The sequence below is a fragment of the Stenotrophomonas terrae genome (assembly GCF_001431465.1).
Taxonomy (GTDB): Bacteria; Pseudomonadota; Gammaproteobacteria; order Xanthomonadales; family Xanthomonadaceae; genus Stenotrophomonas; species Stenotrophomonas terrae.
Genome location: NZ_LDJJ01000033.1, coordinates 1 through 57,671, shown reverse-complemented (window position 1 = coordinate 57,671; position 57,671 = coordinate 1). Strand labels below are relative to the sequence as shown.

The 57,671-nt window shown below is 60.6% G+C and carries 50 protein-coding genes and 1 tRNA gene (1 of these 51 running past the window's edge); 37 read left to right on the top strand and 14 right to left on the bottom strand.

Going from position 1 to position 57,671, the window contains the following annotated elements; all coding sequences use genetic code 11:
- From tssH to ABB27_RS20500, 12 genes are all read left to right on the top strand, one after another.
- Positions 1 to 151, top strand: partial view of a type VI secretion system ATPase TssH gene (gene tssH / locus ABB27_RS10275; protein ID WP_057628612.1) — the 3' portion only. The gene continues 2,600 nt to the left of window position 1, outside the view; only the last 151 of its 2,751 coding nucleotides appear in the window; its start codon lies off the left edge, out of view; the stop codon is at positions 149 to 151.
- A 21-nt stretch (positions 152 to 172) separates the two neighbouring features.
- Entirely contained in the window at positions 173 to 523 is a 351-nt protein-coding gene (locus tag ABB27_RS10270) for a hypothetical protein (protein ID WP_057628611.1), read from the top strand.
- Between the two features lie 125 nt (positions 524 to 648).
- Positions 649 to 3,393, top strand: coding sequence for a type VI secretion system Vgr family protein (locus tag ABB27_RS10265; RefSeq protein WP_057628610.1), 2,745 nt, complete (start codon positions 649 to 651; stop codon positions 3,391 to 3,393).
- Entirely contained in the window at positions 3,390 to 4,235 is an 846-nt protein-coding gene (locus ABB27_RS19360) for a DUF4123 domain-containing protein (protein WP_083491250.1), read from the top strand. The genes ABB27_RS10265 and ABB27_RS19360 overlap by 4 nt, the downstream gene beginning before the upstream one ends.
- A 1-nt stretch (position 4,236) precedes the next feature.
- Positions 4,237 to 6,969, top strand: a complete 2,733-nt coding sequence (locus tag ABB27_RS10260; RefSeq protein ID WP_152984527.1) for a T6SS effector BTH_I2691 family protein — start codon at positions 4,237 to 4,239, stop codon at positions 6,967 to 6,969.
- 3 nt (positions 6,970 to 6,972) lie between these two features.
- Positions 6,973 to 8,022 (top strand): DUF6708 domain-containing protein, encoded by a 1,050-nt coding sequence (locus ABB27_RS10255; RefSeq protein WP_057628608.1) that lies wholly within the window; start codon positions 6,973 to 6,975, stop codon positions 8,020 to 8,022.
- A 168-nt stretch (positions 8,023 to 8,190) separates the two neighbouring features.
- Positions 8,191 to 9,087 carry a DUF6708 domain-containing protein gene (locus tag ABB27_RS19720; protein ID WP_152984526.1) on the top strand — a complete coding sequence of 299 codons (897 nt, stop codon included), beginning with the start codon at positions 8,191 to 8,193 and terminating at the stop codon, positions 9,085 to 9,087.
- Positions 9,088 to 9,413: 326 nt separating this feature from the next.
- Positions 9,414 to 10,319, top strand: coding sequence for a DUF6708 domain-containing protein (locus tag ABB27_RS10250; protein WP_152984525.1), 906 nt, complete (start codon positions 9,414 to 9,416; stop codon positions 10,317 to 10,319).
- A 346-nt stretch (positions 10,320 to 10,665) separates the two neighbouring features.
- On the top strand, positions 10,666 to 11,565 hold the full coding sequence (locus ABB27_RS19715) for a DUF6708 domain-containing protein (RefSeq protein ID WP_152984524.1): 900 nt from the start codon (positions 10,666 to 10,668) through the stop codon (positions 11,563 to 11,565).
- Positions 11,566 to 11,804: 239 nt separating this feature from the next.
- Complete coding sequence (locus tag ABB27_RS10240) at positions 11,805 to 12,899, top strand: DUF6708 domain-containing protein (protein WP_057628605.1); 1,095 nt, start codon at positions 11,805 to 11,807, stop codon at positions 12,897 to 12,899.
- A 473-nt stretch (positions 12,900 to 13,372) separates the two neighbouring features.
- Positions 13,373 to 14,038, top strand: coding sequence for a DUF6708 domain-containing protein (locus tag ABB27_RS20505; protein ID WP_425477527.1), 666 nt, complete (start codon positions 13,373 to 13,375; stop codon positions 14,036 to 14,038).
- A gap of 187 nt (positions 14,039 to 14,225) precedes the next feature.
- Positions 14,226 to 14,513 carry an integrase core domain-containing protein gene (locus tag ABB27_RS20500; RefSeq protein ID WP_425477530.1) on the top strand — a complete coding sequence of 96 codons (288 nt, stop codon included), beginning with the start codon at positions 14,226 to 14,228 and terminating at the stop codon, positions 14,511 to 14,513.
- On the opposite strand, the gene ABB27_RS19350 is transcribed toward ABB27_RS20500, so the two are convergent.
- Both ABB27_RS19350 and ABB27_RS10235 read right to left on the bottom strand, forming a co-directional pair.
- On the bottom strand, positions 14,488 to 15,444 hold the full coding sequence (locus tag ABB27_RS19350) for a formylglycine-generating enzyme family protein (RefSeq protein WP_083491248.1): 957 nt from the start codon (positions 15,442 to 15,444) through the stop codon (positions 14,488 to 14,490). The genes ABB27_RS20500 and ABB27_RS19350 overlap by 26 nt on opposite strands.
- 265 nt (positions 15,445 to 15,709) lie before the next feature.
- Positions 15,710 to 16,195 carry a hypothetical protein gene (locus ABB27_RS10235; protein WP_057628604.1) on the bottom strand — a complete coding sequence of 162 codons (486 nt, stop codon included), beginning with the start codon at positions 16,193 to 16,195 and terminating at the stop codon, positions 15,710 to 15,712.
- A 483-nt stretch (positions 16,196 to 16,678) separates the two neighbouring features.
- Here ABB27_RS10235 and ABB27_RS10230 point away from each other — a divergent pair, with 483 nt between their 5' ends.
- From ABB27_RS10230 to ABB27_RS10210, 6 genes are all read left to right on the top strand, one after another.
- Positions 16,679 to 17,536 carry a M15 family metallopeptidase gene (locus ABB27_RS10230; protein ID WP_244479203.1) on the top strand — a complete coding sequence of 286 codons (858 nt, stop codon included), beginning with the start codon at positions 16,679 to 16,681 and terminating at the stop codon, positions 17,534 to 17,536.
- Positions 17,537 to 17,637: 101 nt separating this feature from the next.
- Positions 17,638 to 17,898, top strand: a complete 261-nt coding sequence (locus tag ABB27_RS19345) for a PAAR domain-containing protein (protein ID WP_083491247.1) — start codon at positions 17,638 to 17,640, stop codon at positions 17,896 to 17,898.
- A gap of 79 nt (positions 17,899 to 17,977) precedes the next feature.
- On the top strand, positions 17,978 to 19,366 hold the full coding sequence (locus tag ABB27_RS10225; RefSeq protein WP_161809642.1) for a hypothetical protein: 1,389 nt from the start codon (positions 17,978 to 17,980) through the stop codon (positions 19,364 to 19,366).
- 15 nt (positions 19,367 to 19,381) lie between these two features.
- A complete protein-coding gene (tssM, locus tag ABB27_RS10220) occupies positions 19,382 to 23,113 on the top strand; it encodes a type VI secretion system membrane subunit TssM (RefSeq protein ID WP_057628601.1) in 3,732 nt (1,243 codons plus the stop codon).
- Positions 23,110 to 24,093 (top strand): type VI secretion system-associated protein TagF, encoded by a 984-nt coding sequence (gene tagF, locus ABB27_RS10215; protein ID WP_057628600.1) that lies wholly within the window; start codon positions 23,110 to 23,112, stop codon positions 24,091 to 24,093. The genes tssM and tagF overlap by 4 nt, the downstream gene beginning before the upstream one ends.
- Before the next feature lie 2 nt (positions 24,094 to 24,095).
- Positions 24,096 to 24,887, top strand: coding sequence for an OmpA family protein (locus ABB27_RS10210; RefSeq protein WP_244479202.1), 792 nt, complete (start codon positions 24,096 to 24,098; stop codon positions 24,885 to 24,887).
- 36 nt (positions 24,888 to 24,923) lie between these two features.
- Here ABB27_RS10210 and tssA read toward each other — a convergent pair whose 3' ends face one another.
- Together tssA and ABB27_RS10200 are read right to left on the bottom strand one after the other, a co-directional pair.
- Complete coding sequence (tssA, locus tag ABB27_RS10205) at positions 24,924 to 25,988, bottom strand: type VI secretion system protein TssA (RefSeq protein WP_057628598.1); 1,065 nt, start codon at positions 25,986 to 25,988, stop codon at positions 24,924 to 24,926.
- A 609-nt stretch (positions 25,989 to 26,597) separates the two neighbouring features.
- Entirely contained in the window at positions 26,598 to 26,804 is a 207-nt protein-coding gene (locus ABB27_RS10200; protein ID WP_057628597.1) for a hypothetical protein, read from the bottom strand.
- Between the two features lie 235 nt (positions 26,805 to 27,039).
- Here ABB27_RS10200 and ABB27_RS10195 point away from each other — a divergent pair, with 235 nt between their 5' ends.
- Positions 27,040 to 27,459: a DoxX family protein gene (locus tag ABB27_RS10195; protein ID WP_057628596.1), complete on the top strand. Its 420-nt coding sequence runs from the start codon at positions 27,040 to 27,042 to the stop codon at positions 27,457 to 27,459.
- Positions 27,460 to 27,552: 93 nt separating this feature from the next.
- Here the strand turns inward: ABB27_RS10195 and hutU are convergent, their stop codons facing one another.
- The 4 genes from hutU to hutI form a co-directional block, all read right to left on the bottom strand.
- Complete coding sequence (hutU, locus tag ABB27_RS10190; protein ID WP_057628595.1) at positions 27,553 to 29,220, bottom strand: urocanate hydratase; 1,668 nt, start codon at positions 29,218 to 29,220, stop codon at positions 27,553 to 27,555.
- The gene (gene hutG, locus ABB27_RS10185; RefSeq protein ID WP_057628594.1) at positions 29,217 to 30,068 is read right to left on the bottom strand and encodes an N-formylglutamate deformylase; all 852 of its coding nucleotides are present in this window, start codon (positions 30,066 to 30,068) and stop codon (positions 29,217 to 29,219) included. Before hutG ends, hutU begins: the two co-directional genes overlap by 4 nt.
- Before the next feature lie 596 nt (positions 30,069 to 30,664).
- Complete coding sequence (gene hutH, locus ABB27_RS10180; RefSeq protein ID WP_057628593.1) at positions 30,665 to 32,212, bottom strand: histidine ammonia-lyase; 1,548 nt, start codon at positions 32,210 to 32,212, stop codon at positions 30,665 to 30,667.
- A 22-nt stretch (positions 32,213 to 32,234) separates the two neighbouring features.
- Positions 32,235 to 33,440 (bottom strand): imidazolonepropionase, encoded by a 1,206-nt coding sequence (hutI, locus tag ABB27_RS10175; protein ID WP_057628592.1) that lies wholly within the window; start codon positions 33,438 to 33,440, stop codon positions 32,235 to 32,237.
- 66 nt (positions 33,441 to 33,506) lie between these two features.
- Between hutI and ABB27_RS10170 the strand changes: the two genes are divergently transcribed.
- A complete protein-coding gene (locus ABB27_RS10170; RefSeq protein WP_057628705.1) occupies positions 33,507 to 34,871 on the top strand; it encodes a formimidoylglutamate deiminase in 1,365 nt (454 codons plus the stop codon).
- 40 nt (positions 34,872 to 34,911) lie between these two features.
- A complete protein-coding gene (gene hutC, locus ABB27_RS10165) occupies positions 34,912 to 35,640 on the top strand; it encodes a histidine utilization transcriptional repressor HutC (protein WP_057628591.1) in 729 nt (242 codons plus the stop codon).
- Positions 35,641 to 35,715: 75 nt separating this feature from the next.
- Here the strand turns inward: hutC and ABB27_RS10160 are convergent, their stop codons facing one another.
- From ABB27_RS10160 to ABB27_RS10145, 4 genes are all read right to left on the bottom strand, one after another.
- Complete coding sequence (locus ABB27_RS10160; RefSeq protein WP_057628704.1) at positions 35,716 to 36,714, bottom strand: restriction endonuclease; 999 nt, start codon at positions 36,712 to 36,714, stop codon at positions 35,716 to 35,718.
- Between the two features lie 96 nt (positions 36,715 to 36,810).
- A complete protein-coding gene (locus ABB27_RS10155; RefSeq protein ID WP_057628590.1) occupies positions 36,811 to 37,629 on the bottom strand; it encodes a YggS family pyridoxal phosphate-dependent enzyme in 819 nt (272 codons plus the stop codon).
- 223 nt (positions 37,630 to 37,852) lie between these two features.
- Positions 37,853 to 38,317: a phasin family protein gene (locus tag ABB27_RS10150; RefSeq protein WP_057628589.1), complete on the bottom strand. Its 465-nt coding sequence runs from the start codon at positions 38,315 to 38,317 to the stop codon at positions 37,853 to 37,855.
- Positions 38,318 to 38,396: 79 nt separating this feature from the next.
- On the bottom strand, positions 38,397 to 38,672 hold the full coding sequence (locus ABB27_RS10145) for a polyhydroxyalkanoic acid system family protein (RefSeq protein WP_057628588.1): 276 nt from the start codon (positions 38,670 to 38,672) through the stop codon (positions 38,397 to 38,399).
- Positions 38,673 to 38,790: 118 nt separating this feature from the next.
- On the opposite strand from ABB27_RS10145, the gene ABB27_RS10140 reads away from it, so the two are divergent.
- From ABB27_RS10140 to aroA, 4 genes are all read left to right on the top strand, one after another.
- Positions 38,791 to 39,603 (top strand): FHA domain-containing protein, encoded by an 813-nt coding sequence (locus tag ABB27_RS10140; RefSeq protein ID WP_057628587.1) that lies wholly within the window; start codon positions 38,791 to 38,793, stop codon positions 39,601 to 39,603.
- 141 nt (positions 39,604 to 39,744) lie between these two features.
- Positions 39,745 to 40,830, top strand: coding sequence for a 3-phosphoserine/phosphohydroxythreonine transaminase (gene serC, locus ABB27_RS10135; protein WP_057628586.1), 1,086 nt, complete (start codon positions 39,745 to 39,747; stop codon positions 40,828 to 40,830).
- A 50-nt stretch (positions 40,831 to 40,880) separates the two neighbouring features.
- Positions 40,881 to 42,122 carry a prephenate dehydratase gene (gene pheA, locus ABB27_RS10130; RefSeq protein WP_057628585.1) on the top strand — a complete coding sequence of 414 codons (1,242 nt, stop codon included), beginning with the start codon at positions 40,881 to 40,883 and terminating at the stop codon, positions 42,120 to 42,122.
- Positions 42,123 to 42,298: 176 nt separating this feature from the next.
- Positions 42,299 to 43,612 (top strand): 3-phosphoshikimate 1-carboxyvinyltransferase, encoded by a 1,314-nt coding sequence (aroA, locus tag ABB27_RS10125; protein WP_057628584.1) that lies wholly within the window; start codon positions 42,299 to 42,301, stop codon positions 43,610 to 43,612.
- Here aroA and ABB27_RS10120 read toward each other — a convergent pair.
- Together ABB27_RS10120 and ABB27_RS10115 are read right to left on the bottom strand one after the other, a co-directional pair.
- On the bottom strand, positions 43,596 to 44,102 hold the full coding sequence (locus ABB27_RS10120) for an energy transducer TonB (protein ID WP_057628583.1): 507 nt from the start codon (positions 44,100 to 44,102) through the stop codon (positions 43,596 to 43,598). The genes aroA and ABB27_RS10120 overlap by 17 nt on opposite strands.
- Positions 44,103 to 44,204: 102 nt before the next feature.
- A complete protein-coding gene (locus ABB27_RS10115; protein ID WP_057628582.1) occupies positions 44,205 to 44,855 on the bottom strand; it encodes an energy transducer TonB in 651 nt (216 codons plus the stop codon).
- 113 nt (positions 44,856 to 44,968) lie between these two features.
- Here ABB27_RS10115 and serS point away from each other — a divergent pair, with 113 nt between their 5' ends.
- The 12 genes from serS (at position 44,969) to ABB27_RS10055 (ending at position 57,250) form a co-directional block, all read left to right on the top strand.
- Positions 44,969 to 46,246 (top strand): serine--tRNA ligase, encoded by a 1,278-nt coding sequence (gene serS / locus ABB27_RS10110; RefSeq protein ID WP_057628581.1) that lies wholly within the window; start codon positions 44,969 to 44,971, stop codon positions 46,244 to 46,246.
- Positions 46,247 to 46,698: 452 nt separating this feature from the next.
- Positions 46,699 to 47,691, top strand: a complete 993-nt coding sequence (locus ABB27_RS10105; RefSeq protein WP_057628580.1) for a LysR family transcriptional regulator — start codon at positions 46,699 to 46,701, stop codon at positions 47,689 to 47,691.
- 67 nt (positions 47,692 to 47,758) lie between these two features.
- Positions 47,759 to 47,848, top strand: a tRNA-Ser gene (locus tag ABB27_RS10100).
- Between the two features lie 240 nt (positions 47,849 to 48,088).
- Positions 48,089 to 49,627 carry a sensor domain-containing diguanylate cyclase gene (locus tag ABB27_RS10095; RefSeq protein ID WP_211263702.1) on the top strand — a complete coding sequence of 513 codons (1,539 nt, stop codon included), beginning with the start codon at positions 48,089 to 48,091 and terminating at the stop codon, positions 49,625 to 49,627.
- A gap of 144 nt (positions 49,628 to 49,771) precedes the next feature.
- Complete coding sequence (locus ABB27_RS10090) at positions 49,772 to 50,437, top strand: hypothetical protein (RefSeq protein ID WP_152984521.1); 666 nt, start codon at positions 49,772 to 49,774, stop codon at positions 50,435 to 50,437.
- A 216-nt stretch (positions 50,438 to 50,653) separates the two neighbouring features.
- Entirely contained in the window at positions 50,654 to 51,163 is a 510-nt protein-coding gene (tadA, locus tag ABB27_RS10085) for a tRNA adenosine(34) deaminase TadA (RefSeq protein ID WP_275452866.1), read from the top strand.
- Between the two features lie 89 nt (positions 51,164 to 51,252).
- On the top strand, positions 51,253 to 51,828 hold the full coding sequence (gene orn, locus ABB27_RS10080) for an oligoribonuclease (RefSeq protein WP_057628576.1): 576 nt from the start codon (positions 51,253 to 51,255) through the stop codon (positions 51,826 to 51,828).
- A gap of 5 nt (positions 51,829 to 51,833) precedes the next feature.
- The gene (locus ABB27_RS10075) at positions 51,834 to 52,688 is read left to right on the top strand and encodes an EcsC family protein (protein ID WP_057628575.1); all 855 of its coding nucleotides are present in this window, start codon (positions 51,834 to 51,836) and stop codon (positions 52,686 to 52,688) included.
- A 95-nt stretch (positions 52,689 to 52,783) separates the two neighbouring features.
- On the top strand, positions 52,784 to 53,341 hold the full coding sequence (locus tag ABB27_RS10070; RefSeq protein WP_057628574.1) for an NADPH-dependent FMN reductase: 558 nt from the start codon (positions 52,784 to 52,786) through the stop codon (positions 53,339 to 53,341).
- A 215-nt stretch (positions 53,342 to 53,556) separates the two neighbouring features.
- Positions 53,557 to 54,987, top strand: a complete 1,431-nt coding sequence (locus ABB27_RS10065; RefSeq protein WP_057628573.1) for a replicative DNA helicase — start codon at positions 53,557 to 53,559, stop codon at positions 54,985 to 54,987.
- A gap of 14 nt (positions 54,988 to 55,001) precedes the next feature.
- The gene (locus tag ABB27_RS10060; RefSeq protein ID WP_057628572.1) at positions 55,002 to 56,411 is read left to right on the top strand and encodes a cryptochrome/photolyase family protein; all 1,410 of its coding nucleotides are present in this window, start codon (positions 55,002 to 55,004) and stop codon (positions 56,409 to 56,411) included.
- A 140-nt stretch (positions 56,412 to 56,551) separates the two neighbouring features.
- Positions 56,552 to 57,250 carry a YiaD family glycine zipper/OmpA-like lipoprotein gene (locus ABB27_RS10055; protein ID WP_057628571.1) on the top strand — a complete coding sequence of 233 codons (699 nt, stop codon included), beginning with the start codon at positions 56,552 to 56,554 and terminating at the stop codon, positions 57,248 to 57,250.
- Positions 57,251 to 57,671 lie beyond the last annotated feature (421 nt).

The window sequence follows — 57,671 nt, the reverse complement described above, 5'->3', positions numbered from 1 at the left end:
GGGTGCGCGCAACGTGGACCACATTCTCAACGGCACCTTGCTGCCGGAGATCGCAGAGAACGTGTTGACGGCCATGGCCGAAGGCACGCGTATCAACAGCATCAAAGTCAGCGCCGGCAAGAAGGGCGACTTCAAATACAAAGTTTCTTGATTACGGACGAAGGAGAACAACATGGATTTCTACGGATTTGACCGCAAAGAAGCACTGAGCCACTGCGACAGCCTGGAGCTGGGCCTGGGGCGCGACCTGGACCGCGTACGCGCCTGGAACCGGCTGCGTCCGGAGCACATCATCGAACTGCTGGACAGCGCCGTACCGGCTGCACGGCAGGATGCACGCAACGTGGCCGCTCAGATCAGCCGCGGCTCCTGGCGTATCCATATGGACAGTGCTCCGGTTGGCAAGCCGCAGCTGGTAAGCAACGTACGTGAAGTGCTGATTGCCGCCGGCGGCCGTGACTACCGCCTGCATATCAGCGAAGGCGTTCGCCTGCGCCTTGAGGAAATTGTGCAGAGCGCTTGATCGTCAGGTAACAACGTCATCCCGGTGCTGGCGGGCACCGGGAATGGCGGCAGCGAATGTTTGCATCAACCGTTTTCAGTCCGGAGCGTAGTGCGCACTACGCTCCATGAAGGCAGATCAACACCATGGATTTGGTAAACAACGTATTGGCAGCCCTGGCTGGGCCGGCACAGACACAACGCTTCCTGCGGCTGCATACCGCGCTGGGCAGCGAGGTGCTGATTGCCGAAACCCTGGATGGCATCGAGCAGATCGACGGCATCGGCTTTCAATGGACGATCACTGCGCTGTCGGTTGACGCCGGCGTGCAGCTGCAGCCGCTGATCGGGCAGGCTGCGCTGCTGCAATTGCAGCAGGCTGACGGCAGCCATCGGCCCTTGCACGGACGCATCACTGCCGCCGAACGGATTGGCAGCAACGGCGGGCTTGCCCGCTATCGCCTGCGCCTGCAGCCATGGCTGGCGTTTCTGTCGCAGCGTGTGGACAGCTATGTGTTCCACGACAAGACCGTGGTCGAGATTGTCGAAGACATCTTCGCGGACTACGAAGGCGTGGCACCGGAGTGGCGCTGGCTGCTGAACGATGCCAGTCAATACGCCAAGCGCAGCTTGACCACGCAGTATCAGGAAAGTGACCTGGCTCTCGTACAGCGTCTGCTGGCCGAAGAAGGCATTTTCTACTGGTTCGAACACGAAGGCGATGCCGATGCATCAGCCTTCGGCAAGCACACCCTGGTGCTTGCCGATCATAGCCACGACGTCACCGATCTGGGCAGCGTGCGCTTTCACCGCAGCGATGAAACCGAGCGCAGCGACAGCATCCAGCAATGGCAGGAGCGACGCAGTTGGTCCACCGCAAAGGTGGAGCGCGCCAGCTGGGACTACCGCAGCCTGGAACGACGGCAAGCCAGCGCTGAGGCAGAGCAGGGCAGCGGGCTGGGTATCGTCGACCAGGACACCAGTGGTCCTTACGGCTGGCAGGACAATGCCCGCGGCCAACGCCGCGCGCAGCAGCATCTGGACGCATTGCGGGTGCGTTCGCACCTGATCGAAGGCACCGGCCAATGGCGCGCACTCGCACCCGGCGCAAAGCTCGCGTTGTCGCAGCATCCGCAGGTTGCCGGCGACGCCGACTTCCTCTGCATCTCGGTCCGTCACCAGGCGCGCAACAACCTCGACGCCGAGATATTCGACGCGCTGGAGCAGGCACTGGGCCCAATCAATCAGCGCTCACTGACGCTGCCGAGCGCCCTGGCTGGCATCAGCAATGGCGCAGAGCGCAACGACATCGACACCGGCTTCTACGACAACCAGTTCGCAGTAATTCCGGCCGAGGTCATCTACCGCCCACAGACCGAAGACGGTCACGGCGTGCACCTGCACCCACGGCCCAGCATTACCGGCACCCTGAGCGCGATTGTGGTCAGCGACGGCGATCCCTTGCTCTCTGATCGCGACCATCGCATCAAAGTGCAGTTCCCGTGGCAGCGCGGCGGCAACGCCAGCAATGGTCTCTCGCACCCCGCAGGTGACGATAATGCGCCCGCCGATGGCAAGGCCTGGACCTGGGTACGCGTGATGACACCGTGGGCGGGTGACAACTGGGGCGGTGTGGTCTTGCCGCGGCGTGGTCAGGAAGTGCTGGTTGCCTTCCTTGAAGGCGACATCGACCGCCCGGTGATAGTCGGCGCGCTCTACAACGGCCGCGGCCAGCAGGATGCACAACACAATCAGCTCAACAGCGCCGGCGCGAACGCCACCGGCAATGCCGCCGCCTGGTTTGAGGGCAATGATCACGCGGCGGTGTATACCGGCTTCAAGAGCCAGGCGCTGGCAGAGAGCCAAAGTGGCACCGGTGGTTACCAGCAGCTGCGCTTCGACGATACGCCCGGACAAGGTCGCGCCCAGCTGTCTACCACGCAACACGACACCACCTTGACCCTTGGTCATTTGAAAGGCGGTAGCGACAATGTGCGCGACGGCGAACGCGGCTTCGGCGTCGAACTCTCCACCCAGGCACACGGCAGCCTGCGCGCCGGTCGCGGCCTGCTGCTGACCACCGAGGAAGGCACGCCGCAGATGGCCGCGCCACAGGCCATCGCACAGCTGCAGCAAGGCCACGACCTGCTCAAAAGCCTCGCCGATTCGGCAGCGGATCAAGCCGCGCAACTACCCAAAGATCCAGCAGAACTGCCCATCGATCAAACCCTGAGCGAATTGCAGGAACAACTGAAAGCAACGCACAGCGGCAGCGCTGGCAGCATCAGTGGTGGCGATGGCGAAGCGCCCGGCTGGAGCGCGCCGGTCCTACTCGGCAGCGGCGTAGCTGGCGTAATGAGCCTGACCCCGGCTGATCAGGCCTGGGTAAGCGGCACCCACACCTTGCTGAGCAGCGGCGTTGCCCTGAACTGGATGACGCAAGGCTCACTCAGCCTGGCTGTCGCCCAAGGCTTGGTGCTGTACACCGTAGGCAGCGAGGCCAGCAAAGACAGCCCGAATCAGGAGCGAGGCATCGCCCTGCACGCAGCACAAGGCAAGGTAAGCGCTCGCGCGCACAAGAACCAAGCCACGATCGCCGCGAAAACCAATGTCCGCATCGCCAGCACCGAAGCCGATATCGAGATGGCGGCGCCAAGCAAGCATCTGCTGGCTACTGCAGCGGGTGCCTACATTCGGATTGAAGGCGACAACATCGAGTTGGGCGCGCCCGGGAAGATTGAGTTCAAGGCGAGCCAGAGGGATTGGGTGGGGCCTGCGGGCGTGACATCTGAAGCCACTGTCCCGCAAAGCACTCATAAGGCTTGCGAGTACCGCGTCCGTGCGGCGGAGGTTTCCGGAGCAGGTTTTGTTCCACTTGGGCGCGCGGTATGAGGCTGGATCACAGAATTTTCAATGAGCATCAGTATGCTCTTATGAATCCGTTACAAATGGACAGGCGCTTGGCGAGCTTGTGGCCCAGTACTCCTCTTGTGCCTGCGGAACTACGAGCTCAACAGCATGTCTTCCCTTACCTGATTGATCTCGGATGCATGTCTGCCGATGAAAGGTTGCATGCGTTGGATAGGACTGTTGAATACGCTCGATGCCATGAGCAGAGCCCGTTCTCCGCCCTGATAGCTAGTCAAGAAAGCCAGGCACGTTTACGCAGTCACCTCTCACGAGTCATGGTCAGACAAGTTGAAGGCGAAAAAATGCTCTTCCGATACTACGATCCACGAGTTTGGGAATGTCTGCTTTGGATATTGAGTGAAGCACAAATTGGCTCCTTGCTGGGTCCTGTTGTTCGTTGGACCGCGCCATTGGTTGGAGGGGAGGATTGGATTTCGTACGTTGGTACGGGGATGTCGCAAGAACCGTTGGTGTTCGATGCTACGCAGCTTCGAGCTATTGCGTCGCTGGCTTCGGTAAACCGCGTGGTCGCACGGCTTAACGTTGATGTCGAACAGGTGATGCGGCCGGATGGGCTAACCCAGCGCATCTACAAAGAGATCGAATGCGCGCGAAGTTTCGGTCTGACAGATTTGGATGACCAGGAGGCCTTTGCCCATATTTCAATCTCCGAGTCGCCGCTAATTCATGAAAATCTGGATTTTCGAGAAGCGATCCACATTGCAAAGGCCGATCCCGGCGCGTATCGCAGCATTGTGACAAGTCTGGTCGAGCATCTGCATGCCCAACCATTGAATATTTGTGAAAGTTACGGAGCTAGATAGCATGGAACGTAGGCCGACACAGTCGTGCGATCCCGCAAAAAAATGCGATGTGTGTGATCAGGTGGGTTTGCCCATATTGCCAGTGCGTTACGCAATTTGTCGTTCAGATGTGAAGGATAGTTGGCAGGGCCCACGATTGAGTGGAAGCTTCGGCAAGGAAGTATCTGCTATCTCACTGCCTGACGGCGAGGCTCACTATACGCTGAGGCTTGCCCGCTATGGATACCTCTATGTATTCAATGAAGTCAGAGGTGAATGGAAGGGCTTTCAGGTAACAAGTGATTCTTATCTACTTGAGTTCGACCCTCATGGTGTTCCACCACCTCGCGAGGAGTTCGAGCCAAGCTGTGCCCGAATGGCTGATTCTCAGGTTGCTAGGTTTGTAACTATTCCAGATCCAAAACGGGCGGGTAATGTGTGGTTCGGGTTTAGCGAAGCGCCTTGGCCTGCAGAGGTGCTGAAGCGCAACCGAACCGCTGCCGAGCGTAGGAAGCACATGCGTTGTGTCAACGTGCAGAACTGGCTTGGCGGAAAGGCGATTGAACACGCGGGCAATGCACTTGATGCAACTGTACAAGTGAGTGAATTTAAATTCGGCAAACTACCCAGGCAAAGCAGCGTAACTAATATTCCCTTCGCTGCTTCTAGCAATCCAACACCGGTAGTGCCAGGAAAACCTATTCTAGTCGATGGGGTTGTTTCCTCCGTTCTTGAAACGGTCACCGTGTATTGGAATCCAGGGTTTGATTTCTCATTCCTCCCTTTCTGCAGGAGCAAGCAGGATTTACCCGGAATGGAGTCTTGGCTGCAGAAGTCGGCTTCGATTGGGCGTCCGATGATGCTGGCACTCAATGATCCGGCGGGAATTACGCAAGAATTGTCTGCGCTGATGAGGGAAAAAGCACGTGATTTTGAGGAGGAAAATGATAGGGCTTGGAAACAGGTAAGTGCAGTTGCTATTCATAGCATGCGACAGGCTATTGAAGATCAGTCCGCCGCTGAAGAGTTGAGTTCCGTAAGGTCGAGAGTATATACAGGCCGAGCAGCTATCGAACTATATGCAGCCGGTGTGACCAAGATTCCAGATGAGTTGACGCCGGAGCAAGATAGAAATGCTCGCGATTCTGCGTGGAAAAGGTATCGGGATGATTATGACGATGATGCACTTAACGCGTTCGAATCTAACCTCGAAGGGGAGATGCATGATTATACAGTCGCACACATCACGCCCCTGGCGTTAAGTTTTGTCAAGTGGTATGGGCACGATCTGTTTAGGTCGTGGCTTGCTTGCAATCACCACGAAGAAGTTTCGTATAGCTCGATGCGACTGACAGAGATTGTCGATAACTCGTTGGATGGGATTGTTGGACATGAGGCCATTCAGGCGGCGGTTCTCCAAGATTTAGTTGGAAACTTTACTGATTTAAAAAATGCAACAATGCGCGCCTTGACTCTGAACGACAGTCTTGCTGCTGAGGTGATTCAGCAGCAATCAAAGTCGCTCGCGGATAATCCTGGAGCTTGGTCCAACCTTTTCAAAGCATATGGTCATGTTCTGACGCGGGGGCGGGAAAAGCCCCAGGAACTTCAACGAGGATTGGGTCTGGTCGCAAACTTGGTATACAAAATCTCCGGCGGGATCGTAACTTGTCTTTCCAAGGCGGGATCCGGGCTCAGACGAGGTGCTGTCAACGTTGCTATTACGGCTGCAGCCAGAAATAACATGCTAGGACTTCTGGGAGTCCTATCTGGAAAGAGAATCGAACGCATTGGAATTCAGGCTTCCGAGAGGGAAATGGCGCATTTTCTCACTGAGGCGTTGAGTCAAGGGCAGCCGGGCATAGACAAACAGCAGTTGCGTGCTCGGATCGATCAACACCTGCGACAGGAACTAAATGAACGAAGTGGCGCGCGGGCGGCTACCGGCGAACGGAATGCTCGAGGTCGAAAAGTTTTTCAGTGGGCGATATTTTGGGATCAGCGCGCCATAAGTGCTGCGAGAGGGGGCAGCCCAGGTGCTCTCGGGAACCTTTTGATGACCGAAGACCAAATAAGGTCCATGGTTCAGAACAGGACATCCCAGCATCTGGGTCCCCGCGTGAGCTTGGATGTGCGTCTGGGTGTGGTTGGTCTTGTATTAGACGCTTGGAACACTTGCGATGCCTATGGGAAGCTTGACGTCAAATCCGAAGGTCCGGCGCTCCGCAGGGGGCTTTCAATGGCCTCCGCCTTGATGGGATTTGTTGCGACAAGCGTTGAGCTCGCCGGACTTGGCTTGGAGAAGACGCAGTGGGGTAGAGCAGCCTTGCAAAACGAGATCAGATTTGGTGCCGCGCGTGCAGCCACTCGGGCTGGAGCAATTGGTTTTTATGCTCGCGCTTTTGGTGTGGTCGGGGGTATTTTGGGTGCCGTTGTTGACGGATGGAAGGCTATGGATGCTATCAGAAAAGGTGATATTCCTATGGCCGTCTTCTATGGTGTCACGGCGATCTCTGGTGTGGTGGTAAGCATTTTGATGCTCGCTGGCGTTCTTACCGTCGGGGTGGGCTTCGTAGTTCTGCTCGTTCTTGGACTACTGAGTATGTTGGGGGAGTGGTTGATAAATCTAGTTCGCGACGACAAAATTGAGGTATGGATAGATAAGACCCCATTTGGTGTGAATAATCATGGCCGTTTTGAATCCGTAGAGGATCAGGAAACTGCTTACAATGCGTTAATGCCGGCAGGGGGATAAACTATGAGTCAGTTTGCGGGTTGGTTAGCCCAGCGTTACAAAGTTGCGCGTCCTCTGTCCGATTACGAGGTCGCCGCTGGATTTGATAAGCTTTCCTCATTCAAGATTTCGAAGCCGATTGATCAGGGTTTGATCGCCATAAACTCGACATACATAGAATATGTCGATAGACATTTCGATTATCGTGGTTGGGCGGCGATGTGGGGTGCGCTGATGATTGCACTCGTACTCGCATTCGCGGCCGGGATGATATGGACAATTTGGCAGGTACAGGTCGGCGGAGAGCGAGTAGTTGCACAGGCTGAGTACTATGCGGTTGGTTTCTTGGTCTTATTATGTCTGTTATGCGCGGGACTTGCATACTGGATGCTGCTGGGCCGGGATATTTTTAGATATCAATACTATCCAATAAGGTTCAATCGCGAGACGGGGATGGTCCACGTATTTATTGGTGGTCAGAGCCGCGCGATATCCGTGCCTTGGAAGGATGTCTACTTCTATATCGGACGAGACAAGCCTGTTGGACCAGATGAAGGTCATACCTATGATCTGCGCGGTAATGTAATGCGTGACGGAATTGTGATTCACACTTTCGCAGTGGGTTCTGATAGCGGCGATAGTCTTGGAGTGTCTTTGGCCAGTTGGGAGATGATCAAACGCTTCATGGAATCCGGCCCAGCTGCTTTGCCGTTTCCGCCGTTGCAGCTATTCACATCGGTTGAGCCTAGCTTTCGAAATTCTTTCATCATTCACATATCTTCTCCTGGTCAGGGAATGATTTTGTTGGGACTTCCGTTAACTTTCCCTTGGGCGGTGTCGCGCTATCTGACGATGATGCTTTGTCGTAAGCCCGTTTGGCCAGCGTCCGTGCTTGCAGATTCTAGGTCTCGCAGCGGTCAAGTCGATGGCCTCAAAGCGCCGGCAGTCTTTGGGCGAGTGAGGCAGGGGCCTAAGGCGGAGGCGATGATGACCTATTGGAAGGAATCAGTGCAGGAGGCAAAAGCCTTGGACGCAGATTTGAAGACACAAATCTATGGAAAGGCCGTCGTTTAAGGGATTCGCAAAGTATTCGTAATTCTATAAATTGACCAATTATTGAAGCCTAATTAAGTCGGTGTAAGGCTTGCTCGAATCAGTTTATTCCGCTTCAGACCCGGAGTTGACTCGCAACCGAAAATAAGTTGGCGTCGGCGAAGAAGCAGTTAGCCGTGGAGTGACGAAATGAAGAGAGAAGGTGAGGTCGGCATTCCTCTTTGGGAAAGCGAAGATCCTTATTTCGATTTGCAGTCCGCTCGCTTGCGCTCGAAAGCGGGCGCACAAGTAGGAGTGGTGCGTCCACGTCGGGTAATTGATGATCTTACATACTCGGTTCACACCGGCCCCTCCTCTTCAGGCGTAGTCATTGGTGTGTACGAGAATGCGATCATGGTAAGTGGTTTGAGAGGGGCGGTTGGAATGTCAATCCTTGCTTGGTTCGGACTCATTTCTTCATTCTGCCTAGTAGCTCTATCCGTCTACGGATACTCGATCGCATGGCATTTTGGTATTGAGTTCGCTTCAATTAGTATTCCGACGCTATTTGTATCTTTAGCGTGTACTTTGTTTGGAGTTAGCGCCTTTAGCGTGATATTGAGAGTGTTGTTCTTGATGCCGTCGGATTTTCCGGTTGTCTTCAATCGAAAGACCAAGGAAGTCTGGGTATCAATCCCTAAGATGCCATCTTTTTTAAATATATTTGAGGTCACTCCTGTGCGATTCGAGCTTCACTCTTGGGATGAGTTAAAGCCGCGAATTTACAGAACTCTGGAAGTAACCCCTGGCCTTAGTTCCGCTCGTTGGGTCAATGTGTTGACGTTGGTTTTTGAGCGAAAAGACGCTCCAAAACAAGTTGCCTGCGAGGTAAATATTGGCTCTAGAGGCTGGGGTGATGATTTCGAGCTACTTCAGCTGTGGGAGCACATACGCTTATATATGATTGATGGACGGCCTGGTTTGGATGTTGGTGAGAAATACAAGAAAGCCGGCAGTAGACTGCCAATATTCCCGCGAGAGGCGTTAGAGTCAATGGGGCGAAGGTTGAGTGAGGATGAAGCAAGAATGCGTAGTGGCGGAGCTTGATATTGAGCCTTGATTTCTGCTGTGAAATTGTTCTAAATCTAGCGTTTCGCCTTATACCATCTGTTGTATGGGGCAGCGGGATTTACGTCAATTACGCTGAACTAGATTCGCTGAATTTCCGCTGTCCTCCAAGTCGACGGTTTGGCGAAGCTGGCCGAACTATAAGTCGCAATTTTTCCTGTTAACGGTTTCGTTGCAGATCCGTCGCCTGGCCCTACTGAAAGCTGCGGCTCGCTAGACGGCATGCCAGGAGACCAGCGTGAACGCTACGCCGTTCTTTGTAGTCCTAACGCGATATTGACTGACGGTAGAGGCCGATTATGGGATTGAAGGAAACAACGGCTGCCATTTGGAGTAAGGCGGAGCCCGAGGTTGTCTTCAGTGTTGTGCTTTCTCGAGATAACGCGCATGCACGGCGCGCTCCTTATCGTATTATTCCCGCGGATCATTCGGTTTCGCTTGATGTTGATCCTGTAGCATTTGATTCTGTGTTGCGCGTCCACCGGCAAGGTTTGGTGGTCGGAACGATCCGTGGTGAATATGCAAAAAACGTCGGATGGTCAAAATTTTCCGCATTTTTTATGTGGTCTTTGGCGGGCTTTTTTTGGGCTTTATTACTAATGATGTTGATAAAGTCAAAGTTTTCGGTGACGATAAATTTTTTCTTTATGGTTTTCGTTTTTGGGTTTGTTTCATATTTCCTTTTTTGCTTTGGAACCTACTTTTGGCGTCAAACTAAAATAAATTCGTTGGATGACCCTGTGTTGTTCAATAAAAATTCAAAGACGGTCTATGTACTTCCTTATATAAAGGGGGCGTTTTTTAAATTCTGGGTGAGTGGATCCCATGGTGCGCCGATTGCGTACAGGTGGGATGATCAGATCCGAGCGCGCATCTATAACTACATCTATTTCCGGGGGGCTAATCTGGCCTCAGAGGGATTTGAGCTCGGTCTGCTGGCCATTCGTGAGGGTACGACGAACGAAGTGGAGCAACTTATCCGGTTGGGTGTTCAGTCCAATGGCTTCGATAGCACGCAATTGGCGCTATGGGAGCATATACGGCAATACATGGAAGAAGACGGTCCCCCGCTGCAGCCAGGTGACAAGCTGCGCGCAACAGATTTGTCCCGCGTGCCCGAGTTTCCGGCAGAAATTGTTGCTGAAGCTGGCGGGCCTGCTTTGGACCAAAATGCGATTGACCAGTTGGTACAGCTAAAGCGAAGTTGCTGAGTGCAATATAGTTAATTTTGGCTTGGATTGCTAAATTTTTTTCTAACGTCGTCAGGTCATTTGGTCCCATTGCGAATCGGAGGGTGTTCATCTGGTGGGGCTTGAACGATGAGTCAGTTCTCTGGGTGGCTTTCAAAGCGCTACAAGGTCATCTAGGGTGGTTCTATTAGGGCTGCAAAAGCCTGGATGAGGAAGTGCGAGATAAAATACTATTGTGATGAGCGCTAGGATTTTAATTGGGACTGATCTTTATGTCCTATTAATATTTTTACTTTTGAACCGGCTCTGCTGAAAGCTGCAGGGCGTCAGGGTCAACATCTAGATGACAATAATCAATTGATTTGAGGTGAACGTTTTGAAAGAAACGTGGGTGGGTGTCTGGCAGCGCCAAGAAAATGAGCTTGAATTTTCACTGGAGCTATTAAGGAAGAACGCTCACGCGCGTCGGGCGCCATATCGAATTCTTCCATCGGACTTTAAAAAATCACTTTCAGTTGATCCATATGCGCTTAGTTCTGTTTTGCGTGTCTATCCAAATGGACTCGAGATTGGGACAGTTCGAGGTGAGTACGCGGCGCACACGCGCTGGTCAAAGTTCGTGTCCATCGCGCTGTTTATTTTTGCGGGATTTGTCGCGTTCAATTTGCTTGATTCAGTGTTCACCGGTTCGTTCATTGGTACTATGTTTTCAGCACTAATCGCATATTTTTGTCTCTGCGTAGGAATGGTTTTCTGGCGATCGGCGATGCATCAAGTTGTTGATGATCCGGTATTGTTCAACCGAAAATCCCGGATGGTTTACGCAAGGCCATATATATATGGTGGCTTCTGTAGTTTTTGGGTGCGTGGTCATCACGGACCGGCTGTGGCGTATCGCTGGGACGATCAGATTCGGGCGCGGATTTACAATTACGTGTACTTCCGCGGCGCGAATCTGGCGTCGGAGGGGTTCGAGTTGGCACTGCTCGCAATCCGTGACGGAACACCAAGTGTAGTGGAGCAGTTGATCCCGCTGGGCACTCAGGCCAATAGCTTCGATAGTGACCAATTGTCGCTTTGGGAACACATTCGTCAGTACATGGAGGAGGGCGGGCCGCCGCTGCAGCCTGGCGACAAGTTGCGCGCAACGGACTTGTCCCGTGTGCCTGAATTCCCGCTAGAAATTCTTGCGGACACTGGCGGACCAGCTTTGGATCAAGAGGCGATCGATCGGTTGGTACAGTTGAAGCGAACGCCAGGAGTATAACCGGGGCTACGAAGCTAGAATTGGAGCACGCCCGTACGGTGCTGCAGCTGCGGCGCGCCTTCGGCTCTTCTGGTTTTCATGTCGTGGTGAAAGTCCCGATCCAGCGGCTTGCTTGGAGTCGCCCGCTACGCCGCTTCGGGAACAGCCAGAAGCAAGTCTGGTCCCTTTCTTTCGTTGAGTTGCCCCCCGAGTTGAACTGCAAATCTTGAATTTCCCGCCGCAAAACAACGATAGCGCTGATGAATAAGACTACTCGTGATGCACAGTTTGGAATGACTAAGCTTCCGTTGCAGAGCGGAGGTTGGGGAAGTCTGCTGAACTCTGCTAGCGACGCGCCTCGAGCTAGGCCGGCGTCCGTCAAGGCCATTCAAACCATCAACGATTCATTCATTGTCTTTTCGTCGATCAACTCTTCCTCCAGCCGGGGGTTCGCATTCGTGTTGGGTTTGGTGATCGGATGCGCAGGCAGTAGCATGGTGCTTGCCGACGTCGTGTTAGGCGGGGTACTTTCTCGCGAAGATTTCTGGCCTCAGCTTGCTGGTGTATACGCGATCCTTCTCCTGATTTCCGGGGTGTTCTTCGCTTGGTCCGTTACGTCCGTCAGGCGCACTCTTTCGCCCCCGGTCGTGCTGAGTAGAAGGCTAAGAAAGTTCTATTGTTGGATAGAACCTAAAGAAGGATGGGTCGCTCTTGAGTACGATAAAGTGCAGCCTGTCTCGATGGTCTCGCGAAGCTATAGCGTGGCCGGTGCTGCTACCGGATATGTGCTTGCCGTAGTCGATATGGATGACTCCAGCCGGTCTATCCGATCATATGTGCCTCTGGTGCAACCGCATCGCGATTATCGAGCACCGGAGATGGTCTGGGAGTTCATTCGCTCCTATATGGATGGTGATCCGGAGGATCTGCCGGCGGCGGACCCAATGCCGCCGACCGACGATGCCCGCGCGGATTTCGCATTGTTGGACAGGCGGCTATTTGGTGATTTGATTGATGATCGACATCGGGTCAAGCCAGGTATGTTCCCGATGGTCTATGTCCATGTGGTTGGCGCGCTCATGTATTGGTTCGAACGAGCGGGGTTCTGGATTTCCCGGGTTGCTCCAAAGCCCGACTGGCCGCAGGATATCCAGGCCGAAATGTCTGCGGCCAATTTTAGTAGTTCGTTCCGTGTGAGAGAACTCACAGATGCGGAGCGCCTCGCATATGCCGGTAAGCTTGGATATTTGAACCGTCGTTGGCTCGTGCTTGGCGCGATTTGCACGGTAATTGTGTTTATGATGTTTGCAGTGATCGGAGTGCCGCCCTGGTTTTCTGAATTGAATCGCGGGTAGGCAGTGCTTCATTGGTGATCGGCGGCCGGCGGATGATTATCAAGATTGGCGCGGAATAGTTTTGTATCGATGGCTATGAACATTAAATCTATATGCCGGAAGCAAGTGTGTGTTCAATTGGGGTAGGTTGATATGCTGACAGGTTGGCATCCAAAGTTTGAGCTTGAGAGAGGGCTCGCTAATCTCGAAAAGACAGAGCGGCTTGCTCTGGGTGTGAGGGGGGATTTGCATCCAGATGATTCCACTTCACTGGTATCGCTTAACTCAACTTATGCGGAGTTCGTAGATCGAACTTTTTCAATGAAGGGCTTTATACCTACGTTAGTGACAGGCACTTTTAGTTTTCTCTGCGTAGTTATCGCTATTTACGCTGTCGTTTCAGTCTTTCCGGCGAGTCCGACATGGGCTGATTTTTTGGCTATATTTTTATTTATACTATTGATGGGCGGTTTGGTGCTTTTTTTTGGAACTTGGTGTTGAAGTACGATTTCTTTGCATATCGATACTATCCTGTTAGATTCAATAGATTGACAAGAAAAATCCATATTTTCAGGAATAACGGCGCCACCGGTGAGGTTGTTGTTCCGTGGGGAAGCAATCGCCTGTTCTTCTTTGTGGGATGGGGAACCCAGAACAAAAGTCTGTGCGACCTTCGTTGCCATATTTTAAATAGGAATGGGATCATCACGGATACGTTTACCGTAGGTACTTTTACTGATGACCCTATGCGAGTGCGCGGGCGGTGGGAATTCATCAACAGGTACATGGAAGGCGGGCCCGATCATACTGTTTCTCACGAATCGGATAGGGTGATTACTCTGTCGATGAAGAACAGCTTCAAAAACTCCTATCGCTGGACATGTTTCTTGCTCGGTCGGTCGCTATTTCCTTTGAGGTATATTCTGTTTCCTTGGTATGGGGTTTTGGCACTGACTCGTTGGTTGGTTATGGCGACATGCGTGGCGCCGCGCTTTTCCCCCGTTACTATTGCGGAAAGTCGGTTCGATCCAGATGATAAGGGGCGCTGGGAAGAACCTGACTATATCGACCAGTTTGGTGAACGACCGGATGTGGTGGCACGAATGAGAGAGCTTCATCGTGAGCGGCAGCGCAGGTCCGGAGCTCCCGACCATCAGTAAGAGGTATCGGGTTCTTTCTTGTCTTGGTCGGGCTCGACAAACCAATCTGCTACCCGAATGATGCACCCAGGAACGAACTACTGCGTGACATGGCTATCCGGCAAAGACTTCGACTAGACACCGGTCCAGAGTTCATCGTTTTGGCGTTGGCGGAGTGGGCTGAGCGCAAGAACATCGCACTGATTTTATTGAGCCAGGACGGCCGATGCATAGCCGTTTCATCGAACGCTTCAATGGCAGGGGCTGTCGGCACGTTTTGAATATGCACTGCTTCCGTAATTTCCGAGAAGTAGGCGCATCGGCAAAACAGTGGTTGGGCGACTACAGCACCGAGATGCCTCATGAAGGTATTCGCGGGCCGACGCACGCTGAGTTCCGTCAGTACCGCGGATCGGAAACCTCTAAATCAGCCTGGCATCGAGCCGCGGGGAGTTGGCAATACCTAACGTCTAGTTATCCAGCGATACACATCTAAACGCATTCGAACTGTTTTGATTCACGGGAATTGTTGAATTTTCGTCGAGCGCCGATTGTTGAGGTGGCGGAGAAGGGTTGGAATGGAAGCGTGTAATTGTCATTGAAACTATGGCTAGTGTGTCCCCGCCACGGCTTGAATGACTACGCTGGACTCTTTCGGACCCCGATGTGGGTCCGGTAGGATTGATGGCTTTCGAAGGCTCATAGTTCGGGGAGTACCAATCTCCTACCCACTCGAACCCATGGTCTATCAGGTCATACAAGCCCAAAGGAGTTGCGGGGAACAAACCTACCGAGGAGGAATCGCCTGTTGAGTTATGCTGGCTGCTAAATTCGGCATAGTGAGCGAAATTCGCAACATTTCGCCCGTTTTCAACGACCCCTATGTCGGTCGGCCATACAATCATCTTTCCGCGATTTCTTGCAGCATATTCCCATTGCGCTTCGGTGGGTAAGTCCATGCGTATTCTTACTTGTTGCCCGATCCACTGGCAATAATTCTTCGCTCCTTGCCAATCTACGCCAGCTGCAATATTTGGTAGGGTGCGGTAAGAGCGGTCCATTTCTTGCTGGGCAATTCTTTCCCTTCCGGTTGCTTCGGTAAAAACATCGAAGTCTTCATAGGTAACTTTATAAGCTCCTAGTGAGTAGTCACTCAGCGTAACTTCGTGAAGCACGTCGTCGTTTTGATCGCCTGAGTAGGGCATGCTTGCGCGGGGGTCAATCGGGCCAAAGTCTCCCATCATGAACGTCCCGCCTTTGATGCTGACCAAGTCCCTCAAGGTTTTAGCTTTAAGAGCTTCAACTTTCCTTTGAATTTCGGCTGGGCTGGTTTTGGCTGCTGTCTCTGCGGGTTGCGCATGGCAGTCGGTAGCGAAACTCATCGAGATCAACGCATTGCACAGTAGAAGCGCAGTTCTTTTTTTCATGAAAGCGTCGAGCGTTCCCGTCGAAAATTGGGGGCTACCAGCTGATTGATAGCGGTGCTGTTCAGGCGCCCAAGCCGTTTTCAGTAATGAAGTCGACGGTCTATATGTGCCAGGGGGTATTTATCTCCCGGCTGTTTGACCGTGGCGACTTTTGAATGCAATGAAGTACTTGGGAGCTAGTGGGCTCAGCAACTTGCAGCTTCAATGAGCCCTGCATCAATTACGCTGCAGCACTTGGTAAGTGTGGTGCCGAGCTCGATGCTCATCACATCGCCGGGCAAGCCGGATCCTTGCCACTGAGCCCCGCGCAGATCTTCGCGCGGCATTCCAGGCCCTTGGTGGTGTTTGCACCGGGGCAGGCACGCAACTGCGTCTGGATGGTGGATTCGGTGGAGGCGGTCTTGCGTGTTGCTACCTGCTCGAACGCGGTGCGTTCATCGTCTGCGCGGCGCTTGTCGTCGGCTTCGATCTTGGCGATCAGATCATCCATGGTCTGAGGCTGCGGGGCCGCTGCAGCTTTCTTCTTCTTGCTTTCCTCTTCCTTGATGATGCCCAGCAATGTGCCAAGCAGGTTCTCGTCCTGGCCTCGGCCTGTTGCTGCAGGGCGCGCCGATGCGGTTGCGCGTTGCGCACGTGCATCTCTTGCCGTAGCGGCAGGCGCAGGAGCGGCATTGGCCGCGGTAGATGCCTGCGGTGCTGCAGCAGCATTGCGGCTCTTGGCGTCGGCGGTTTCCGGTGCATCCACAATCATTGCAGCGCCGTCATTGGGGGCTGCTGATGGTGCATCTGGGTGGCCTGTTGCACTTCCAGACGAATCTGGATTTGCATCCGGGTTCAACGAGTACTCCGCGCTATCCTGCGATGCGCTGCTTGAGAGCCACCACAGCGTTGCTGTCGTGAATGCAAGTAGAAGTGCGCAGCATGCGCCAGCCCATAGCCAGACGCGCCGGCTGTGAACTGGCCGGTCTTTGGTGGCGCGCGATGATGCGGCAACCTGTCGACCTTCCATGTCTGCGAGAATGCGGCCCGTGTTCGGTGCCGGGCCGTTGTTCTGCGCTCCCCCTGAGAGCAGACTCGGCCGATTGATTCCGCCATTATTCAAGTGCTTCCAGCCCTTGGTTTGAGTCGGCTAGTGCCGAAACGAATACGCGCATTTGTAGAGTAAGCCTTTCGATGCGTCAACCAGCTTGGTCGTCATGGAGGACCGGTGACTGTAATTCTCGTTGTAGCCATTGTGCTGTTGCTGCTGGTCGCGTTGCTCTGTTGGGGGTTGTTGTTTCCCGAGTCCCTGGGTCCAGTGTTTGCGCGCTTGCAGGCGCGCTGGGCTGCGGCGCGGCAGCGCGCAGGGCGGGCCGGCGATCGCGCGGGGCAGGGTGCTGCCCGCGTGCGCAGTGGGGTTCGTGAAGAAGTTGTGAGTGTGCGTACTTCGCTGCGCCGTCACTGGCCTGTGCTGGTGATCGCGGTAGCCTTGCTGAGCATTCCTCCATTGGTGATTTTGATGTCACGGCAGACCGTGGTGCTGTCTGATTTCCGCGGTGATGATCTTGCCGAGTCCGGCTCGATGGTTGCGCAATTGTTGCGCGGTGAGCGTTTGACGCCGCCGCCTGCGCCGCCGCCGGAAGTGTTCACCACCACCGAGATACGCCGCCTGCGTCCAGAAATAGTTACAGCTGATCGCAAATGGAATCAGATTGATCCGGATCTGCAGCAACGCGTTCTGGCTATCTACGAAGTGATGCGTCGCCAGTATGGTTACGAGATGGTGTTGATCGAAGGCTATCGAAGCCCGGAGCGCCAGGCGGAGTTGATGGCCGGCGGCAAGGCAACCCGTGCAGGCGCCTGGCAGAGCTGCCATCAATACGGGTTGGGCGTGGATAGCGCGCCAATTCGTGACGGGCGTCTGCAATGGGACATGGAAGATCCGTGGACCCGGCGCGGCTATTTTCTCTATGGCGAACTTGCTGAACAGGCGGGGCTGGATTGGGGTGGCAATTGGCGCAGCCTGAAGGACTACGTGCATGTTGAAGTGACGGATCGCTGCAGGGCAGCACGCAACGCAAAGCGTGATGAACTGCGCCGGCAAGGCTTATAAGCGCCGACAAGTGCTGGTATCGTAAGCCGGTGATGACTCGGGTCGCCGTTGGACAGGGGCGATGGAAAGGCCGGGTCACGGCGAATCAAGGAGCATGATGCATGGCACGACCGTTTATCGTTGTCGGCGACAAGTTGAGTCATGGCGGTAGCGTGGTGTCTGGCACCGGCCAGACCGACGTCAATGGCAAAGCAGTTTCCCGCATTGGGGACCGCGCAATCTGTGCGGTGCACGGGGCAACTTCAATCATCAGTGGTGACGCTACCGTCGTGATCGATGGGCAGCCGGTTGCACGTGACGGAGATCGCACTGCGTGTGGCGCCACATTGTTGGCAACACAGAGCAGCACTGGGTTGGGCTGATTGCGACACGCAGTACAGGAGCAGGCATGGAGCACGGCGACTGATGGCAGGATGGTTGAAGAACGCGGGGAGCGTAGTGATGGTTTTTGTCGCCACTTGGGCGGCGGCCATCATGTACTGGCGTAGTAGTGGCACTACCCCTAGCGGTATGCAGATGCTGGCCTATCTTGGCGTATTGCCGGTGGGCCTCAGTGGCGCAGGCTATATGCTGCGCGGCGCACTTGTGCGTGGCGCGGACAAGCTTGTTGACGCCGCTGCAAGCAGCGATGAGGCCAAGCCGGTCGCGCCGGTGGCGTCCACCGGCGAGGCCTTGCCGTCGGTAGCCTTGAGCGCAGCAAGCATCCGTCTGGGTGCGGCTGCGGATGCAGGTGCATTATTGGCCGTTGCGTCGGCGCCGCCACGGCCGCAGCTGGATAGTCGCTTCCGTGACGCCAACAATCTTCCGATACGCGTCAGCGCCGTTGCCGAGCTTGATGAATGGACGGTGCTGTCCGAGCGCGAAGGCGATATCGACACCGCCCCACACGAGCGGCGGGCGATGGCGTTGTTGCAGCCTGTGCTGGAGCAATTGCTGGACGCCGCCTATGCAGTGATGCCGACGGTGGTTGCTGGCGAAGAAGTCGTTGTGGCCGGACTTCGTCGGCGCGAGGAAGAACGGGTTGAGAATATTCTCAGTGTCGAGCTGATCATTTCGCCGCAGTGGTCGGACGGTTTGCGCCACTGGGCACAGGCGTGGCTGCAGGAGCAGGCGGTGCAGGCCGGCCTGGACGCGCGCAGGTTTGAAGTGCGCGTGAGCGTATTTGAACGCCCAGGTGATGTATGGGCGCATCTGCAGCGTGTTGTTGACGCCTTGAGCTCCGGCTCACCGCGCTGGCACCTGCTGGTTTCCTGTTATTCGTCCATTGACGCTGCGGTCATCAACGCGTGGACGGCACGCGGCTTGTTGGCGAGTGCACAGCAGGCCGATGGCTACGTGCCCGGCGAAGGTGCCGCGGGTGTGCTGTTGTGCAGCCGCGCGCTTGCAGGCGAGGGCGCCGGGCGTTTGTGGCGGCCGCAGCTTGAGCGGCTGGACGCTGCCTATGGCAGCCGCCCGGCCGAAGTCCGTCGCCAGCTCGCAACCGCAGCACAACAGTGGTTGCAGCCGCTGCTCGCGGACGCTTCGCGGGTGCAGTTCGTGCTGCATGACACCGATCAGCGGCCAGAGTCCATCGTTGATACCGCGGCGGTAACCGCTGCGATCAATCCGGATCTGGACTTCAGTTCACAAAGCCTTGCCCTGGCGCTGTGTTCTGGTGAGTTGGGCCCGGTGTTGCCGGTCGCCCAGCTCGCATTGGCGTATACGCAATTGCAGCGGCAGTCCGAGCCGGTGCTGTTGCTGGGTGTTGCCGATGCGCAACAACGTCTGTTTGGCCTCGTAGAACCGCTTCCTTCCCCGACCTTGGTGGCTGAAATGCCAGCAGTCAACTAAACCCTGGATTCCTGCATGAGTTTGAGCAATTTCAGCTACTACCTGCGCGACTATCGCCTATGGATGGTGATTGGTCTTATCGGCGCCGCTGGGCTGGCCAAGTATGGCGAGGCGGAGGCCAGGCAGATTGGCATCTGGGCGGCAATCGTACTGGCGGCGTTGTTGGTGGTTGCGCTGATCGTCTGGATCATCAAGCGGATCATGGCGCGGCGGGCAGCACGGCGCGTCGAGGCGATGGTGCAGGGCGAAGCGGACAAGGCCGTGGCCAATGCGCAGCCCTCGCAACGCGCCGACACCGAGGCCTTGCGCAAACGCATGCTGGATGCGGTGAAGCAGATCAAGTCGTCGCGAATGGGCATGCTCAAGGGCAATGCTGCGCTTTACGAGTTGCCGTGGTACGTGATCATCGGCAACCCTGCGGCAGGCAAGAGCACGGCCATCCTCAACTCGGGCCTGCAGTTCCCGTTCGAGGACAACCGCAGCAACGTTATCCAGGGCATTGGCGGCACCCGTAACTGCGATTGGTATTTCACTACCAATGGCATCGTGCTGGATACGGCCGGTCGCTATTCGGTAAGTACCGAAGACCGCATGGAATGGCTCACCTTCCTGGGCTTGTTGAAGAAGAATCGTCCACGTGCACCCATCAACGGTGTGATCATCGCGGTCAGCATTGCCGAGTTGTCTGGCAGCAAGCCGGAATTTGCGATGGAGCTGGCCAAGAACCTGCGCCAGCGCGTGCAGGAGGTCACCGAGCAGCTGGAAGTGTTCGCGCCGGTGTACGTGCTGTTCACCAAGGCCGATCTCATTGCAGGCTTCAGTGAATTCTTTGGCAACCTTGATCCGGGCGAACGCGAGAACGTGTGGGGCGCCACCTTGCCGGCGGACGTGCAGCAGCAGAGCGATGCGCTGACTGCCTTCGATACGCACTTTGATGAGCTGGCCGAAGGCATCAAGGAAATGAGCTTGACTCATATGGCAATGCAGCGCGGGCGCGATGTATCGCCGGGGCTGCTGTCGCTGCCATTGGAGTTTGTCGGCATCAAGCCGGCCTTGCGCACCTTCATTGCCACGTTGTTTGAAGACAACCCGTACCAGTTCAAGCCGGTGTTCCGTGGTTTCTATTTCAGCAGCGCGCTGCAGGAAGGGCGCTCGGTGCATCATGCGTCCGAGCGCGTTGGCCGCCAGTTTGGCTTGCAACGCGGCTCCAATGTGGACGAGGCACCGAGCGGGCAGACCGCGTTTTTCCTCAAGGATTTGTTCCGCAAGGTGATCTTCGCCGACCGCGGGCTGGTGCGGCAGTACGCAAGCCCGCACCAGAATCGCCTGCGTTATGGCGTGTTCCTTGGCGCGGTGGGTGTGCTGGCGCTGGGCCTGGGCCTGTGGACCTGGTCGTATACGACCAATGCGCAGCTGGTGGCCAACGCCACCAAGGATCTCGACCAGGCCGTGCGCATCCAGAAGGACCGCATGGACCTGAAATCGCGGGTGGACGCGTTGCTGCTGTTGCAGGACCGGATGGAGCAGCTGGACCGTTACAAGAAGGACGGTGGCATCACCACCAGCCTTGGCCTGTATCAGGGCGATGCGATCCGCGAGAAGCTGTTGCGCGAGTACAACCATGGCTTGCAGCAGGTGATGCTGGCGCCGACTGTCTCCAATCTTGAGAATTATCTTGGTCAGGTGGTTGCCGAACGCGACAAGCTCGGCCAGGCCAACGCCACGGCAGCGGAAAGCGAGACGCTGTATCAGAACGCGTCGCCCACTAGCACCAACGATGCGTACAACGCGCTCAAGACCTATTTGATGCTGGGCAATCCCAAGTACGTGGAAGGTGCACATCTGTCGCAGCAGCTGACGCTGTTCTGGCGCAGCTGGCTGGAGGCCAACCGTGGCCAGATGAGCCGCGAGGAAATGGTGCGGGCTGCCGAGAAGTTGATGACGTTCTACGTGGCGCAGGCTGGCAAGTCGGGCTGGCCGCAGGTGCAGAACAAGGTCACCCTGGTCACCGATTCGCGCCAGGCGCTGTCGCAGGTGATGAAGGGCCAGCCGGCGATGGAACGCGTATTCGCACAGATCAAGGCACGTGCTGGCGCGCGCTTCGGAACGGTAACCGTCGACGGGCTGGTAGGTGAGGAGCGCAATGCGCGCCTGATCAACGGCAGCTATGCCATCTCCGGTGCGTTCAGTCGCAAGGCCTGGGAAGACTATGTGCAGGACGCCATCAAGGAAGCGGCCAATACCCAGCTGAGCACTACCGACTGGGTGCTGGGCACTACCGAGCAGAGTGATCTGTCGCTGGCGGGTAGCCCGGAGCACGTCTCGCGTGAGCTTGTCACCTTGTACAAGCAGGAATACGCGCGTGAGTGGGGCAAGTTCGTGCAGGGCCTGAGCATTGCCGAGTTCAATACGTTTGATGAAGCCACCGCGCGCATCAACCGCCTGGGTGACGCCGGCAACTCGCCGCTGCGTACCTTGCTGGAGAAGATCAACGAAGAGACCATCTGGGACAATCCGCCCGCACAGGCGCGTTCCAGCAAATCTGGCAAGGGCTTCGTGGCCTGGTTCCAGCGCACCATCCTGCGCAAGGATCCGGCCGCTGCGGCAGCCGCTGCGCCGGTAGGACCGATTGGCAAGGCGTTTGAGGGCATTGCGCGCTTGACCATGCCGCGCGGCGACCAGCCGGCGGTGATTGCCGCTTACTTCGAGACGCTGGGCAAGCTGCGGGCGCGCTTGAACGCCATCAAGTCGCAGGGCGATGTTGGCGTAGGTGCACGCAAGCTGATGCAGGACACCTTCAGCAATGAAGGCTCCGAGTTGAGCGTCGCCTTGGCGCTGGTGGACGAGCAGGTGCTGAACGGCCTGGATGAAAAGCAGCGCGAAGCACTGCGGCCCTTGTTGCTGCGGCCGCTGACGCAGACGTTTGCCGCCCTGGTGCCGCCTACCGAAGACGAAGTCAACAAGAGCTGGAAAGCGCAGGTCTATGATCCGTTCAAGGCACGCATCGGCCAGCAGTATCCGTTCAACCTGAACTCGGACGTGGATGCGGCCGCCAGCGACATCGGTGCCATTTTCGGCGCCAGCGGCAGCATCGCCAACTTCAACAAGGATGCGATGGGGGCCTTGGTCATCCAGCGCGGCCCCTTGCTGGAAGCGCGGCGTTGGGCTGGGATCGGCGTCAATCTGTCGGCAGAGCTGGTTGCCAACTACGGCAACTGGGTGAGCGGCGCTGCCGCCGGTGTTGCCCAGGACACCACCATCTTCGAACTGTTGCCATCGCCGGCTACTGGTGCGGTGGAATACACCATCGAGATCGATGGCCAGCAGCTGCGCTACCGCAACACGCCGCCGCAGTGGACCACCATGCAGTACCCGAACGCCGGGCAGATCCCCGGGGTGAAGATCTCGGCAGTGACCGGCGATGGGCGCACTGTGGAGGTGTTCAATGCGCCGGGCTCCAATGGCTTCAAGCGCTTGATGTCCGAAGGCCAGTACGAGCGTCTTGATGATTCCAGCCGCATCACCTGGGAAGGCAATGGCGTCGCGGTAACGGTGGAAATGCGGGTTGTGCGCCGTGCCGGTGCCGGCTCCGATGGCAGCGATTGGCAGCGCGGCCTGCAGTTGCCGGAGAAGGTGGCAGGCGGCGCTCCGGTGGCCGCGGCTACTGCCGCGCCGGTGGCTGCGCCTGCAGTAGCACCTGCAGCCACACCTGCGGCGACGCAGCAGGCAGCGGGAGGTGGCCGATGAACCGCGTGGTCAGTGCAGGGGTTTCCTATTTCGGAAAGGTGCCCTCGCGTGGCGACTTCGTGCGCGCTGCCGACAACCACCAATTGCTGGGTTGGCTGGACCGCTGGGCCGGTGAATCACTGGAACTGCTGAGCCAAAGCCCCGATTGGAAGCAGCGTTACGACGAGGCGCCGGAGATCAACTACGCGTTTCTCGGATCGCGCAGCAAGATGCTGGTCTGCGGCCATTTCCTTGCCAGCCGCGATGCATCGGAACGGCGCTTTCCGCTGTTGTCCGCATTGCGTCTGGAAGCGCCGGAGCCGTTGCCTTTCATTGGCCGCAGCCCGTTGGCACTGTCCAACGCCTGGTCCGGGCTGGCACGGTTGGCGCGGCAAGCCAATGAGGACGCCGATGCCACCCAGGCATTGAGCCAGCTTGCCGACGCGCGCTTCAGCATCAGCACCGATCCGGCGGACTACAACGCCAGTTTCCATGACTTCCTGGAAAGCACCACCATCGCCAGTTTCGAGCAGCGCCTGCGCGAGGCCGGGCATGGCGATGTGGCATTGCGGCAGGTATTGCCGGCGTTGGGCCTGCTGCTGCAGCCCGTGCTGAGCGGCGGCGAAGTGAATATCGACAAGGCACTCGTACTGCCGCTGGTGCGCGATCCGGCCTACCGGCCGCTGGTGGCGGCGTTCTGGCTGGATCTGATTTCCAGCTTCGTCAGCCGTGGCGACTTCGAGCTGGCGGTGCTGATCCGCAACGATGCCAAGCCCAATATGGTGATCGGCTTCAACGGCGCCGACCGTATGGTGCTGCGCGCGGCCCTGGATCCGTCAGAAGCAGGCGACTACCTGATCCACCTGCAGCATTCGGAGTGGGTGGATGACTACCTGCACGGCGATTACAACTTGAACCGCTTCGGCAGCTTCCTTGAGCGTGACGATCTTGCATTGGTCACCGCGCGTCGGCTGTTTGGCGAGACCTTCCTGGGAACCTGACGATGCATTTGTCCAAAGTTACTTATCTCGCCACGCTGTTGTTGGCGGTTGCGCCAGCCTTCGCGCAGACTGCTGCCCCAGCTCCGGCGGCCAACGTACCCGCGGCCGAGCGGCCGGTGGTGATCGAAGGTGTGGTCCCCGATCAGGCCACCAAGGCCAAGCTGCTGGGCAACCTGCGTGCGGTCTACGGTGCCGAACGTGTGGTTGACCGCATCCAGGTGGAGAGCATTGCCACGCCGCCCAACTGGGGCGACTACGTGGCCGGGATGATCAACACCGGTTTGAAGCGCGTGTCGCCCGGCAAGCTGGAGGTCAATGGGCAGTCGGTGCGGGTGACGGGTGAAGTCGCCAATGAGGCTCTGCGCCAGCAGGTAGCCAGCGATCTGAGCCTGGCCAGCAACACCAGCTATACGGTCAGCAATGCGTTGAAGGTTGGTTCGCAGCAGGGTGTGCTCGACCAGACGCTGGCCAACCGCATCATCGAGTTCCAGAGTGGCAGTGCCAAGCTGACGCCATTCGGCATGAGCATCCTCGATGAGATGGTCGCCAAGATGGCGCAGATGCCTGACAGTCGCTTCCTGATCATCGGCCATACCGACAATGTCGGCCAGCGCGAGTCCAACCTCTCCTTGAGCCATGCGCGTGCTGCAGCGGTGAAGAGCTACATGATGGCCAAGGGCATTCCCAGCACGCATATGGATGTGCTTGGCAAGGGGCCGGATGAGCCGGTGGCGGACAACACCAGCAACGACGGTCGCGCCCGCAACCGCCGTATCGAGTTCAAGATCCAGTAACCGCAGTATTCCGTTGCGGCTAGAAAAACGACGGGCTCAAAGCCCGTCGTTGTCCTGTTTCACATCCAGCATTTCTTCCATCTGCTCCAGCGTGGTGTGGTCCTTGATCACGCGCTTGAGCCAGACATGCAGCGGCATTTCGCCCCAGCTGGCAGCCTTCTCGGCCAGATAGGCAACCGGGCTGTGCGGCTCGGTACGGCGGAAGAATTCGGCTACCTGGCGCAGCTGTGCCAGCGCTTCCTTGCGGCTGGTCGGGGCACCTGCAGGGCCGCGAGGCGCTGCGGTGTTGAACGCCGGTTCGGTCACCGCAGCAGCGGCGGTGGAGAAGGTGTCGGCCTGCTCGTCGGCGGTCTCCTCCACTTCGCCATCCAACAACATGCCTGCCTCGCGCGCGAAGCGACGGACAGTGCGCTGCAGATGGTCCAGTTGTTCACGTGCCGAACTGAAGCTGGGACCATCCATGCCGAGGCGGCTATCCACCGCAGCCTGTAGCTCATCCAAGGCCTGGCTGCAGTCGGGCAGGGCGGTGACCAACTGGCGATAGACATCGTGGGAGGTACTGCGGCGTGCGGCTTCAAGCAACTCCAGGCTGGGGCGGCCATCAGCGGGGTCACCGCTGCCTGCATGCGCATGCTCGAAATCGGCCAGGCTGAAGCGGCCCTGGGGTGCGGAGGTGATTGGAATTGCACGCAGCCATTGCGAGGTGTTGGTCAGCAGCCAGCTCAGATTGCCGATCCGCTCCTCGTAATCGCCATCAGGTGCCAGAGGATGCACGTCATCCCAATAGCGCTCGCACAGCCCTGCGGTGACCCGGAAGCCGGCCGCCAGGCCGGGAAAGCCTTCCTGCTGCGTCGCCGCCTCGCACAACCAACCTGCCAACCGCAGGTCCTTGGTGCGGCTCTGCAGCAGCTGGTTGCAGTCGCGTAGCACGCTGCCCCAGTCGGCATATTTGATGTCGGTCTGCCACGCGCCCTGATCCAGGGTCGGGTCGTCGGCACGACGGTTTTCGATGATCCGATCAAACTCGGACGAGAACGACAGGTCTTCACCCGTCGGAGCGTGTCCGGCAATCGGGGCCAGCAGGGCATCCTGATCCAGCATGGCAAATCTCATTGTGGGTTACCGGCCGATTCTAACGCGGGTACGGCTTGAAGAATGTGGAGGCCGGTTACAGGCTGTAACACCGATGGGACTGGCAGATGAGGATCGGCCTTGTTCAGCTGAAGGGCGGGCCTTGCGCGGATAGGGGCTGGCCGCGGCGGTTGCGCGTCATTCGCAGGGTTTGGGACGTTTCCTGTGCTTCTGCGATATGGGCGGCAATGCTTGATAGACGGCGCTCGTAAATTGCGGGCCAGTATCGGCGCGGGCATGGCAATCGAGGTCGCCGTGATCCTGCCATCTACAGGCGGCCGATCGTTCGGATCGTTCGCCTGTGCAAGTAGGCGCAGAAGCGATGCACAGCGCTACTTCCATGCGCATAGCAGTCGGCTTTGTCTGTTCGCTGTTTGATGCGTGGTTTTGCGGGCAGCATCAATCTGTCTGTTGTTGCCGTTCTATAAGCGATGCGGACCGCCGAGAAAGGATATCTCTCCTTGCTCAACGCAGCCGCAAGGTCATGACGTTGCCAATGCGCAATCAACGGTGACTCCACGCATCGGCAAAGCTGATGGCTCGAATTTGCAGCAGCTGTCTGGTTGGACCGTACACCCGCTACCACAGGTACAGATGCGGCAGCTGTGGTGAATTGTTGCGGCGTCTGGGAAGCATCAAGACGCTGCCGATCGCTTGTGCTTGATGGCCTGCAACAAGCTGCAGATGACGTTTGTCTTTGAGCGGACGCTGCGCAGTGCAGTTGTGTTGTGAGGTGCGTGTGAGGTTGGCCAATTCATGCATGGCGATCAGCGATGGCGGCATCATGCGCCTGTGCAGGGCCTCAGATGGAGAGGTTCTGTGCAGATGCACTTAAGGCGCCACGCAGCAATACATAGAAGGACCAGCAAGCGATGCTTTTACGACCAAGGAAATTGAAGCCGACCTTAAACAGCAGATTGTTTTTATTGAGGTGACGGAAGGAGTGGAGGGTGCGCGCAGGGGTGCATTCAAGGACGGTGGCCTTAGGCCGCCACGTGGTACAGCAATTGGGAGCAAAGGCATGTTGGACAAGCTGGTGGAACGAAACCGCGATGGAATGATTCTGTTCGTACGCATCGTGATGATGGTGATGTTCATGTATTCGGGTTTTGGCAAGTTGAACGATTTTCAGGGAACCGTGGGCTACCTGGCTTCCCTGCATGCGCCGGTGCCACAGCTGGCCGCAGCGGTTTCTGTGGCCATGGAGCTTGGCGTGGGCATCGCCCTGATTCTGGGTCTCTGGGTGCGGCCCTTGGCCTTGTTGCTTGCGGTGTTCGTACTGTGTGCCAGTTGCATGGGCCATCCGTTCTGGACAATGCAAGGTGCCGACAGGGCGATGAACCTGCTGCAGTTCCTGAAAAACCTGTCCATCATCAGCGGCCTGCTGTTGCTGGTTGTCACTGGCGGTGGCCGCTATGCGCTCACGAGGAGCCGGTCATGAGCGTCCTGGCCCGCAAGCCTTTGCGCTAGTGCAGGACGCAGAACGGGCAGGCGCGATGCCTGCCCGTTGTGTCTGCAATTGCGGTGATTCCAATCAGCCAGTGATGCCGGGCAGGTCCAGGTTCTTTTCCTTGGCGCAATCGATGGCGATGTCATAGCCGGCATCGGCGTGGCGCATCACACCGGTGCCTGGATCGTTCCACAGCACGCGCGCGATACGCTGGTCTGCCGCCTCGCTGCCGTCGCAGACGATGACCACGCCGGAGTGCTGCGAGTAGCCCATGCCCACGCCGCCGCCATGGTGCAGGCTTACCCAAGTGGCGCCACCGGCGACATTGAGCATGGCGTTGAGCAGCGGCCAATCGGAAACCGCATCGGAGCCGTCCTTCATGGACTCGGTCTCGCGGTTGGGCGAAGCCACGCTGCCGCTGTCCAGATGGTCGCGGCCGATCACCACCGGTGCACTCAGTTCGCCATTGCGAACCATTTCGTTGAAGGCCAGGCCCAGCTTGTGGCGCAGGCCCAGGCCGACCCAGCAGATGCGCGCCGGCAGGCCCTGGAAGGCGATGCGTTCGCGGGCCATGTCCAACCAGCGGTGCAGGTTGGGATCATCGGCGATGATCTCCTTGACCTTGGCGTCGGTCTTGTAGATGTCTTCCGGGTCGCCGCTCAGCGCTACCCAACGGAACGGGCCGATGCCACGGCAGAACAGCGGGCGGACATAAGCGGGCACGAAGCCGGGGAAATCGAAGGCGTTTTTCAGGCCCTCGTCGAAGGCCATCTGACGGATGTTGTTGCCATAGTCCACGGTCGGGATGCCGGCGGCGTGGAAGGCAAGCATGGCCTCCACATGCACGCGCATGGCCGCCTTGGCGGCATCGCGGACCTTTTCCGGATTGGCCTGTTGCTCGGCCAGCCACTGCTCCACGCTCCAGCCGATCGGCAGATAGCCATGCACCGGATCGTGAGCGCTGGTCTGGTCGGTGACGCAGTCCGGTCGCACGCCGCGGCGTACCAGCTCCGGCAGAATTTCGGCGGCGTTGCCGAGCAGGGCAATCGACTTGGCTTCACCGCTGGCTGTGTACTTGGCGATGCGTGCCAGCGCATCGTCGATGTCGCTGGCCTGCTCGTCGACGTAGCGGGTACGCAGGCGGAAGTCGATGCTGCTCTGGCGGCATTCGATGGTCAGGCTGCTGGCGCCCGCCAATGACGCGGCCAATGGCTGGGCGCCGCCCATGCCGCCCAGGCCGGCAGTGAGGATCCATTTGCCGGTGAGGCTGCCACCGAAGTGCTGGCGGCCCATCTCGACGAAGGTTTCGTAGGTGCCCTGGACGATGCCCTGGCTGCCGATGTAGATCCAGCTGCCGGCGGTCATCTGCCCGTACATCATCAAGCCCTTCTTATCGAGCTCGTTGAAGTGCTCCCAGTTGGCCCAGTGCGGCACCAGGTTGGAGTTGGCGATCAGCACGCGCGGCGCATCCGGATGGGTGGGGAACACGCCGACCGGTTTGCCTGATTGCACCAGCAAGGTCTGGTTGTCGTCCAGGCGCTTGAGCGTTTCCAGGATCTTGTCGTAGCTTTCCCAGTCGCGCGCGGCACGGCCGATGCCGCCGTAGACGACCAGCGACGTCGGGTCTTCGGCGACCTCGGCATCAAGGTTGTTCTGCAGCATGCGGAACGGCGCTTCGGTCTGCCAGGACTTGCAGTTGAGCGTATTGCCGCGCGGTGCGCGCGGATTGCGGGTGGGGTCGTGACGGGTCATGCATTTCTCCGGGTAGCAAATTCCAGGCAGGCGCCAAGCACTTGTTGCAAGGTGTTGCGGACGGGGGCGGCGTGTTCGGGGTCGTAGGGCGTGGGCCAGCTGTGCTCGTTCACGTCCGCCGGTGCGGGTTCGTGCATATAGCCGCGGCAGCCCAGCTCCATCTGCAGCGTGTGCACACCATTGGCGGTGTTGCTGTAGTGGCGGGTGATCCAGCCGCCCTTGAAGCGGCCGTTGCGGACATGGCTCATGCCGCTCATCGCACACAGGTTCTCGACCACGTCGGTGAGTGCGTTGTCGCAGGAGGTATCCGGCGCACCGCTGGGGCCGGCACTGCCGATATTGAACTGCGGCAGTTCACCGTCGAAAAGATGCGGGATCAAGGAGCGGATCGAATGCGCGTCGTAGACCACCACGGTTTCGTGCTGCGCGCGCAGGCGTTGGATTTCGTTGTCCAGCGCGGCGTGGTAGGGATCGAACCAGGTCCGGCGCCGGTACTGGATTTCAGCGTCATCGGGTTCAAGGCCGGCACGATAGAGCGGCTGGTTGTCGAAGGTCGTCAACGGGCACAGACCGGTGGTGTTCTGGCCGGGGTAGAGCGTGGCGCCGGAGGGATCGCGGTTGACGTCGATCAGCGAGCGCGAGATTGCAGTGCGTACCGTGGTGGCGCCCAGCGCCTTGGCGAAGGCGTAGAGCTCGTGCACCCACCAATCGGCGTCGCGGCGTGCCAGCCAGGGTGAGACGAAGTGGTCTACGCGCGAGGCTGGTAAATCGGTGCCGGTATGCGGAAAGCTGACGATCAGTGGAGCGTGACCGTGGTGGATCTGCAGCCAGTCAGGGGAGTTCGTCATAGGGATTCCTGGGGCATGGCGGGGTTTTGTCTTTTTCTGCTCTCACAGATTGCAGTGCGGCGTGCTGTCTCCTCTCCCGCAAGCGGGAGAGGATGCCCGCAGGGCAGGTGAGGGCGATCTTCGCGATGAAGCTGAAAAGCCCCCCTCATCCGTCGCTGCGCGCCACCTTCTCCCGCAGGCAGGAGAAGGGACAGGTTCGCGGCTTGCTGGCGGCTGTGCGTGGTCTGACAGATTGCAGCGCTGCCCGCCGTCGCCTCTCCCGCAAGCGGGAGAGGATGCCCGCAGGGCAGGTGAGGGCGCTTTCCGCGATGAAGCTGAAAAGCTCCCCTCATCCGTCGCTGCGCGCCATCTTCTCCCGCAGGCGGGAGAAGGGAATGCATCGCGGCTTGCTGTCGGATTCGCGTGGTCTGGCAGATTGCAGCGCTGCGGGCTGTCTCCTCTCCCGCAAGCGGGAGAGGATGCCCGGAGGGCAGGTGAGGGCGCTCTTCGCGATGAAGCTGAAAATCTCCCCTCATCCGTCGCTGCGCGCCACCTTCTCCCGCAGGCGCGAGAGGGGACAACACAGCTGCTTTCGGCCCGCGCTGCATATGCTTCCATCAGGCCTTGGCGCTTGCTTCTACGCCAGGCAGCTGCACGTCCAAACCAGCCGTCAACGCACCAGCACGCACCAATGCAGTGGCAGCAACCATGTCCGGATGGAAGTAACGGTCGTCCTGCAGCGTCGGTACTTGCGCACGTAGCGTGGAGCGCACGTGTTCCAGTGCCGAACTCGAACGCAGCGGTGCATGGAAATCACAGCCTTGGCCCGCAGCAAGCAGTTCGATACCGATCACATTGGCAGCGTTCTCAGCCATCGCAATCAAACGACGTGCGCCATGCGCGGCCATCGATACATGGTCTTCCTGATTGGCCGAGGTCGGGATCGAATCCACGCTCGCCGGGTAGGCGCGCTGCTTGTTCTCGGAGACCAAGGCTGCAGCGGTGACCTGCGGAATCATGAAGCCCGAGTTCAAGCCCGGCTTCGGGGTCAGGAAGGCGGGCAGGCCGGACAATGCCGGGTCCACCAGCATTGCCGTGCGGCGCTCGCTGATCGAGCCGATCTCGCAGATCGCCATCGCCAGCATGTCCGCTGCAAATGCCACCGGTTCGGCATGGAAGTTGCCGCCGCTCAGGGCTTCGCCGGTATCGGTGAACACCAGCGGGTTGTCGGACACACCATTGGCTTCGATCTCCAGCGTGCTCGCGGCCTGGCGCATGATGTCCAGTGCCGCGCCCATCACCTGTGGCTGGCAGCGCAGGCAATAAGGGTCCTGCACGCGGACGTCGTTGTCGCGATGCGATTCGCGGATTGCCGAGCCCTGCATCAGCTCGCGCAGGACGGCGGCGGTGGCGATCTGCCCACGCTGGCCACGGATGCTGTGGATGCGCGGGTCAAACGGCGTATCCGAGCCCTTGGCGGCCTCCACCGACAGCGCGCCGGTTACCAGCGCCGCCTGGAACACCACTTCAATCTCGAACAGCCCTGCCAAGGCATAGGCGGTGGAATACTGGGTGCCGTTGAGCAGGGCCAGGCCTTCCTTCGCGCCCAGTACCAGTGGCTGCAGGCCGACCTGCGCGAAGGCCGCTTCGGCTGACATGCGTACACCGCCGACAAAGGCTTCACCAACCCCGATCATCACGCTGGCCAGATGCGACAGCGGTGCCAGGTCGCCGGAAGCACCGACCGAACCCTGGCACGGCACCACCGGCACCACATCCTTCTGCAGCATGGCTTCCAGCAAGGCCAGGGTCTGCGGGCGTATGCCCGACGCGCCCTGGGCCAGGCTGGTCAGTTTCAGCGCCATCATCAGTCGCACCACATTGGCCGGCATCGGCTCGCCAACGCCGGCCGCATGCGACAGCACGATATTGCGCTGCAGGGTCTGCAGGTCCTCGCGTTCGATGCGGACGCTGGCCAGTTTGCCGAAGCCGGTATTGATGCCATAGACCGGCTCGCCCTTGGCGACAATGGCATCCACCACCTGTGCGCTGCGCAGAACGGCGGCCTGTGCGGATTCATCCAGACGCACATCGGCGCCGCGATAGATCTGCCGCCATTGCGCCAACGGTACGTGGCCGGGGAGGAGGGTCAGGGTAGTGCTCATGCGTGCTCCAGCAGTGCGTTGTTCAGATGGTTTGCCCGCGCCAGACGCGGGCATGCAGAGGGTTGAAGCCGATGCGGTAAACCAGATCGGCCGGGGCGTCGATGTCCCAGATGGCGAGGTCGCAATCCATGCCGGCAGCGAGCTTGCCGAGGCGCTCGGCGCGGCCCAGCGCGCGCGCCGCTTCGCGGGTGAAGCCGGCGATGCATTCGCTTACCGTCATGCGGAACAAGGTGGCGCCCATGTTCATTGCCAGCAGCGGGCTGGTCAGTGGCGAGGTGCCGGGGTTGCTGTCGGTGGCCAGGGCCATCGGTACGCCTGCGTCGCGCAGCGCCTGGATAGGTGGCAATACGGTCTCGCGGGTGTAGAAATAGGCGCCGGGCAGCAGGACGGCGACGGTGCCCGACGCGCGCATGGCGTCGATGCCGGCCTGGTCCAGGTGTTCGATATGGTCGGCGGACAGCGCACCATGCTTTGCTGCCAGTTCCGCACCATGCTGGTTGGACAGCTGCTCGGCGTGGATCTTGATGGCCAGGCCGTGTTGTTTGGCGGCTTCGAAAACCTGCTGCGCCTGCGCCGGGGAGAAGGCGATGTTCTCGCAGAAGATGTCGACCGCCTCGGCAAGCCCTTCGGCTGCGATCGCCGGGATCATCACCGCGCAGACTTCATTGATGTAGGCCTGCGCTTCGTGGCCTGGCGGTACTGCATGCGCACCGAGGAAGGTGGGCACCACCTCGACCTTGCGCAGCACGCCCAGCTCGCGCGCCACGCGCAGCTGCTTGCGTTCATCGGCCAAGGCCAGGCCGTAGCCGGATTTGATCTCGATGGTGGTCACGCCCTCGGCCAGCATTGCATCCAGCCGCGGCAGGCTGGCGCGGATCAACGCGGCATCGTCGGCCTGGCGGGTGGCGCTGACGGTGGCGACGATACCGCCGCCGGCCTTGGCTATCTGCGCGTAGCTCACGCCCTGCAGGCGCTGCTCGAACTCGCCTGCGCGATTGCCGGCGTAGACCAGGTGCGTATGGCAGTCGATCAGGCCGGGGCTGATCCAGCGGCCATTGCAGTCGATGCGGGTATCGGCTTCAAATGCGGGTGCAGTCGTTGCCGGTCCGGCATACAGGATGCGGCCGTCGCGGGCGGCGATGACGCCATCCACGATTGTTCCCAGTCCGCCCGAGGCGTCATCCAGGGTCATCAGGTTGGCGTTGTGCCAGAGCGTATCGCAGCGCATTGCCCCTCTCCGTGCTTATTTGTATATACAATAACGGCGACCATCGGAGAGTGTCCAGTGACAACGATCAAGCCGACCGCATCTGTCCGTTTCCATGCCGCCCAGGCCTTGCTGCCGCAGGGCTGGGCGCAGGATGTGCGCATTGATAGCGTCGCCGGCCGCATCACCGCGGTGGCCGTCGGTGAAGCCTGGGACGGCCAGGCGCAGCGCCTGGACGTGGTGGTGCCGGGGCTGGGCAATCTGCACAGTCACGCCTTCCAGCGGGCGATGGCCGCGCTTACCGAGGTGGGTGGGCGTTCGGGCGACAGCTTCTGGAGCTGGCGTGAGCTGATGTACCGGTTCCTGGACCGGCTGGATCCGGACACGTTCCAGGCCATCGCCGCGCAGGCCTATATGGAAATGCTGGAAAGCGGTTTCACCCGCGTCGGCGAGTTCCACTACCTGCATCACGCCGAAGATGGCCGCCGTTACGCCGATCATGCCGAGATGGCCGTGCGGGTTGCGGCAGCAGCCGACGAAACCGGCTTGGGCCTGACCTTGCTGCCGGTGTTCTACGCGCATAGCGATTTCGGCGGCGCCGCGGCCACGCCTGCACAACGCCGTTTTCTGCACGATATCGACGATTTTGCCGCGCTGCTGGACGGTTGCACGCGGGCGCTGGCAGGTACGGCCGATGCCGTGCTGGGCTTGGCACCGCATAGCCTGCGCGCCTGTACCCCACAGCAATTGCAGGCGTTGGAGGCGATGGCCCCGGGGCCGATCCATATCCATATCGCCGAGCAGACCCGCGAAGTGGATGCCTGCCTGGCATGGAGCGGGCAGCGCCCGGTGGAATGGTTGTATGCCAATGCCAGCGTCGATCAGCGCTGGTGCCTGGTGCATGCCACCCATCTCACCGATGGCGAGGTTCAGCAGATAGCCGATAGCGGCGCGGTGGTGGGTCTGTGCCCGATCACCGAGGCCAATCTGGGCGATGGGCTGTTCCCGATGCGCGATTTCGTGCGCGCGGGTGGCCGTTTCGGGGTTGGTTCCGATTCCAATGTACTGATCGATGCGGCCGAGGAGCTGCGTTTGCTCGAATACGGCCAGCGCCTGCAGCTGCGTGGACGCAATGTGTTGTCGCCGGGCGAGTTGTCCAGCGGCCGCTGGCTGTTCCAGCAGGCCGCCGAAGGTGGCGCGCAGGCGTTGGGCGTGCCAGCGGGATTGGCTGTCGGCGCCTGCGCCGATCTGCTGGAGCTGGACCGTGAGCACCCGGCGCTGCTGGGCCGCATGGGCGATACCCTGCTTGACAGCTGGCTGTTCGCCGCACGTAATGGCGCCCTGCGCAGCGTCTGGCGTAACGGACGGGCCGTGGTCCGCGACGGTCGCCACGTGAACCGCGATGCGATCACCACCCGCTACCGTGCCGCATTGGCGCGGATACTGGCGTAAGGTTCGCATCGGCGCGCGCCGTCTCTTTCAGGAAACCCGAGTGAAGGGCAAAAAAGCTCCCACCCTCAATCACCGCATCCGCAGTGACATAGAAAGCCGCATCCTCAGTGGCGAATGGGAGCCCGGCTTCCGTATCCCGTTCGAACACGAGCTGATGGAGCAGTACGGCTGCTCGCGGATGACGGTCAACAAGGTGCTTACCGCGCTGGCTGAGAGCGGCATGATCGAGCGCCGCCGTCGTGCCGGTTCGTTCGTGGCGCGGCAGCCACCGCATCTGGAGCAGGTGGCACTGGAAATCCCGGATATCGAAGTGGCGGTTACCGACCGCGGCCACGAGTACGGTTTTCAGTTGCTGGAGCGCGCGCACCGCAAGGCCAGGGAAACCGTCGCCGAAGAAACGCAGCTGGTAGGGGAGGGCAAATTGCTGGCGATGCGCTGCCTGCATCTTGCCGACGGCAAGCCCTTGGCGCTGGAGCGCCGGCTGATCAATCCCGAGGCGGTGCCGGAAACCTTGAAGGTGGATTTTTCCATCCACGCGCCCGGCAGCTGGTTGCTGCAGAACGTGTCATGGACGCGCGGCCAGCACCGCATCAGCGCCGTCGCGGCCGATGCCGACGAAGCCGCATTGCTGAAAGTGCCGGTGGGCACCGCCTGCCTGGTGATCGACCGCCAGACCTGGCGTGGTGAACTGCCCATCACCTGGGTGCGGCAGATGTTTCTGGGTGACGCCTACGACCTGATCGCGCGCTTCGCGCCAGGCTCTCGCTGACAGTCAGTTGTTGAAACGGATCCGCTAAGCCGGGTGCTTGGCCACGCCTGCGGCGCAGCCAAGCCGAAGCCGGCTTCAGATGGTGCTGCACTGGCGCCAGCGCACCGGCTCATTGACGCCCGGGCGGGGATTGAGCTGCACGCGGGTGGTACGCAGGGCCGGGTAACGTTCGAGCTGCTTGCAGATCAAGGGCCATACCTGCGCATCCTCGCCACTGCGTTCCACCGACAAGGTGGAGCGGGTCAGCCAGATGCCGCTGACCACACCAGCGGTGCTGGCCAGTGCCTTGGACACGGATTGCTGGTAACGCAGCAATGTAGCCGGGTCCGGGTCCTGGATCAGGTCGGAAGGATTGGCCGCTGCCGCTGGCGCGGCGTCTTTGTCGACTTCGGCAGCTGCTTGTGGTTGGGGGCTTGCCGGAGCGGCGACGGGGTGCGCCGCCGGTGCCGCCACGATGGGTTCGGCTGCTGGCGTATCGCTGCGCAGGGTCATGTAACCCATGCCAACCAGCAGACCAAAGGTGACTGCAGCCAGCCCGGCAATACCGGTGTGGCGGACGGCCTCGCGGCGCGCGATGCCGGTGACCGTGTCGCGCACGTCGGCCGGCATATAGGGTTTGAGCAGCTGCCAAAGCTGGCGGGCGTCGATGACTTCGATGGACTGCTTCTCGGCCTCGGCCAGGCCATCGCGCTCGACGTGACCCTCGGTGATCAACAGGCCGCCGACCGCACCGGTGAGGCTGATCGCCGATGCCAGCTCGTGGATCGCGCCGGCGTCAAAGCGGTATGCGCGCCCGTGCTTGCAGGACACCAGCCAACGCTTGCCATCACGCTGCAACAGGAAATCGCTGCTGGTGCCGCGGTCGTTGTCTTCTTCATCGGTCAGCGCATGCAGGCCGCGCTGCTCGGCCATGGCCTGGTGCACGATCCGGGAAAACTCCCGCCAGCGCATGCCGGCCAGCGCGGCCAGGCCGTGCTGGCGTTCGGTGCTGCGACGGGCGACCAACCACAGGTAAGCCGAAGCCAGGCCCCACAAGAGCAATGCAAGTACCAGGGCCAGAATCCACGAGAACATCGACATACCTGGGAAGCTTATGGAAGGGCCTCAGTCTATCTTCCCTGATGACCGTAAGGACCGGATGACGTCGCCTTTTTGAGCGTTGCGGACGAATTATTCCGTCCGTTCATTGCTTGGCCAGTAATGGCTGTCCGGTACCGTGCGTGCACCGAAAATGGCCTGGCCGACGCGGACCACGCTTGCGCCTTCCTCGATGGCGATCTCGAAGTCCCCCGACATGCCCATCGACAGCTCGTCCAGGCCGATGTTGGCCGGTGCCTGCTGGCGCAGCTGATCGCGCAGTTCGCGCAGGCGGACAAAGCAGGCCCGCACCTGCTCGGGCTGGGCCGAAAACAGCGCCAGGGTCATCAGCCCGCGCACCCGCAGCGCGCCAGAGCGCGGCAGCGCCTGCAGGAAACCGGCAACCTCGTCCGGGGCCAGGCCATACTTGCTGGCTTCGTTGGAGGTGTTGACCTGCACGAACACATCCAGCGAGCGGCCTTCGGACTGCAGGCGGCGCTCCAGCGTCTGTGCCAGGCGCAGGCTGTCCAGTGCCTGGAACTCGCTTGCGAAGCGCGCTACCAGTTTGGCCTTGTTGGTCTGCAGGTGGCCGATGACCGACCATTGCAGGTCACCCAGGTCCTGCATCGCCTGCCATTTATGGTGGGCTTCCTGCACCTTGTTCTCACCCAGCAAGCGGCAGCCGGCCTGATAGGCCAGGCGGATATGTGCCTCGTCGATGGTCTTGCTGACCGGCAGCAGGCGCACGCTGGTGGGGTCGCGGCCAACCCGCTGGCAGGCGGCATTGATGCGCTCGTGGACCAGGGCCAGGTTGTGGCGGAAATCGTCGACGGTCTCGGCGCGCGGGTATTGGCCATGCAGGGCGTGACGGGTCTGGGTACCGGAATCGGGTTCCGGGAGAGGGGTTTGCATGCATGCCTCCAGCGCTGGCAACCGCCGCCCGATATCACGGGGGCGACATGGTGAAAGCTGGATTATCGCTTGCTGGCAGGCGCGAAACCCGCCGATGCAGCCGTTCGGTCAAATCGCAGGCATGAAAAACCCGCCATCCGGTGCCGTGAGGGGAGGGAGACTTACGGCGCGGTACTGCTGGCGGGTGAAAGGATTCTCACGCAACCAATGCTGCTTTGCAACATTACTGATCTTCAGCTTGCTGCTCGCCGTGCGCGGCGCGGCTTTCGGCGCGGGTGAGGCGGCGATTGAGAGCGTCCAGGCGGTCGTTCAGGGCCTCGATATCAGAGCGGGAGGGCACATCCAGGCGCCGCAGCACGCTGTGAACCCGGTCTTCAAATGACTTTTCGACCCGGTCCCAGGTGCCAGCGGCGCGGTCGCGGGCCTGGCCCAGGGTGTTTTCCACGGTGTCGCGCAGGCTTTCGCCCTTGCTGGACTGCTCGCGTGAGCGGGCCTCCATGGTCTGGCCTTCCTTGACCAGTGTATCGAACAGCTTGCTGCCCTCGGCCTGCGCACGCGACAGCGCGCCCAAGCCGGCCAGCCAGACCTGCTGGGCCGACTCGGTCATCTTCTTGCCCAGCCGTTCGGCCTGGCCCTGGATGCCTGCGGTGTCGTCCTCGTCGTCGGGGCGTTGCTCATATGTGGTCATGACGATGCTCCTATGCGGGGTTGAAGAGTCCATCTACACCGTAACGGCACACGGGCTTGGGTTGTGTGACGGTCCGGGCTCAGCCGAGTTTGTCAGTCAGCACGCGTTGAATTTCCGATTCCACCATGCCCTTCATGGCCGACAACAGGAAGCCCAGCTCCGCCTTGACGCGCACCGCACCGGGCAGCAGTTCGATCGCGCCATCCACGCCGGAGCGGTTGAAATGCAGTACCGCGCCTTCCCAGCGGGTGACCACGTCAAAGCGCTCCTGCAGTTTTTCGGCGACCTCGGTGATGGCGGTGCGGGCCTTGTCGTCGGACAGGGAATGAGCGTGCTGGATATCAATGGTCGACATGGGGTGTGGCCTGAACTGCTGTAAGTAGGAAAGTTGCGCCATTGTGCGGACCTGCGCGGCGTAGTCCAAGCCTCACGAACAGCTTCTGCATGACGGGACGACCTGATAGTCTGCTGCGGTGCGCACTCTGCAAGTCCATTTCAGCAACCGTCAGCAGCCCGATCAGTCATTGATGCCGGGCGTGCAGCGCATTGTTCGGCATGCGTCCGGGCAGGTGCGGCTAGGCGATGGCAGTGTTGGCCCGTTGCTGTTGGCGCAGTTCTGCACCGACCAGCGCGGGGTTTGGCTACAGGTCGCCAATGGTGGCCGTGGCATCCATGTCAACGGCCGTCCGGTACGCCGCATGGCGCTGCTACGCGCTGGCGATGCGGTCTATGCCGACGGTGCGGAGATGCTGCTGCGCGGCGAATGCGAGCAGGTGCCGCATCCGCCGGAAGTTCCCAGTGAGGGCGGCGACGACCTGCGGGTGCTGCTGCGCGGAGTAGGTGGGCGTCACCACGGCCGCAGTTTCACGCTGGACAAGCCGCGCAGCATCGGCAGCGATCCGGCCAGCGATATTCTCATCGATGACCCGGCCTTCGCCCCGCGTCATGCCCGCTTCGAGCGGCATGGCGACAAGGTATTGCTGCGCGACCTGGGCTCGGCCGAGGGGAGCCAGGTCAATGGCGTGAGTACCCGCCACTGCTGGTTGCAGGCCGGTGATCAGGTGGTGTTTGAAGGCAACCACCGGTTCGTGCTGGAGGTTCCGCTGGGTCCGGTGTCCGCGCCAACGGCCTTCCTGCCGGAAGACGACGAGGTGCCGGAACGGGTCAAGCCGTCAACGGCGGTGCCGGTCAAGCCGAAACGGCAGCGACGTTGGCCCTGGCTGCTGCTCAGCGCCTTGCTGCTCGGTGCGGCGATCAGCGCGCTGCTGCTGTTCGGGGCACGCTGAACCAGCCTTGCGGCGGTACAGGCGGTACCCACCTGGCGGGGCTGAAACCGCCGCCCACAATGGGTGCAGATGCAACTTTTCCCTGATGGCCCAAGGCTGTTGCGCTGCGGCATACTAGGGGTTCTGCTCAACAGGTGTGACATGACTCGCGCATTCAATTTCAGTGCCGGCCCTGCGGCATTGCCGGAATCGGTCCTGCGTCAGGCGCAGGCGGAGATGTTGGAATGGAATGGCGTAGGCGCGTCCATTGTCGAGATCAGTCATCGCAGTGCCGATTTCATGGCCGTGGCGGCCCAGGCCGAAGCCGATCTGCGGACGTTGATCGGCATTCCGGATGACTATGCGGTGCTGTTCCTCGGTGGTGGTGCCACCACCCAGCAGGCGCTGCTGCCGTTGAATTTCGCCAGCCCCGGGCAACGCGCTGACTATGTGGTCAGTGGCCACTGGGGCAAGACCGCGATCAAGCAGGCCAAGCCCTACGTGGATGTGAACATCGCCGCTACCGGCGAGGCCAGCGGGTTCCGCGATATTCCACCGCGCTCGCAATGGCAGCTGTCGGCCGATGCGGCTTATGTGCACATCACCGCCAACGAGACCATTCACGGTGTCGAATTCCGCGATGTGCCGGATGTCGGCGAGGTTCCGCTGATCGCCGATTTCAGTTCGTCGATTGCGTCCGAGCCGATTGATGTATCGCGTTATGGCGTGATCTACGCCGGTGCGCAGAAGAACCTGGGCCCGGTCGGCATTGCCGTGGTCATCATCCGTCGCGACCTGCTGGCACGTGCCGGCCAGCCGCGCGCGGACATCTTTGATTACCGCTCGCATGTCGAGCGCGATTCAATGTTGAACACGCCGCCGACCTGGAACTGGTATCTGGCCGGCTTGATGTTCAAGTGGATGCTGGCCCAGGGCGGCGTGGAAGCCTTCGCGAAGCTGAGCATGGCCAAGTCCTCCACCGTCTATGACGCCATCGATGGTTCGGGCGGCTTCTACCGCAACGAGGTGGCTGCGGCCGTGCGCTCACGCATGAACATCCCGTTCTTCCTGCCCAGCGAAGAGCTCAACACGCGTTTTGTCAGCGAGTCCAAGGCTGCCGGTCTGCTGGCGCTGAAGGGCCACAAGGCTGTCGGCGGCATCCGTGCTTCGCTGTACAACGCCATGCCGCTGGAAGGTGCGCAGGCACTTGCAGCGTTCATGCGTGATTTCCAGCAGCGCAACGGCTGAACCATTCCCGCCGTGCGCATCGCGCCGGCCAGTACCAGGTAGACGATTCCATGGCGACCAAGCCAAGCAAGAACGCCAGCAAGACCCCACCGGCTGCGGCAACCAAGTCCGTTGCCAAGAAAGCAGCAGCCAACAAGGCGCCAGCCAAGAAGGCTGCGGTCAAGCCAGCGGCTGCCAGCAAGAAGAAGGCGGCTGACAGCTTGACCGTCGCCAAGCCGGTGTTGTCGGACGTGCGCGCCAAGATCGACCAGATCGATCGCAGCATCCAGGCCTTGATTGCCGAGCGGGCAAACTTCGCCCACCAGGTTGGTAAGGCCAAGGGTAAGCTGGCTGCGGCCGTTGACTATTACCGCCCCGAGCGCGAAGCGCAGGTGCTGCGCATGGTGGTGGACCGCAACGAAGGCCCACTCAGCGACGAGGTGCTGGTACACGTTTACCGCGAAATCATGTCGGCCTGCCTGGCCCAGCAGGAGCCGTTGAAGATCGGTTACCTCGGTCCGGAAGGCACCTTCAGCCAGCAGGCCGTGCTCAAGCACTTTGGCCGCTCGGCGATGGGCTTGCCGATGGCCAGTATCGAAGAAGTGTTCCAGGAAGTGGAAGCAGGCAACGCGGATTTCGGCGTGGTGCCGGTGGAGAACTCCGGGCAGGGCACGATCCAGATCACCCTGGACATGTTCCTGACCTCCAACCTCAAGATCTGCGGCGAAGTCGAGCTGCGGGTACAGCAGTTCCTGATGTCGCGCAGTGGTCGCATCGAGGACATCGAGCGCATCTATGCGCATCCGCAGTCATTCATGCAGACCTCGGCTTGGTTGCGCGCCAACCTACCCAAGGCGGAGAAGATTCCGGTCTCCAGCAATGCAGAAGGCGCGCGTCGCGCCCGCAATGCCGAAGACGCAGCCGCCATTGGCGGCGAGAGTGCAGGCCATGTCTATGGCTTGAAGAAGGTGGTGACCAAGCCGATCCAGAACGATGCCGACAATACCACCCGCTTCCTGGTGATCGGCCGGCAACTGTTCCCGTCGTCGGGCCATGACCGCACTTCGGTGCTGGTCTTCATCCACGACAAGCCCGGCGCCCTGTTCGATGTGCTCAGCCCGTTCGCGCGCCATGGCATCAGCATGAACCGCATCGAGTCGCGTCCTTCGCACCAGGCCAAGTGGGAATACGGCTTCTTCATCGACCTGGCCGGCCATATCGAAGACGAATCGATGCAGGCTGCCTTGGCCGAATTGAAGGCGCACTCGGCGCAGATCAAGGTGCTCGGCTCCTATCCGGTCGCCGTGCCCTGAGCTTGAAAGCCCCTTTCCCTGCGGGAGAGGGGTTGGGGTGAGGGCTGACTACGGGCAGGTTTCAAATCGCTGCAGTCAGTTTGCCGCCGCACCCTCATCCGCCCTACGGGCACCTTCTCCCGGAGGGAGAAGGGTTTGTTGACGCGCCTCGGCGCACCGAACATTAGAGAGACCGCATGACCTCCCAGCCCTACTGGATTGCACACAAAGGTTCCGCCCTGCAGGGCACGCTCGCCATTCCCGGCGACAAGTCGGTATCACACCGCTCGGTGATGTTTGCCGCACTGGCCGATGGCGTATCGCATATCGAGGGTTTCCTGGAGGGCGAGGACACCCGCGCCACCGCGGCGATCTTCGAGCAGATGGGCGTGCGCTTTGAAACGCCGTCGCCGTCGCAGCGCATCGTCCATGGCGTGGGCGTGGATGGCTTGAAGGCCCCGCAGGCAGCGCTGGATTGCGGCAATGCTGGTACCGGCATGCGCTTGCTGGCCGGCCTGTTGGCGGCGCAGCCGTTCGACTCCACTCTCATTGGTGATGAATCGCTGTCCAAGCGGCCGATGCGCCGGGTTACCGCGCCGCTGGCGCAGATGGGGGCCCGCATCGACACCCAGGAAGATGGCACGCCGCCGCTGCATATCCACGGTGGGCAGATGCTGCACGGTATCGACTACGCGTTGCCGGTAGCCAGTGCGCAGGTGAAGTCGGCGGTGTTGCTGGCCGGCCTGTATGCGCAGGGCGAAACCTCGGTGGTCGAGCCGCATCCGACCCGTGACTACACCGAACGCATGCTGCGCGCGTTTGGCGTGGAGATCGATTTCGAACCGGGCAAGGCGCGCCTGCGTGGCGGTCAGCGTCTGCGTGCGACCGATATCGCGGTGCCGGCGGATTTCTCGTCCTCGGCCTTCTTCATCGTCGCCGCCAGCGTAATTCCTGGCTCGGAAGTGCGCCTGCGTTCGGTCGGTCTGAATCCGCGCCGCACCGGTCTGTTGGCTGCACTGCGGCTGATGGGCGCGGACATCCGCGAGGAAAACCACGCCGAGCACGGCGGAGAGCAGGTTGCCGACCTGATCGTTCGCCATGCCCAACTCAAGGGCGCGGAAATTCCGGAAGACCTGGTGCCGGACATGATCGATGAGTTCCCGGCGCTGTTTGTTGCCGCTGCGGCGGCTCACGGCCAGACCGTGGTGCGCGGCGCGGCCGAACTGCGGGTGAAGGAATCCGACCGTCTGGCGGCAATGGCCACCGGCCTGCGGACCCTGGGGCTGCGCGTGGACGAAACCGAAGATGGCGCCACCATTCATGGCGGCGCGCTGGGCAGCGGCACGATCGAGAGCCACGGTGACCATCGCATCTCGATGGCCTTCGCCATCGCCGGTCAGCTCAGTACCGGTGAAGTACGTATCAATGATGTGGCCAATGTAGCCACCTCATTCCCGGGCTTTGACAGCCTGGCCAGTGGTGCCGGCTTCGGGCTCAGCGTTCGCTCCTGAATTCCACCGGCACCTGCACCACGCTGTTGATGGCGCGACCATCCCGCATCGCGGGCTGGAAGCGCCATTGCTGCAGCGCGTGGATGGCGGCCTGATCCAGCGCAGGATCAACGCCGCCGTCATGGCCGACCACCGCCGCATTGCTGACCCGGCCATTGCTGTCTATCTGCAGGCGCACGATCACATCACCTTCGACGCCGGCATCAAGCGCGGCGGCCGGATAGCTGGGCATGGGGTTGTTGGGCAGGGGCTCGGCATCATTGTTGCCGGCAACGCTGACCACCGAGGTGGTATCGGCGGTGGTGATCGAGACCGGGCCGGTCGCTACCGGTCCTTGCAGGGCGCGATAGCCCAACCAGCCAAACAGGCTCAGCACGCCTACTGCCAGCAGAACCCACAGCCATGCGGCCGTGGTGCCTTGCGCCTGGTTGGCGCTGGCCGATACGGGCGGATGGGAGGTGGAGTGTTGCGGGATGCTGGACATCGACATGGCTGCTCTGCGTAACGTCTACGCGGCAAGTCTGGTCCCGCACTCCCAAACGGCGAGTGACTTTGGGCAGAACCCGGCGCCCTTGGGGAGCCGGGGTTCAGCTTACTGAGCGGGTTTGAAATCGAAGGGGATCTCAAGGCTGCCCTGCATCGGCTGGCCATTGCTCTGGGCCGGCTGGAAACGCCAGTTGCGCACAGCCTCCTGGGCGGCGCGATCCAGGTCGCGTGAGCCGCTGCGTTGGACCAGCCGTACATCCAGCGGCACGCCATTGGCATCCACGTCCACACGCACCACCACGGTGCCGCTTTCGCCGCGGCGCAGGGCAGCGGCCGGGTAGTCAGGGGCGGGACTCTGGCCAGGCAACGGAACCGGCTGATCACTGGGCGCGACGGCGGCCGGGGCAGGGGCCGGTGCAGGTTCGGCGGGCGCGGCTTCGGCGATGGGCTGCGGCGGCGGGGCGGGTGCGGTTTCCACCAGCTCCGGGGCCTGTTCCACGGCCTCGGGACGCGCGTCGGGCATCTCGCTGGCACCGGACCCTGCGGGCAGCGGAGCTGGCAACGGCGTCAAAGTGGCGGTGTCGGCCTGCGGCTGTGCCGGATCGGCGCGATAGAATTCGTTGTTGCGGCGGGCGTTGAGCCACACCACCAGAAACAGCAATATCCCGACGCCAAAGGCGATGCCGGCGATCTTCAGGCTGCTGCGGGGCAGGTGAAAAGTGAAGTTCTGGTCGGAGCGGGAGCTGGGAGCGGACATGGCCTTGACCGTATGGAACCGGCTGATTCTTGCACAGGAATGGTGAATCGCGCGGCAGAAAGACGCAGTTCGCGCGATAATCTATGGCTCACACCCGTACACAGTGCCCAGCCATGCTTGATCCAGCCCTTCTTCGCCAGCAGCCCGCCGAACTTGCCGAACGCCTGCGCAGCACGCGCGGTTATGTGCTGGATGTGGCCGCCTTCGAATCGCTGGAGGCTGACCGCAAGCGTATCCAGGTGCGCACCCAGGAGCTGCAGAGCCTGCGCAACAGCCGTTCCAAGTCGATCGGCCATGCCAAGGCCAAGGGCGAGGACGTGTCGGCGATCATGGCCGAAGTGGCCGCGTTCGCCGATGAGCTGAAGACCTCCGAGGCCCAGCTCGATGTGCTGCGCGAGCAGATCGAAACCCTGTCGATGGGCATTCCGAACCTGCCCGCGGCCGATGTGCCGGCCGGCAAGGACGAGAGCGAGAACGTCGAACAGCTGCGCTGGGGCACCCCGCGCGAATTCGATTTCCCGGTGCTGGACCATGTCGAACTCGGTGCCCGCAACCATGGCCTGGACGCGGAAACCGCGGCCAAGCTGTCTGGCGCCCGCTTCACCGTGTTGCGTGGTTCGATTGCCCGCCTGCACCGTGCGCTGGGCCAGTTCATGCTCAATCTGCACAGCAACGAGCATGGTTACGAAGAAACCAACGTGCCGGTGCTGGTCAATGCCGATTCGCTGCGTGGCACCGGCCAGCTGCCGAAATTCGAGGAAGACCTGTTCAAGACTGCGCTGGGCGAATCCACGCGCTATCTGATCCCGACCTCGGAAGTGCCGCTGACCAATATCGTCCGCGACGAGATCATCGACGCCGAGCGTCTGCCGCTGCGCATGACTGCACACTCGATGTGCTTCCGTTCCGAAGCCGGCAGCGGTGGCCGCGACGTGCGCGGCATGATCCGCCAGCACCAGTTCGAGAAGGTGGAGCTGGTCAGCGTCTGCACTGCCGAGGAAAGCGAGGCCGAACACCAGCGCATGACCGGCTGTGCCGAGGCCGTGCTGCAGAAGCTGGGGCTGCCGTACCGCAAGGTGCTGCTGTGCACCGGCGACATGGGCTTTGCGGCCATCAAGACCTACGACCTGGAAGTCTGGTTGCCGTCGCAGCAGACCTACCGCGAGATTTCGTCGTGCTCCAACTGCGGAGATTTCCAGGCCCGTCGCATGCAGGCGCGCTGGCGCAACCCGGGCGGCAAGCCGGAGCTTGTGCATACCCTCAACGGCTCGGGCGTGGCCGTGGGCCGCGCGATGATCGCGGTGATGGAGAACTACCAGAACGCCGATGGCTCGATCACCATCCCCGAAGTGCTGCGCCCGTACATGGGCGGCGCCGAGCGCATCGCCTGATCAGCAACATGTAGTGCCGAGCCATGCTCGGCATTGGCGGTGCCATACCGCAGACTGGTGGCTACCGTTGAGCTGTAAAACAAAACGCCGCGCTCCCCTCGGAAGCGCGGCGTTTTGTTGCCCACTGAAAAACCAAAGCCCGCAATCCCATGTAGTGCCGAGCCATGCTCGGCAATGGCTCCCCCAGCAAACTGACAGGCGCCAGACCGGCCCCAACGCAACACCACCGCGCTCAACAAGCGGTCCGGATTCCCCACCCCAAACCCCCTCGATCAGCCTCCCTGCGAGCGCCGTACCCGACCGGCAACCCCTGCGGCAACCGCACCAAAAAACTGAATAGGCAGGCCCTAAAAGCGACCTGAATAGCAAACAGGACTGTTTATGGCCTGATTTGTAAATACAGAACAAAGGTGTTTAAATTCACCGGTTCGTTCCAATAGCGGGATCAATCCATGCAGGACCTCAACGACCTCTACTACTTCGCAATGGTGGTAGACCATGGCGGCTTCGCCGCTGCCGAGCGCGCATTGGGCATCCCCAAATCACGTCTGAGCCGACGCATCAGCCAGCTCGAAACCGATCTGGGCGTACGCCTGCTGCAGCGTTCGACGCGCCGCTTCGCGGTCACCGATGTGGGCATGAGCGTGCACCGCCACGCGCAGACCATGCTCGCCGAAGCTCAGGCCGCGCGTGAGGTGGTGGACCGGCTCAGCGCCGAGCCGCGCGGGCTGGTGCGCGCCAGCGTGCCGGTGTCACTGGCGCAGATGCAGCTGCCCAAACTGCTGCCCAAGTTCCTCGAGCAATACCCGAAGGTGCGCTTGCAGCTGAACATCAGCAACCGTCGCGTCGACATCATCAATGAAGGCTATGACGTTGCCCTGCGGGTGCGCTCGCGGCTGGATGACGATGGCAGCCTGGTGATGCGCAGTTTCGGTCAAGTGCAGGAACTGCTGGTTGCCAGCCCGGCCTACCTGGACCGGGCAGGGCGGCCGGCCTCACCGGAGGACCTGGGCAACCACGTCACCCTGAGCATCAGCGAAGACGAAGCGCGCCAACGCTGGGAACTGCACGGCCCGGGTGGTGAAGTCCGCCGGGTTGAGCTGCAGCCGCGGGTGGCAGGCTTTGATTTCCCGCTGCTGCAATCCATGGTCAAGGATGGTTTCGGCATCACCATGCTGCCGGAAACCGTCTGCGCCGAGGCTGTGCGCAACGGCGAGCTGGAGGTGGTGCTGCCGGACTGGTCGCTGCCGCAGGGCATCTGCCACGCGGTATTCGCCTCACGACGCGGGCTGTTGCCGGCGGTGCGGGTGTTCATCGACTTCCTGGCCGAGCACCTGCCCACCGAACTGGAGGCCTCCCGCCTGCATTGCGGCGGCGCCTGCGAGCGGGCCAAGGAGAAGATCCGTGCTTCGATGGCCGGCGCACTGGCAATCGAGGCCGGTTGAACAAAAACGCCGGCAGGCATGCGAGAATGCGCACCCCGGGACGCTATCCGGGGTAGCAACGCGTAACGGACAGATGGCCGAGCGGTTGAAGGCACCGGTCTTGAAAACCGGCGAAGGGTCAAACCTTCCGTGGGTTCGAATCCCACTCTGTCCGCCAGACTTGAAAAGCCGCTGATGCCAGCGGCTTTTTTCGTTTCGGGCAGGGCGGCGGGCGCGCGCCGGAGCTGCAGCAAGCCATCCCAGGCAAAGGCCTGCGATGACAGTTCCGCTGGTAAAATGGCGACGGCTTGGGGGAGCTGCGCGCCCGGGTATGCATGCCCGGGTATGCGTGGGTTCGTCGCGGCAATACCTTCAAGCGTCCGCGTTGGAATCCATGGATCTCAGAAAACTCATCTTGGTGCTCACTTTGCTGGGCGCACTGGTGCCGTTCGCCAATACCTTCTATGCCAGCTATACGGTGCAGCGTCAGCAGCTGATGGACACCACGCTGGACGGCAACTACGCCTACGCCAACAAGCTGGCTAAAAGCACTGAGGACTTCCTGCAGGCGTCCCAGCTGCAGCTGGCCTATACCGCGCAGCTGCTCGCCATGAAGATGGATGACGTGGCCAAGCTGGAGGAGGAAGCCGCGCGCCTGCGCATGATGAGCAAGAGCTTCAACTCCATCACCATCTTCGATGCGACCGGCAAGGTACTGGCGACTTCGCCGGAGACCCTGGGCCTGCAGGGCAGGGTGCTCGGCAGCGAGGCGGTGATGACCGCGCTGCGGGAGAAGCGGCCGCTGATCAGCGCGCCTTATCAGTCGGCCACCGGCAACTTCATCGTCTTCATCAACCACCCGGTCGTGTCCGCGTCCGGCCGCTACCTCGGTGCGGTGGGTGGGGCGATCTACCTGCAGAAGGAAAACATCCTCGACCGGCTGCTCGGCCAGCACTTCTACGTCGACGGTTCCTACCTGTTCGTGGTCGACAAGCAGAAACGCATCATCTATCACCCGGACCCGCGGCGGGTCGGCGATTTCGTGCAGCACAATGTCGTGGTTGACCGCGTTGCGGCCGGCCAGTCGGGCAAGGGGGCCACGGTCAACTCGCAGGGCGTCAGGATGCTGGCGGGCTACGCGCCGGTGACTTCGACGGGGTGGGGGATTGTGGCCCAGCGCCCGGAAGCGGCCACGCTCGCACCGTTGACCCAGCTGATGCAAAGCACTTTGTACAGGGCGCTGCCGGCAACGATCTTGACCTTGATCCTGATCCTGTGGAGCGCACGCTTGATTTCGCGCCCGCTGCGGCTGTTGGCCGATGGCGCGCGCAAAATGGAAGACCCGTCTTCGGCCAAGGACATCGGCTCGGTGAAATCCTGGTATTTCGAATCGCGCGAGTTGAAGAAGGCCTTGCTGATCGGCATCGACGCCTTCCACAAGAGTTTCACCAAGTTGCGTGAGGACACCGCCACCGATCCGCTGACCAAGCTCGGCAACCGTCGGCGGTTGGATGAGACATTGGCTGACTTCGAGAGCCAGGCAACCCCGTTCTCGGTCATTTCAATCGATATCGATCACTTCAAGAAAGTGAATGACAGCCATGGCCATGCCGCCGGTGACGCGGCCTTGCAGCAGCTTGCCCAGCGCATGCGCGAGGCCTGCCGCGCCTATGATGTGCCGCTGCGCGTTGGTGGCGAGGAATTCCTGATCCTGTTGCCATCCACCACTCTGGCAACCGCAGCACAGGTGGCCGAACGCCTGCGCAGGACCGTTGAGGAGATGCGGATTCCCAAGGTGGGAACGATCACGATTTCGCTCGGTGTTGCCAATTGGCCGCAGAGCAGTTTCGAGGTGCAGGCTGTGCTCAAAGCTGCCGATGAAATGCTGTACGCGTCCAAGCGCGGCGGCAGGAATCGGGTTTCGGTGCACCAGCGTGAGGTTGGCGTCAGCTCCTAGATTTCCCGTGCGGGCGACACTCGGGCGGCGGACGATTGCATCGTGGAAATTGGGTAGGCGTTTTCCTACATACAGATAGGGAAACCGATTGCATGATTATCAATCCGCTGCGGAGCCCGCAGCTCTTTGTACAGGACGTACGGCATGCATCGGTCTTTTCTTCGTTTTATCGTGGGCGGTATTTTTTCGCTGTTGCTGCTCAGTGGCTGTGATCAGGAAGGCAATTTTTCCGTTACCGGCAAGGCTGCCGAGTTGGAGGCTTCCAGCAAGTTCCGGGTCAGTACGCGCCCGATGCTGAGCAGCAGGCAGGTTGTATCGACCTTGCTTGGCGGCAGTGGTTTTGCACCGGAAGGCCAATCGCGGCTGCCCGGTTATAGCGATATCGAGTTCTTCCCGATTGCCGGTGCAGATGCGGTCGAGTCGTTGAATGCGCTTTCCAGTCCACGCCGGGATGATGCGCCGATTGATCTGTCCGGCATCGATTTCGGCAAGAACTTTGCGTTCCTGGTGGCGCACCCGAGTTCGAGTTCGTACGGCGCCATGACCTCGGGGCAGTATGCGACGTTCTTCAGCAAGGTGCTGCCGTCCTATGAGAAGGACAAGGTGGTGCTGCGCATCGATGCGAGCCGGCTGGGCGATATCGACCCCATGACCGCCCTGAGCGGGAATTGGGAAGGCAGCATCTACACGGTCGAACGGCGTGGGCGCGATAAGCTGGAAGTGCGTCTTTATGACGAAAGCTATGTCTACTCGCTTGCCCCAGAGGCCAACGACGGCATGCCGGAGGGCGCGGTGGCGCCTGCGCAGTAAAGGGTGATCCACCGGTCCTGTCTGTAGCGCAGGGGCCGGTGACAGGGCGCGTTGCGTAGGGCTTGGCGTAAAATGCCGCAATCGGGCCTGGCCCTGGTCCTCGGAGTTGCTAGTCATGTTTTCATGCGCGCGCAGTCTGTCTGCTGCGATGCAGGTGCCCCTTGGCGCCTACCGTTACCAAATGCGCGCAGCGTCGGGTGGTCTCCAGTGACGGGCATCCCAGCCAGCGATAGCGCCGAAGTGGCGAATGACGAGCAGTGGATGCGCCATGCCCTGGCGCTGGCTGACCGCGCCCAGCGCGAGTTCGACGAGATACCGGTGGGCGCGGTGCTGGTGGGCGCCGATGGCGCGTTGCTGGGCGAGGGCTGGAACCTCAATATCGCCAGCCACGACCCAAGCGCGCATGCCGAGATCGTGGCCATGCGTCAGGCCGGCAAGGCGCTGGGCAACCATCGCTTGGTCGGTAGCACCTTGTACGTGACCCTGGAGCCCTGTGCCATGTGTGCGATGGCGCTGGTGCACGCGCGCATCGCGCGGGTGGTGTTCGCCGCCACCGATCCCAAGACCGGCGCCTGTGGCAGTGTGTTCGACCTGCTGGGCGATCCGCGGCACAACCACCGTGTACAGGTGCTTGGCGGGGTGTTGGCGAAGGACGCCAGCCTGCGGCTGACCAATTATTTCCGGGCCAAGCGTGGCCGTCCGCTGCTGACCCCCGACGACCTTTGACGCGGCCAGCACCTGTGGCAGGGGTATCATATGCATTGATATTCCGGCCGCGCGGCACTTGACCGCCGGCCCACAGCATGAGGCAGCACATGGCGGACAACAGCGCAGGCAATGACCGGTTGATCTGGATTGATCTGGAAATGACCGGATTGGACACGGACAACGACTCCATCATCGAGATCGCCACCGTGGTCACCGATGGCCAGCTCAATGTGCTGGCCGAAGGGCCGGAATTTGCCATCCACCATTCAGTGGAGGTGCTGGAAGCCATGGACGAGTGGAACCGCAACCAGCACCAGCGTTCGGGTCTGTGGCAGCGAGTGCTCGACAGCAACACCAGCGTGGGCCAGGCCGAAGCCAGGACCATTGCCTTCCTGCAGGAGTGGATCAAGGCCGGTGCGTCGCCGATGTGCGGCAATTCCATCTGCCAGGACCGGCGCTTCCTGCACCGGCAGATGCCGCGGCTGGAGAAGTACTTCCATTACCGCAACCTGGACGTGTCCACGATCAAGGAACTGGCCAAGCGCTGGTCGCCAACCGTTGCGGCCGGTGTCAGCAAGACCTCCAGCCATACCGCGCTGAGCGATGTGCAGGACTCCATTGCCGAGCTGCGCCACTACCGCCAGTTCATGGGCGTGTTGGCCGGGTTACCGGAAGCAGGCTGAGTGCGATGACCGAGCTTGCTCTGCGTCTGCAGGACAATGCGCAGGACCTGGCCGATCTGCAGCGCGCGGTGGGTTTGCTGGAATCACCAACGCTCACCGCCAGGATGGCCAACCTGATCGGCTCACCCTTGGAGTTCGCGGTGCGCAAGCTGCCCTCGGCGGTGTCTTCGCGCATCCAGGGCGTCACCGAGGCGGCCTTGTACAAGGCCGCGCAGACGGCCTTGTGGACGATGGACAACAAGCAACCTGGCAAGGCGGCCTCGCCGCGCCTGCATAAGCTGGCAGCGGCGGCTTCCGGTGCGCTTGGTGGTGCTGGCGGCTTGCCGGCCTTGGCGATCGAGCTGCCGCTGTCGACCACCATCATCATGCGCGCGGTTGCCGACGTCGCCCGTAGCGAAGGCTTCAATCTGGCCGACATGGCTACCCGCCAGGCCTGCCTGGAAGTGTTCGCACTGGGCGGCAATTCCGGCAAGGACGACGCCAGCGAGACCGGCTATTACCTGGCGCGCGGCTTCACCACCGAGGTGATGCGGCATCTGTCGGCCGAATTGGCCGGCAGCGCGGTCAGCGGCAGCCATGGCGTCTTGCTCGGGCTGGGGCCGAAGGAAGCCGGCAAATGGCTGGCCAGGGTGGTGGAGAAAGTCGCCGCCAAGTTCGGTGTGGTGGTGTCGGAGAAGTTTGTCGCCCAAGCCGTGCCGGTGATCGGTGCAGTGGCGGGCGCAACCTTGAACACCATGTTCACCGGCTATTACCAGGACATGGCGCGCGGTCATTTCATCATCAAGCGGCTGGAACACAAGTATGGCTTCGAGACGGTACGGCTGGCCTATGGTGGAGTGACGGGCCGCCTGCACCCTTGAGGCGCTGCCTTTGTTCGGCGGGCGAGCGGTTTGCCTTCACCTGCTGCGAAGCCGGTAATGTCTAGCCTGTACCCTTCTTCCAGAGCGAGGTTGCCATGAATCAGTACAAGATCGCGGTTTTCGTCGGTAGTCTGCGCAAGGAGTCGATCAACCGCCGCCTGGCGCTGGCGCTGGAGAAGCTGGCCGGTGACCGCGCCAAATTTGAATATATTCAGATCGGCGATGTCCCGCTCTACAACCAGGATCACGATACGCAGTTCCCCGCGCAGGGCACGCGCATGAAGAACCAGGTGCGGGCGGCTGACGCGGTGCTGTTTGTCACCCCCGAGTACAACCGCTCCATCCCCGGCGTGCTCAAGAACGCCATCGACACCGCTTCGCGCCCTTATGGCGACAACGCGTTTGCCGGCAAGCCGGCAGCGGTGGTTGGCGCCTCCATCGGCGCCATCGGCAGCGCCATGGCCCAGCAGCACCTGCGCAATGTGCTGGTTTTCGTCGACCTGGCGGTGATGCCGCAGCCGGAGGCCTTCGTCCAGTTCAAGGATGGCCTGATAGAGGCTGACGGCACCATCAGCAATGACGGTACCCGGCAGTTCCTGCAGGGCTATGTCGACAAATTCCTGGCCTGGACCGAGCACCAGCTCAAGGCCTGAGCCGCGCTCGGCAGCGGTCGGCTCACGCCCCGCACATGCGATAATGCCCACCCGGCGCTGCAATGGCGCCGGGTGTTTGTTTCTGTATGCCAGCCCACTCCCGGCGCCGCTGGGGCTTGGGTTGTGGACAGGTTATCCACAGACTTGTACGTATCCCGGTGGGCAATGCCCACCTACCATGGCCGCACGGCCTTATTGCAGGAAATACGCTTTTCATGTCCGCCCGTACTGGTTTCCGTTCCGACCGCGACCGCGGTGACCGCAATGATCGTTCCGATCGTAGCGAGCAGCGCATCGACGCCTTGCGCGTTCCTCCTCATTCGGTGGAAGCCGAGCAGGCCGTGCTTGGTGGTTTGATGCTGGCACCTGAGGCCTACGACCGGGTCAATGAGGTGCTGACTGACAAGGACTTCTACCGGCGTGACCATCAGCTGATCTACCGCGCGATCCACGACTTGTCCGAGCGTGACCGTCCGTTCGACGCCGTCACCCTGGGTGAGTGGTTCGAATCGCAGGGCAAGTCGGACATGGTGGGTGATGGCGCCTATCTGATCGAGCTGGCCAGCACCACGCCGTCTGCAGCCAATATCAGCGCCTATGCTGAAATCGTGCGCGACAAGGCGGTGCTTCGGCAGTTGATCCAGGTGGGTACGGACATCGTCAATGACGGTTTCCAGCCGGAAGGCCGTGACAGCTCCGAGCTGCTGCAGACCGCCGAAAAGTCCGTGTTCGCCATTGCCGAGCAGGGCGCGCGCGGGCGCACCGACTTCGTGGCGATGCCGGGTGCGCTGAAGGACGCTTTCGAAGAGTTGCGCAACCGCTTCGAGAATGGCGGCAACATCACCGGCCTGCCGACCGGTTACAACGATTTCGATGCGATGACTGCCGGCCTGCAGCCGACCGATCTGATCATCCTGGCTGCGCGTCCGGCCATGGGCAAGACCACGCTGGCCTTGAACATCGCCGAGTACGCGGCGATCAAGTCCAAGAAGGGCGTGGCGATCTTCTCGATGGAAATGTCTGCATCGCAGCTGGCGATGCGTCTGATTTCCTCCAACGGCCGCATCAATGCCCAGCGCCTGCGTACCGGCCAGTTGGAAGACGAGGACTGGAGCCGCGTCACCGGCGCCATCCGCATGCTGAAGGAAACCAAGATCTTCATCGACGATACGCCGGGCGTGTCGCCGGAGATCCTGCGCTCCAAGTGCCGCCGGCTCAAGCGCGAGCACGACCTGGGCCTGATCGTGATCGATTACCTGCAGCTGATGAGCGTGCCGGGCAACAGCGAGAACCGTGCGACCGAAATTTCGGAAATCTCGCGTGGCCTGAAGGGCCTGGCCAAGGAGTTGAACGTGCCGGTGATCGCGCTGTCACAGCTCAACCGCTCGTTGGAAACCCGTACCGACAAGCGCCCGGTGATGGCCGATCTTCGCGAATCCGGCGCTATCGAGCAGGATGCGGACATGATCGTCTTCATCTACCGCGACGATTACTACAACAAGGAAAATTCGCCGGACAAGGGCCTGGCCGAGATCATCATCGGCAAGCACCGTGGTGGCCCCACCGGTTCGTGCAAATTGAAGTTCTTCGGCGAGTACACCCGCTTTGACAACCTGAGCCACGATTCGGTCGGTTCGTTCGAATAAGCCGGAGCCGCTGCATGTCCATCGCCATTGTCTGGTTTCGCCGTGATCTGCGGCTGCGTGACAACCCGGCATTGCAGGCCGCCATTGAAGCCGGTCACACGATTGTGCCGGCCTACATCCATGCGCCGCAGGAAGAGGGCGCATGGGCGCCGGGCGCGGCCTCCGATGCCTGGCTGCACCATTCGCTGCAGCAGCTTGACGCACAGCTGCGTGCGCTTGGATCCGCGCTGGTAGTGCGCAGTGGTGACAGCATGGCCCAGCTGCAGGCGCTGATCGCCGAAAGCGGTGCCGAGGCGGTCTACTGGAATCGCAAATACGAGCCGGCCACGCAGCCGCGGGACGCGGCAATCAAGCGCGGTCTGCGCGAGCAGGGTGTGCAGGTTGAAAGCCATAACGGCTACCTGCTGTTCGAACCCTGGGAATTGGCGACGCTGCAGGGCGGGCCGTACAAGGTGTTCACCCCGTTCTGGCGCAACGCGCTGACCCGCTGGCGGCTGCCTGCTTTGTCCGATGCGCCTGGCAGCTTGAATGCAATCGCGCTGCCAGGCCTGCCATTGCAGGCCTTGGGCCTGCAGCCGCGCTTGGGCTGGGATGGCGGCTTCTGGGAGCATTGGCAGCCGGGCGAGGCGGGTGCGCAGGAAGCCCTGGAGGTATTTGCCGAGGGTGCGCTCAATGGCTACCGTGAGCAGCGGGATCTACCTGACCGCACCGGCACCTCGCTGCTGTCACCGCACCTGCATTTCGGCGAGATCGCCCCGTGGCGGATCGCGCATACGCTGGAAGCCATGCGCAGCGCCGGCCGTGATGCGGACATCGATGGCTATATTCGCCAGCTGGGTTGGCGCGAGTTCTCCTGGCACCTGCTGCATCATTTCCCGCAGACCAGTGACAGCAACCTCAATCCGCGCTTCGAGCGCTTTGCCTGGGAACCCGCGCAACCGGCGTTGCTGGAAGCCTGGCAGCAGGGGCGCACCGGCATTCCGATCATCGATGCCGGCATGCGGGAGCTCTGGGCCACCGGTTACATGCACAACCGGGTGCGGATGCTGGTGGGCAGTTTCCTGTGCAAGCACATGCGCATGCATTGGCAGCACGGTGCGCGTTGGTTCTGGGACACCTTGGTGGACGCCGATCTGGCCAACAACAGCATGGGCTGGCAATGGATCGCCGGTACCGGTGCTGACGCGGCGCCGTATTTCCGGGTATTCAATCCGGTGACGCAGGCGCAGAAATTCGATCCGCAGGCGCGCTATATCAGCCGCTGGGTGCCCGAGCTGGCCGCGCTGCCGCTCAAGGCGCGGTTCGCGCCCTGGCAGTTCCCGCAGTTGCTGGCCGAACACGCGCCAAGCTACCCGACGCAGCCATTGGTGGATCTGGCACAGGGCCGTGATGCGGCCTTGGCGGCCTATCAGCGCTGTCGCTGACACTGGCTTAACGTGCAAGACAGTTAGATGAATGGATACCCGTGAAGAAGGTAGGGATGCACGCAGGTAATGCTTCGTGATGTTTATGCTTGCCCGGCAAATCCACGCTGGCCAGTCCGGCCTATCAGGAGACTCATCAGATGACCACCCTAACTGTTGTTCGTAATCTTTCCATTGGCCTGGTGACGGCAGCCGTCCTCTCGGCCTGCGCTACCGGTGGCTCGTATGTGCAGCAGGACCAGTACGGCAACCAGACCCAGCAGCAGAACAAGACCGGCAAGGGCGCGTTGATCGGCTCGGCCATCGGTGTTGCTGCCGGCCTGCTCAGCGGCGGCAACGCCACCGAACGTCGTCAGCGTGCAATGGTGGGTGCCGGTATCGGCGCACTGGGTGGTGCCGCGGTTGGCAACTACCAGGACCGTCAGGAGCGCGCCCTGCGTGAGCGCACCGCCAACACCGGTATCGACGTGCAGCGCGATGGTGACAACATTACCTTGAGCCTACCCGATGGCATCACCTTCGATTTCAACAAGACCACCCTGAAGCCGCAGTTCTATGGTGCGCTCAATGGTGTTGCAAGCACCTTGAGTGAGTACAACCAGACCATGATCGAAGTGGTCGGTCACACCGACAGCATTGGTACCGATGCGGTGAACAACCGTATTTCCAAGGAGCGTGCAGATGCGGTTGCCGCTTACCTGACCGCACAGGGCGTGCAGCGCGAGCGCATCGAAACCCTGGGCGCCGGCAAGGCTTATCCGATCGCTGACAACAGCACTGAAGCTGGTCGTGCGCAGAACCGTCGCGTTGAGATCCGCGTGATCCCGTTGCGTTCGTAATCGGAAGGCTTGTTTGCTGACGTAAAGGAAGGGCCGCGCAAGCGGCCCTTTCGTTTGCTGGATTTCTTCTGCAAACGGTGTGGAGTTTTGCTCCCTCCCTAGTGCCGCAGATGCCAGGGAGGGCTGGGAAGGGGAGCTTCTGCCCCCTCCCTTGTGCCGCAGGCACAGGGGAGGGTTGGGGAGGGGTAGCTCCTGCTGTTGCCTGTTCTGCTTTTCATCAATCAGAGCAAAAGCACAGCCAAAGCTCCCCTCATCCGGTGCTGCGCACCACCTTCTCCCGCAGGCGGGAGAAGGGAGCAACAGCAACAAGCAGCAGCGAGAGCCAAAGCCAGAGCAGAAGCCAGAGCCAGAGCCAGAGCAGAAGCCAGAGCAGAAGCCAAAGCAGAAGCCAGAGCAGAAGCCAGAGCAGAAGCCAAAGCAA

Coding starts and splice junctions, on each gene's coding strand:
- ABB27_RS10270 (WP_057628611.1), top strand. CDS start 173: ATGGATTTCTACGGATTTGACCGCAAAGAAGCACTGAGCCACTGCGAC.
- ABB27_RS10265 (WP_057628610.1), top strand. CDS start 649: ATGGATTTGGTAAACAACGTATTGGCAGCCCTGGCTGGGCCGGCACAG.
- ABB27_RS19360 (WP_083491250.1), top strand. CDS start 3,390: ATGAGGCTGGATCACAGAATTTTCAATGAGCATCAGTATGCTCTTATG.
- ABB27_RS10260 (WP_152984527.1), top strand. CDS start 4,237: ATGGAACGTAGGCCGACACAGTCGTGCGATCCCGCAAAAAAATGCGAT.
- ABB27_RS10255 (WP_057628608.1), top strand. CDS start 6,973: ATGAGTCAGTTTGCGGGTTGGTTAGCCCAGCGTTACAAAGTTGCGCGT.
- ABB27_RS19720 (WP_152984526.1), top strand. CDS start 8,191: ATGAAGAGAGAAGGTGAGGTCGGCATTCCTCTTTGGGAAAGCGAAGAT.
- ABB27_RS10240 (WP_057628605.1), top strand. CDS start 11,805: ATGAATAAGACTACTCGTGATGCACAGTTTGGAATGACTAAGCTTCCG.
- ABB27_RS19350 (WP_083491248.1), bottom strand. CDS start 15,444: ATGAAAAAAAGAACTGCGCTTCTACTGTGCAATGCGTTGATCTCGATG.
- ABB27_RS10235 (WP_057628604.1), bottom strand. CDS start 16,195: ATGATTGTGGATGCACCGGAAACCGCCGACGCCAAGAGCCGCAATGCT.
- ABB27_RS19345 (WP_083491247.1), top strand. CDS start 17,638: ATGGCACGACCGTTTATCGTTGTCGGCGACAAGTTGAGTCATGGCGGT.
- ABB27_RS10225 (WP_161809642.1), top strand. CDS start 17,978: ATGGTTTTTGTCGCCACTTGGGCGGCGGCCATCATGTACTGGCGTAGT.
- tssM (WP_057628601.1), top strand. CDS start 19,382: ATGAGTTTGAGCAATTTCAGCTACTACCTGCGCGACTATCGCCTATGG.
- tagF (WP_057628600.1), top strand. CDS start 23,110: ATGAACCGCGTGGTCAGTGCAGGGGTTTCCTATTTCGGAAAGGTGCCC.
- ABB27_RS10210 (WP_244479202.1), top strand. CDS start 24,096: ATGCATTTGTCCAAAGTTACTTATCTCGCCACGCTGTTGTTGGCGGTT.
- tssA (WP_057628598.1), bottom strand. CDS start 25,988: ATGCTGGATCAGGATGCCCTGCTGGCCCCGATTGCCGGACACGCTCCG.
- ABB27_RS10200 (WP_057628597.1), bottom strand. CDS start 26,804: ATGATGCCGCCATCGCTGATCGCCATGCATGAATTGGCCAACCTCACA.
- ABB27_RS10195 (WP_057628596.1), top strand. CDS start 27,040: ATGTTGGACAAGCTGGTGGAACGAAACCGCGATGGAATGATTCTGTTC.
- hutU (WP_057628595.1), bottom strand. CDS start 29,220: ATGACCCGTCACGACCCCACCCGCAATCCGCGCGCACCGCGCGGCAAT.
- hutG (WP_057628594.1), bottom strand. CDS start 30,068: ATGACGAACTCCCCTGACTGGCTGCAGATCCACCACGGTCACGCTCCA.
- hutH (WP_057628593.1), bottom strand. CDS start 32,212: ATGAGCACTACCCTGACCCTCCTCCCCGGCCACGTACCGTTGGCGCAA.
- hutI (WP_057628592.1), bottom strand. CDS start 33,440: ATGCGCTGCGATACGCTCTGGCACAACGCCAACCTGATGACCCTGGAT.
- ABB27_RS10160 (WP_057628704.1), bottom strand. CDS start 36,714: ATGTTCTCGTGGATTCTGGCCCTGGTACTTGCATTGCTCTTGTGGGGC.
- ABB27_RS10155 (WP_057628590.1), bottom strand. CDS start 37,629: ATGCAAACCCCTCTCCCGGAACCCGATTCCGGTACCCAGACCCGTCAC.
- ABB27_RS10150 (WP_057628589.1), bottom strand. CDS start 38,317: ATGACCACATATGAGCAACGCCCCGACGACGAGGACGACACCGCAGGC.
- ABB27_RS10145 (WP_057628588.1), bottom strand. CDS start 38,672: ATGTCGACCATTGATATCCAGCACGCTCATTCCCTGTCCGACGACAAG.
- serC (WP_057628586.1), top strand. CDS start 39,745: ATGACTCGCGCATTCAATTTCAGTGCCGGCCCTGCGGCATTGCCGGAA.
- pheA (WP_057628585.1), top strand. CDS start 40,881: ATGGCGACCAAGCCAAGCAAGAACGCCAGCAAGACCCCACCGGCTGCG.
- aroA (WP_057628584.1), top strand. CDS start 42,299: ATGACCTCCCAGCCCTACTGGATTGCACACAAAGGTTCCGCCCTGCAG.
- ABB27_RS10120 (WP_057628583.1), bottom strand. CDS start 44,102: ATGTCGATGTCCAGCATCCCGCAACACTCCACCTCCCATCCGCCCGTA.
- ABB27_RS10115 (WP_057628582.1), bottom strand. CDS start 44,855: ATGTCCGCTCCCAGCTCCCGCTCCGACCAGAACTTCACTTTTCACCTG.
- serS (WP_057628581.1), top strand. CDS start 44,969: ATGCTTGATCCAGCCCTTCTTCGCCAGCAGCCCGCCGAACTTGCCGAA.
- ABB27_RS10105 (WP_057628580.1), top strand. CDS start 46,699: ATGCAGGACCTCAACGACCTCTACTACTTCGCAATGGTGGTAGACCAT.
- ABB27_RS10090 (WP_152984521.1), top strand. CDS start 49,772: ATGCATCGGTCTTTTCTTCGTTTTATCGTGGGCGGTATTTTTTCGCTG.
- orn (WP_057628576.1), top strand. CDS start 51,253: ATGGCGGACAACAGCGCAGGCAATGACCGGTTGATCTGGATTGATCTG.
- ABB27_RS10075 (WP_057628575.1), top strand. CDS start 51,834: ATGACCGAGCTTGCTCTGCGTCTGCAGGACAATGCGCAGGACCTGGCC.
- ABB27_RS10070 (WP_057628574.1), top strand. CDS start 52,784: ATGAATCAGTACAAGATCGCGGTTTTCGTCGGTAGTCTGCGCAAGGAG.
- ABB27_RS10065 (WP_057628573.1), top strand. CDS start 53,557: ATGTCCGCCCGTACTGGTTTCCGTTCCGACCGCGACCGCGGTGACCGC.
- ABB27_RS10060 (WP_057628572.1), top strand. CDS start 55,002: ATGTCCATCGCCATTGTCTGGTTTCGCCGTGATCTGCGGCTGCGTGAC.
- ABB27_RS10055 (WP_057628571.1), top strand. CDS start 56,552: ATGACCACCCTAACTGTTGTTCGTAATCTTTCCATTGGCCTGGTGACG.